This window comes from Terrabacter sp. 2YAF2 (genome assembly GCF_052114705.1).
Lineage (GTDB): Bacteria > Actinomycetota > Actinomycetes > Actinomycetales > Dermatophilaceae > Terrabacter.
This window is the reverse complement of record NZ_JBFRFG010000011.1, coordinates 1-57425: the sequence shown is the minus strand read 5'-3', so window position 1 is coordinate 57425 and position 57425 is coordinate 1. Positions and strand designations below refer to the sequence as shown.

General features: G+C 70.8%; 49 protein-coding genes, 1 tRNA gene and 2 riboswitches (1 of these 52 running past the window's edge). Of the genes, 22 read left to right on the top strand and 28 right to left on the bottom strand.

Translation table 11 applies throughout. The features are described 5' to 3' along the window. Nucleotides 1-91, top strand: partial view of an MFS transporter gene (locus tag AB4030_RS13680; RefSeq protein WP_442279752.1) — the 3' portion only. Its footprint begins 1196 nt before the window's first position; 91 of the gene's 1287 nt are visible here — the last part of the coding sequence; its start codon lies off the left edge, out of view; it ends in the stop codon at nucleotides 89-91. A 160-nt stretch (nucleotides 92-251) separates the two neighbouring features. On the opposite strand, the gene AB4030_RS13675 is transcribed toward AB4030_RS13680, so the two are convergent. Further along, on the bottom strand, nucleotides 252-1598 hold the full coding sequence (locus AB4030_RS13675) for a lytic transglycosylase domain-containing protein (protein WP_442279751.1): 1347 nt from the start codon (nucleotides 1596-1598) through the stop codon (nucleotides 252-254). A gap of 235 nt (nucleotides 1599-1833) precedes the next feature. Then, nucleotides 1834-2958 carry a phosphoserine transaminase gene (gene serC, locus AB4030_RS13670; RefSeq protein WP_442279820.1) on the bottom strand — a complete coding sequence of 375 codons (1125 nt, stop codon included), beginning with the start codon at nucleotides 2956-2958 and terminating at the stop codon, nucleotides 1834-1836. 282 nt (nucleotides 2959-3240) lie between these two features. On the opposite strand from serC, the gene AB4030_RS13665 reads away from it, so the two are divergent. Then, nucleotides 3241-3504: a hypothetical protein gene (locus AB4030_RS13665; RefSeq protein WP_442279750.1), complete on the top strand. Its 264-nt coding sequence runs from the start codon at nucleotides 3241-3243 to the stop codon at nucleotides 3502-3504. Between the two features lie 12 nt (nucleotides 3505-3516). On the opposite strand, the gene AB4030_RS13660 is transcribed toward AB4030_RS13665, so the two are convergent. After that, a complete protein-coding gene (locus AB4030_RS13660) occupies nucleotides 3517-4638 on the bottom strand; it encodes a citrate synthase 2 (protein WP_442279749.1) in 1122 nt (373 codons plus the stop codon). Between the two features lie 166 nt (nucleotides 4639-4804). On the opposite strand from AB4030_RS13660, the gene AB4030_RS13655 reads away from it, so the two are divergent. Beyond that, on the top strand, nucleotides 4805-5359 hold the full coding sequence (locus AB4030_RS13655) for a pentapeptide repeat-containing protein (protein ID WP_442279748.1): 555 nt from the start codon (nucleotides 4805-4807) through the stop codon (nucleotides 5357-5359). Nucleotides 5360-5519: 160 nt separating this feature from the next. On the opposite strand, the gene AB4030_RS13650 is transcribed toward AB4030_RS13655, so the two are convergent. After that, nucleotides 5520-5924: a hypothetical protein gene (locus AB4030_RS13650; RefSeq protein WP_442279747.1), complete on the bottom strand. Its 405-nt coding sequence runs from the start codon at nucleotides 5922-5924 to the stop codon at nucleotides 5520-5522. Nucleotides 5925-6032: 108 nt separating this feature from the next. Between AB4030_RS13650 and pdxH the strand changes: the two genes are divergently transcribed. Next, nucleotides 6033-6749, top strand: a complete 717-nt coding sequence (pdxH, locus tag AB4030_RS13645) for a pyridoxamine 5'-phosphate oxidase (RefSeq protein ID WP_442279746.1) — start codon at nucleotides 6033-6035, stop codon at nucleotides 6747-6749. A 155-nt stretch (nucleotides 6750-6904) separates the two neighbouring features. Here pdxH and AB4030_RS13640 read toward each other — a convergent pair whose 3' ends face one another. Then, nucleotides 6905-8059 carry a hypothetical protein gene (locus AB4030_RS13640; RefSeq protein ID WP_442279745.1) on the bottom strand — a complete coding sequence of 385 codons (1155 nt, stop codon included), beginning with the start codon at nucleotides 8057-8059 and terminating at the stop codon, nucleotides 6905-6907. A gap of 67 nt (nucleotides 8060-8126) precedes the next feature. On the opposite strand from AB4030_RS13640, the gene AB4030_RS13635 reads away from it, so the two are divergent. The 4 genes from AB4030_RS13635 (at nucleotide 8127) to AB4030_RS13620 (ending at nucleotide 12100) form a co-directional block, all read left to right on the top strand. After that, nucleotides 8127-9365 (top strand): MFS transporter, encoded by a 1239-nt coding sequence (locus AB4030_RS13635; RefSeq protein WP_442279744.1) that lies wholly within the window; start codon nucleotides 8127-8129, stop codon nucleotides 9363-9365. 29 nt (nucleotides 9366-9394) lie between these two features. Then, complete coding sequence (locus tag AB4030_RS13630; protein ID WP_442279743.1) at nucleotides 9395-10090, top strand: iron dependent repressor, metal binding and dimerization domain protein; 696 nt, start codon at nucleotides 9395-9397, stop codon at nucleotides 10088-10090. A gap of 206 nt (nucleotides 10091-10296) precedes the next feature. Further along, nucleotides 10297-10461: riboswitch (cyclic di-AMP (ydaO/yuaA leader) on the top strand. Between the two features lie 2 nt (nucleotides 10462-10463). Beyond that, entirely contained in the window at nucleotides 10464-11321 is an 858-nt protein-coding gene (locus tag AB4030_RS13625) for a C40 family peptidase (RefSeq protein WP_442279742.1), read from the top strand. A 98-nt stretch (nucleotides 11322-11419) separates the two neighbouring features. Next, entirely contained in the window at nucleotides 11420-12100 is a 681-nt protein-coding gene (locus tag AB4030_RS13620; RefSeq protein WP_442279741.1) for a DsbA family oxidoreductase, read from the top strand. Between the two features lie 34 nt (nucleotides 12101-12134). On the opposite strand, the gene AB4030_RS13615 is transcribed toward AB4030_RS13620, so the two are convergent. From AB4030_RS13615 to AB4030_RS13600, 4 genes are all read right to left on the bottom strand, one after another. Next, entirely contained in the window at nucleotides 12135-12446 is a 312-nt protein-coding gene (locus AB4030_RS13615; RefSeq protein ID WP_442279740.1) for a carboxymuconolactone decarboxylase, read from the bottom strand. An 85-nt stretch (nucleotides 12447-12531) separates the two neighbouring features. Further along, nucleotides 12532-12930, bottom strand: coding sequence for an SHOCT domain-containing protein (locus tag AB4030_RS13610; protein WP_442279739.1), 399 nt, complete (start codon nucleotides 12928-12930; stop codon nucleotides 12532-12534). Nucleotides 12931-13416: 486 nt separating this feature from the next. Beyond that, nucleotides 13417-13797 (bottom strand): hypothetical protein, encoded by a 381-nt coding sequence (locus tag AB4030_RS13605; RefSeq protein ID WP_442279738.1) that lies wholly within the window; start codon nucleotides 13795-13797, stop codon nucleotides 13417-13419. 79 nt (nucleotides 13798-13876) lie between these two features. Further along, a tRNA-Arg gene (locus AB4030_RS13600) sits at nucleotides 13877-13952 on the bottom strand. Between the two features lie 668 nt (nucleotides 13953-14620). Here AB4030_RS13600 and AB4030_RS13595 point away from each other — a divergent pair. Continuing rightward, on the top strand, nucleotides 14621-15103 hold the full coding sequence (locus AB4030_RS13595) for a hypothetical protein (protein WP_442279737.1): 483 nt from the start codon (nucleotides 14621-14623) through the stop codon (nucleotides 15101-15103). A gap of 564 nt (nucleotides 15104-15667) precedes the next feature. On the opposite strand, the gene AB4030_RS13590 is transcribed toward AB4030_RS13595, so the two are convergent. Next, entirely contained in the window at nucleotides 15668-16948 is a 1281-nt protein-coding gene (locus AB4030_RS13590; protein WP_442279736.1) for a cation:proton antiporter, read from the bottom strand. A gap of 6 nt (nucleotides 16949-16954) precedes the next feature. Continuing rightward, entirely contained in the window at nucleotides 16955-17365 is a 411-nt protein-coding gene (locus AB4030_RS13585) for a hypothetical protein (protein ID WP_442279735.1), read from the bottom strand. Between the two features lie 294 nt (nucleotides 17366-17659). Here AB4030_RS13585 and AB4030_RS13580 point away from each other — a divergent pair, with 294 nt between their 5' ends. Next, the gene (locus AB4030_RS13580; RefSeq protein WP_442279734.1) at nucleotides 17660-19240 is read left to right on the top strand and encodes an FG-GAP-like repeat-containing protein; all 1581 of its coding nucleotides are present in this window, start codon (nucleotides 17660-17662) and stop codon (nucleotides 19238-19240) included. A 62-nt stretch (nucleotides 19241-19302) separates the two neighbouring features. Here AB4030_RS13580 and AB4030_RS13575 read toward each other — a convergent pair whose 3' ends face one another. Together AB4030_RS13575 and AB4030_RS13570 are read right to left on the bottom strand one after the other, a co-directional pair. Continuing rightward, nucleotides 19303-21357, bottom strand: coding sequence for an amylo-alpha-1,6-glucosidase (locus AB4030_RS13575; protein ID WP_442279733.1), 2055 nt, complete (start codon nucleotides 21355-21357; stop codon nucleotides 19303-19305). Further along, nucleotides 21354-21752, bottom strand: coding sequence for an SCP2 sterol-binding domain-containing protein (locus AB4030_RS13570; protein WP_442279732.1), 399 nt, complete (start codon nucleotides 21750-21752; stop codon nucleotides 21354-21356). Before AB4030_RS13570 ends, AB4030_RS13575 begins: the two co-directional genes overlap by 4 nt. Before the next feature lie 356 nt (nucleotides 21753-22108). On the opposite strand from AB4030_RS13570, the gene AB4030_RS13565 reads away from it, so the two are divergent. Together AB4030_RS13565 and AB4030_RS13560 are read left to right on the top strand one after the other, a co-directional pair. Further along, complete coding sequence (locus tag AB4030_RS13565) at nucleotides 22109-26113, top strand: AAA domain-containing protein (RefSeq protein ID WP_442279819.1); 4005 nt, start codon at nucleotides 22109-22111, stop codon at nucleotides 26111-26113. Nucleotides 26114-26181: 68 nt separating this feature from the next. Further along, the gene (locus tag AB4030_RS13560) at nucleotides 26182-26583 is read left to right on the top strand and encodes a tetratricopeptide repeat protein (protein WP_442279731.1); all 402 of its coding nucleotides are present in this window, start codon (nucleotides 26182-26184) and stop codon (nucleotides 26581-26583) included. A 56-nt stretch (nucleotides 26584-26639) separates the two neighbouring features. On the opposite strand, the gene mscL is transcribed toward AB4030_RS13560, so the two are convergent. The 5 genes from mscL to AB4030_RS13535 form a co-directional block, all read right to left on the bottom strand. Then, a complete protein-coding gene (gene mscL / locus AB4030_RS13555; RefSeq protein WP_442279730.1) occupies nucleotides 26640-27005 on the bottom strand; it encodes a large conductance mechanosensitive channel protein MscL in 366 nt (121 codons plus the stop codon). Between the two features lie 164 nt (nucleotides 27006-27169). Then, a complete protein-coding gene (locus AB4030_RS13550; RefSeq protein ID WP_442279729.1) occupies nucleotides 27170-27868 on the bottom strand; it encodes an SAF domain-containing protein in 699 nt (232 codons plus the stop codon). Next, nucleotides 27868-28746: an S-methyl-5'-thioadenosine phosphorylase gene (locus tag AB4030_RS13545; protein ID WP_442279728.1), complete on the bottom strand. Its 879-nt coding sequence runs from the start codon at nucleotides 28744-28746 to the stop codon at nucleotides 27868-27870. The genes AB4030_RS13550 and AB4030_RS13545 overlap by 1 nt, the downstream gene beginning before the upstream one ends. Nucleotides 28747-28819: 73 nt before the next feature. After that, a complete protein-coding gene (locus AB4030_RS13540; RefSeq protein WP_442279727.1) occupies nucleotides 28820-29185 on the bottom strand; it encodes an FmdB family zinc ribbon protein in 366 nt (121 codons plus the stop codon). 45 nt (nucleotides 29186-29230) lie between these two features. Next, nucleotides 29231-30751: a potassium/proton antiporter gene (locus AB4030_RS13535; protein ID WP_442279726.1), complete on the bottom strand. Its 1521-nt coding sequence runs from the start codon at nucleotides 30749-30751 to the stop codon at nucleotides 29231-29233. A 162-nt stretch (nucleotides 30752-30913) separates the two neighbouring features. Between AB4030_RS13535 and AB4030_RS13530 the strand changes: the two genes are divergently transcribed. Next, nucleotides 30914-33505, top strand: coding sequence for a penicillin acylase family protein (locus AB4030_RS13530; protein ID WP_442279725.1), 2592 nt, complete (start codon nucleotides 30914-30916; stop codon nucleotides 33503-33505). 40 nt (nucleotides 33506-33545) lie between these two features. Here AB4030_RS13530 and AB4030_RS13525 read toward each other — a convergent pair whose 3' ends face one another. Then, nucleotides 33546-34148: a 5-formyltetrahydrofolate cyclo-ligase gene (locus AB4030_RS13525; RefSeq protein WP_442279724.1), complete on the bottom strand. Its 603-nt coding sequence runs from the start codon at nucleotides 34146-34148 to the stop codon at nucleotides 33546-33548. Nucleotides 34149-34207: 59 nt separating this feature from the next. On the opposite strand from AB4030_RS13525, the gene AB4030_RS13520 reads away from it, so the two are divergent. The 5 genes from AB4030_RS13520 (at nucleotide 34208) to AB4030_RS13500 (ending at nucleotide 39755) form a co-directional block, all read left to right on the top strand. Continuing rightward, nucleotides 34208-36853 (top strand): UTP--glucose-1-phosphate uridylyltransferase, encoded by a 2646-nt coding sequence (locus AB4030_RS13520; RefSeq protein WP_442279723.1) that lies wholly within the window; start codon nucleotides 34208-34210, stop codon nucleotides 36851-36853. A gap of 95 nt (nucleotides 36854-36948) precedes the next feature. Beyond that, nucleotides 36949-37419, top strand: coding sequence for a cyclic pyranopterin monophosphate synthase MoaC (gene moaC, locus AB4030_RS13515; protein WP_442279818.1), 471 nt, complete (start codon nucleotides 36949-36951; stop codon nucleotides 37417-37419). Further along, nucleotides 37412-37906 carry a MogA/MoaB family molybdenum cofactor biosynthesis protein gene (locus AB4030_RS13510; RefSeq protein ID WP_442279722.1) on the top strand — a complete coding sequence of 165 codons (495 nt, stop codon included), beginning with the start codon at nucleotides 37412-37414 and terminating at the stop codon, nucleotides 37904-37906. Before moaC ends, AB4030_RS13510 begins: the two co-directional genes overlap by 8 nt. A 75-nt stretch (nucleotides 37907-37981) precedes the next feature. Next, nucleotides 37982-38614 carry a GNAT family N-acetyltransferase gene (locus AB4030_RS13505; protein ID WP_442279721.1) on the top strand — a complete coding sequence of 211 codons (633 nt, stop codon included), beginning with the start codon at nucleotides 37982-37984 and terminating at the stop codon, nucleotides 38612-38614. Nucleotides 38615-38684: 70 nt separating this feature from the next. Then, nucleotides 38685-39755, top strand: a complete 1071-nt coding sequence (locus AB4030_RS13500; RefSeq protein ID WP_442279720.1) for a hypothetical protein — start codon at nucleotides 38685-38687, stop codon at nucleotides 39753-39755. Nucleotides 39756-40087: 332 nt separating this feature from the next. Here AB4030_RS13500 and AB4030_RS13495 read toward each other — a convergent pair whose 3' ends face one another. Continuing rightward, nucleotides 40088-41281, bottom strand: coding sequence for an AI-2E family transporter (locus tag AB4030_RS13495; protein ID WP_442279719.1), 1194 nt, complete (start codon nucleotides 41279-41281; stop codon nucleotides 40088-40090). A 113-nt stretch (nucleotides 41282-41394) separates the two neighbouring features. Between AB4030_RS13495 and AB4030_RS13490 the strand changes: the two genes are divergently transcribed. Further along, nucleotides 41395-42267: an SDR family oxidoreductase gene (locus AB4030_RS13490; RefSeq protein ID WP_442279718.1), complete on the top strand. Its 873-nt coding sequence runs from the start codon at nucleotides 41395-41397 to the stop codon at nucleotides 42265-42267. A 126-nt stretch (nucleotides 42268-42393) separates the two neighbouring features. On the opposite strand, the gene AB4030_RS13485 is transcribed toward AB4030_RS13490, so the two are convergent. From AB4030_RS13485 to AB4030_RS13470, 4 genes are all read right to left on the bottom strand, one after another. Further along, complete coding sequence (locus tag AB4030_RS13485; RefSeq protein WP_442279717.1) at nucleotides 42394-43551, bottom strand: acetate/propionate family kinase; 1158 nt, start codon at nucleotides 43549-43551, stop codon at nucleotides 42394-42396. Then, nucleotides 43548-45650, bottom strand: a complete 2103-nt coding sequence (pta, locus tag AB4030_RS13480) for a phosphate acetyltransferase (protein WP_442279716.1) — start codon at nucleotides 45648-45650, stop codon at nucleotides 43548-43550. The genes AB4030_RS13485 and pta overlap by 4 nt, the downstream gene beginning before the upstream one ends. A gap of 9 nt (nucleotides 45651-45659) precedes the next feature. Then, nucleotides 45660-46205: an OsmC family protein gene (locus AB4030_RS13475; RefSeq protein WP_442279715.1), complete on the bottom strand. Its 546-nt coding sequence runs from the start codon at nucleotides 46203-46205 to the stop codon at nucleotides 45660-45662. An 88-nt stretch (nucleotides 46206-46293) separates the two neighbouring features. After that, nucleotides 46294-47124, bottom strand: coding sequence for a DUF72 domain-containing protein (locus AB4030_RS13470; protein WP_442279714.1), 831 nt, complete (start codon nucleotides 47122-47124; stop codon nucleotides 46294-46296). A 141-nt stretch (nucleotides 47125-47265) separates the two neighbouring features. On the opposite strand from AB4030_RS13470, the gene AB4030_RS13465 reads away from it, so the two are divergent. Then, a complete protein-coding gene (locus AB4030_RS13465; RefSeq protein WP_442279713.1) occupies nucleotides 47266-48837 on the top strand; it encodes an FG-GAP-like repeat-containing protein in 1572 nt (523 codons plus the stop codon). Nucleotides 48838-48961: 124 nt separating this feature from the next. On the opposite strand, the gene AB4030_RS13460 is transcribed toward AB4030_RS13465, so the two are convergent. Both AB4030_RS13460 and AB4030_RS13455 read right to left on the bottom strand, forming a co-directional pair. Continuing rightward, a complete protein-coding gene (locus tag AB4030_RS13460) occupies nucleotides 48962-50023 on the bottom strand; it encodes a ribonucleotide-diphosphate reductase subunit beta (RefSeq protein WP_442279712.1) in 1062 nt (353 codons plus the stop codon). 46 nt (nucleotides 50024-50069) lie between these two features. Further along, a complete protein-coding gene (locus AB4030_RS13455; RefSeq protein ID WP_442279711.1) occupies nucleotides 50070-52673 on the bottom strand; it encodes a ribonucleoside-diphosphate reductase subunit alpha in 2604 nt (867 codons plus the stop codon). Between the two features lie 289 nt (nucleotides 52674-52962). Next, nucleotides 52963-53194, bottom strand: a riboswitch (cobalamin riboswitch). Between the two features lie 299 nt (nucleotides 53195-53493). On the opposite strand from AB4030_RS13455, the gene AB4030_RS13450 reads away from it, so the two are divergent. Beyond that, on the top strand, nucleotides 53494-54078 hold the full coding sequence (locus AB4030_RS13450; protein WP_442279710.1) for an acyl-CoA thioesterase: 585 nt from the start codon (nucleotides 53494-53496) through the stop codon (nucleotides 54076-54078). Between the two features lie 522 nt (nucleotides 54079-54600). Further along, complete coding sequence (locus tag AB4030_RS13445; protein ID WP_442279709.1) at nucleotides 54601-54978, top strand: hypothetical protein; 378 nt, start codon at nucleotides 54601-54603, stop codon at nucleotides 54976-54978. A 275-nt stretch (nucleotides 54979-55253) separates the two neighbouring features. On the opposite strand, the gene AB4030_RS13440 is transcribed toward AB4030_RS13445, so the two are convergent. Continuing rightward, nucleotides 55254-56363 (bottom strand): MBL fold metallo-hydrolase, encoded by a 1110-nt coding sequence (locus AB4030_RS13440; protein ID WP_442279708.1) that lies wholly within the window; start codon nucleotides 56361-56363, stop codon nucleotides 55254-55256. 834 nt (nucleotides 56364-57197) lie between these two features. Beyond that, nucleotides 57198-57425, bottom strand: a 228-nt coding sequence (locus AB4030_RS13435) for a hypothetical protein (RefSeq protein ID WP_442279707.1), incomplete at its 5' end; no start/stop codon positions are given.

Genomic DNA, 57425 nt, shown 5'->3' with positions numbered 1-57425 from the left:
TGTCGCGGTGACCATCCAGACGCACCGTCGCCCCAGGCTCCGCATCCAGCTCGCCTCAGAGGTGCCCACAGCCCCCGAGGTCACGAAGTGAACTTCAAGTTCCGCCACCGGATCACGGTGGCGGCGCTCCTGCTCTTCATCGCGATCGCCGTGATCGCCGCGCTCGTCCACCGCTGAGCGGTTGACGAGCGCGGCCAGCGCTCCACGAGCGCCGGTCTGCAGCACCCGGCCCGGAGGCCCGGAGCGGCAGCTCAGCCGAGCAGACCGCTGGTCGGGCAGGTGACGACCTTGTCCACGAGGACGCAGACGACCTTGGCCTTGAGCGGGTCGAGGACGCGCACGAGGTCCTTGGGGTCGCCGGGCAGCAGCGGCAGGTGGGGCAGGGCGAGCAGGCGGACGATCTCGGCGGTCAGCGTCGGCACGGGCAGCGGCGGAACCGGAGGCAGCGGCGGAACCGGAGGCAGCGGGACACCGGGCACGGACGGCAGGGGCACCGGCAGTCCGGGGGACGGCTTGCTCGGCGCTGGCTGGGGCGCCGGCTTGGGCTGTGCGGACGGCTTCGGAGAGGCCGAGGGCTGCGGGCTGGACGGTCCGGGTGACGGCTTCGCCGAGGAGCTCGGGGTGGGGTGTGCGCTCGACGAAGCCGTCGTACGGGGGGCCGGCGAACCGGCATACGCGAAGCCCGAGCCGTCCGGGGTGGCCGAGCCACTGCCGGCGGCCGGGCGTGCAGCGGGAAGCGCGCTCATCGGGACCACGGTCACGCCGCGGCGGTACGCGTCGGCGATGGACAGGACCGTCCGGACGTAGGCGTCGGACTGGTTGTAGCGCATCACGGCCTTGTAGGCGGCGCCGGGCTGGCGCAGGTCCGTGCCGCCCGAGCACAGCAGGACGCCGGCACCCGTCACGGCGTCGGTGAGGCTCTGCGGGTTGGCGACACCGTCACCGTCACCGTCGCGTCCGGCCAGCTTCCACGAGGACGGGATGAACTGCATCGGCCCGACGGCGCGGTCGTAGACGGGGTCCCGGTCCAGGGCGCCGCCGTCGGTGTCGGTGATCCTGGCGGTGCCCTGCGAGCCGTCGAGCGGGATCCCGATGATCCCGGGACGCGCGATGCCGCTCGCGTCGAGGACGTTGCCGCCGAAGCGCGCGTGGTTGCTCTCGACCCGCCCGATGGCGCCGAGCAGCGCCCAGTCGACACCGCAGCCCGGCTTGATGCCGTCGAGGACGCCGGCAGCGCGCTGGTAGGCGGCGAGGGCCACTGCAGGTATGCCGTTCGCATCCAGACGCACGGGGGCGAGCGAGGCGATGGCCGAGATCGCACCTCGCGCCTCGGGCGGCACGTCGACGCGCGCGTAGTCGGAGGTGAAGGTCTGGTAGATCGGGGGCAGCTGCATCGGCGCGGGGGCGGGACCCGCCTGCGGGTAGAGCGGGCTGCCCCCCGTGATGGCCTGGTCGGGCACGGTGATGGCCGAGGTCGGCTGGACGGAATCGGTGCCGCGGGTGGCGGCGAACGTGATGCCGGCCGTGACCAGGGCGATGACCGGAACGGCGGCAGCGACCCGGCGCGCGGTGGTGCCTGCGCGGACGATGCGGACCATGGGAACTCCTCGATGCACTTCGCCGCCCCCGTTGGCGGTCTGCTCAGGTCAACGAGCGACCTACCCGAAGGTCACGCCCCCGACCGCCCCCATCGAAACTCCCCAATCGAAAGAGCAATCCGCCCGCGCCCCCACAATCGAAAGAGCGATTCGTCCGCCTCCGCGCGAAGGTCACCTTCACGCGATTGCGGACGAATCGCTCTTTCGATCTGGACGGCCGATCTGGACGGCGCGGTCAGCTGAGCGCAGAGACCACGTGGTCGACCGCCTGCGTCAGCTTCGTGACGTCCTCGGGGTCGACGGCCGGGAACATCGCGACGCGCAGCTGGTTGCGGCCGAGCTTGCGGTAGGGCTCGACGTCGACGATGCCGTTGGCGCGCAGCGTGCTGGCGACCGCTGCCGCGTCGATCGAATCGTCGAGGTCGACGGTGCCGACAACCTGCGAGCGGGCGGCGGGGTCGGCGACGTAGGGGGTCGTCCAGCTCGTCCGCTCAGCCCAGTCGTAGAGTCGGCTCGAGGAGTCCTTGGTGCGGGCGGTGGCCCAGTCGAGGCCGCCGTTGCCGAGCATCCAGCGCAGCTGGGCGTTGAGCAGGGCAAGGGTGCTGAGCGACGGGGTGTTGTAGGTCTGGTTCTTCAGCGAGTTGTCGATCGCGGTCGGCAGGCTGAAGAAGTCAGGGACCCACCGGCCGGTGGCGGCGATCTGCTCGACGCGGGCCAGGGCTGCGGGGGAGAAGGCCGCGAGCCACAGGCCGCCGTCGGAGGCGAAGCACTTCTGCGGGGCGAAGTAGTAGACGTCGGTCTGGGTGATGTCGACGGGCAGGCCGCCCGCGCCGGACGTGGCGTCGATGAGCACGAGCGCGTCGTCGTCGGCGCTCTCGACCCGCTTGACCGGCGCCATGACGCCGGTCGAGGTCTCGTTGTGCGGCCATGCGTAGGTGTCGATGCCGGGCTCGGCGTGCGGCGTCGCGAGGGTGCCCGGGTCGGCCTTGACGATCGTCGGGGTGCCGAGGAACGGCGCCGCCGCGGTCACGTTGCCGAACTTGCTGGAGAACTCACCGAAGGCGAGGTGCTGCGAGCGTTCGCGCACGAGGCCGAAGGCGGCGATGTCCCAGAACGCGGTCGAGCCGCCGTTGCCGAGGATGATCTCGTAGCCCTCGGGCAGGGAGAAGAGGTCCCGCAGGCCCGATCGGACCTCGCCGACGAGGTCCTTGACCGGCGCCTGGCGGTGCGAGGTGCCGAGCACCGTGCGGCCGAGGGAGCTGAGGTAGTCCAGCTGCTCAGGACGCACCTTGGAGGGGCCGGACCCGAACCGTCCGTCGGCGGGCAGCAGCTCGGCCGGGATGGTGATGGACGGGGTCACGGCTGGCGCTTCGGTCACGGATTCACCTTGGGAGTGCGGCCACGTGACGAGCAGGTGGCGGACGTGTTGATGGCGGATGACACCGTTGTCACCGCGGCCATTGAACCCCAGGCGCCCACCCCTTGGACACTGGTGATCGTTGCGTGGACACCCCGCGGCGTGCGGCTGTCCCTTCGATGCGGCCGAGCACTACGCGCAAAATCGTTGTCTCCCCACCCGACCGGCGGGATGCTGGAAGGGCCGGATCGCTCGCCGGCGGTCCGGCCTCAGGAAGGGCCGATCATGTTCCTACGTAACGCGACGCGCTCGCTCGCCGCACTGATGGCGGCCAGCGCGGGACTGGTTCTCGGTGTGGCGACGGCTCTCGCCGCCGAGCCGATGTCGGAGGCGACAGGGAGGTCCGGCCTCTGGCCCCCGGTGCCCCGTCTCGCGCGCCCGGTCCTGGCTCCGGACGGCCTGGTGGACTGGGTGTTCGGAGCCGCCCTCCTTGTGGTGGCGACGGTGGCGTTCGCGTATCACCGGCGTGACGGTGGATCGCCGGACTGACGCATCCGCCACTCAGCGCGAGATGTCCGGCGTCCAGCCGGCGACGTCCTCGGGCTTGCGCGGACCCTCGCCGATGTAGCGGGACGACGGCCGGATGAGGCGGCCCGTCTGCTTCTGCTCGAGGATGTGCGCCGACCACCCGGCGGTGCGGGCGCAGGTGAACATGGGGGTGAACATCGCGGGCGGCACCTCGGCGAAGTCGAGGATCACGGCGGCCCAGAACTCGACGTTGGTCGCGAGCACGCGGTCGGGCCGGCGCGCGTGCAGCTCCTCGAGCGCGGCCTTCTCGAGGGCGGCAGCGGCCTCGTAGCGCGGGGCGCCGAGCCGCTCGCAGGCCGAGCGGAGCACTCGGGCGCGCGGGTCCTCGGCGCGGTAGACGCGGTGCCCGAAGCCCATCAGGCGGTCGCCCTTGTCGAGCACCCCCTTGACGTAGGCCGCCGCGTCGCCTTGCTGCTCGACGCCGTCGAGCATGTGGAGCACGCGCGAGGGCGCCCCACCGTGGAGCGGCCCGGACATGGCGCCGACGGCTCCCGAGAGGGCTGCAGCGACGTCCGCGCCGGTCGAGGTGATGACGCGAGCCGTGAAGGTCGAGGCGTTCATGCCGTGCTCGGCGGCGGAGACCCAGTAGGCGTCGACGGCCTCGACGTGCTTGGGGTCCGGCTCGCCGCGCCAGCGGATCATGAAGCGCTCGGTGATGGTGCGGGCCTTGTCGACCTCGCGCTGCGGGACCATCGGCTTGTCGAGACCGCGCGCCGACTGCCCGACGAACGACAGGGCCATGACGGCGGCACGGGCCAGGTTGTCGCGCACCTCCTCGGCGTCGATGTCGAGCGTCGGCTTGAAGCCCCAGACCGGCGCGAGCATGGCGAGCGCGGACTGGACGTCGACGCGTACGTCCCCGGTGTGCACGGGCAAGGGGTAGGGCTCGGCGGGCGGGAGCCCGGGGTCGAACTCGTTGTCGACGAGCAGGCCCCAGACGTGGGCGAAGTCGACGTGGCCGACGAGGTCGTTGATGTCGACGCCGCGGTAGCGCAGCGCCCCGCCCTCCTTGTCCGGCTCGGCAATCGTCGACTCGAAGGCGATGACGCCCTCGAGGCCGGGCTTGAAGTCGGGGTCGGGCGTGCTGTCTGCCATGTCGGTCCTTGCTGTGCAGGCGGTACCACCGCGGTGTGGAGGGCCGTCAGCCGTCGATGCCGGGAGCGTCGGTCGTGGCTGCCAGACTCACCGTATGCCGTCAGCCGCCGACCAGACGCTCTTTGGTGAAGCCGTTTTCACCACTCGAGACCAACACCACGACGCCGTGCGATTCGAGGGCACGGACTTCACCGGCGCGCACGCCGAGGGCCACAGCTTCCTCGAGTGCTCGCTGTTGGGGGGCACGCTCGACGAGGCGCACCTCGAGGGGTCGCGCTGGTCCGAGTCCGAGTGGCAGCGTGTCGCCGGCGTCGGCCTGAGCCTCGTCGAGGCGAGCCTCGTCGAGACGACGATGGAGGGCTGTCGCCTTGCGGCCGTCTCGGCCTGGGGCTCGACGTGGCGGGACGTGACGGTCCGGGGCGGCAAGGTCGACTTCCTCAACCTGAGGGGCGCCCGGCTCAAGGATGTCGCCTTCGTCGACTGTGTCGTCGTGGAGCTCGACCTCCAGGAGGCGACGGTCGACGGGCTGTCCTTCGAGGGCTGCACGCTGGTGTCGCCGACCTTCGGGCGAGGGAGGTATGCCGCCCTCGACCTGTCCGGAGCCACGCTGCGGTCGCCGGTGGGCCTGGCGGCGCTGCGAGGCGCCACGATGAGCCGCGCGCAGGTCATCGACCTGGCCGACGCCCTCGCCGCCGAGCTCGGCATCGCCGTCGCCGACTGAGCACGGGCCGGCGGGAGCACGCTGGGCCCCCGGCCTCCACGTCACTGCTGCATGGGGTGCAACGTGACGTAGCGAGCGGGCATGGTCACCTGGTGGGCGGCGCGGTCCGGCGGCTACGTCAGTGCTGCGTGGGGCGCAGCAGTGTCGTAGGCCCGCCGCGTCAGTTGATCTGGTTGGGCTTGGCCCGACGCAGGGCCGCGGCGGCGGCGTCCTTGGCCCTGGCGGTCGCCCTGACCTTGTCGTCCGGCCGGATCCGCTTCGTCAGGTCGGCGCGCTCGACGAGGGTGGTGACCAGCATGTCGGTCGCCGGGTGCACGCCGACCGCCTCGTCGCCGCTGAAGACGACCCAGTGGGCGGCGTCGCCCTTGTAGACCTTGAGGATGCTGCCGTCGGCGAGCGACCTCGCGTGATCCATCGCCTGGCGACGGGCGCGTTCGCTCGAGATCGCCTTGTTGGCAGCCTCCTTGGCGGGCTCGCGCAGCGCCTGGGTGGCCACCCAGATCTGGGGGCCGTACTTGATGCCGAGCTTGACGCCCTGGGTGACGAGCTTGCCCTTGCCTGCCATGGTGATGACTCCTCACCGCCCCGGGCGGACCGGGACTGTCGCCGGGACCGCGCGCGCCGTGGCCTGACGTCCGCGCGGACCTTCTCGGGCCAACCCTAGTCTGGGGTCATGGACAGCTCTTCTCGCGACTCCGCCCCCGGGGCCGTCGCTGCCGTACGTCGTGTCGACTACTCCGGCGACGGTCTCGTCGAGTCCGATGTCGCGGCCTCGCCCTACCTGCAGGTCCGGTCCTGGGTCGATGCCGCCGTCACGGCGGCCGCGGACCGCGACGACGTGCCCGAGCCCGCGGCCCTCTCGGTCGCCACCGTCGACGCGACCGGGACACCGGACGTGCGTACCGTCCTGATGCGCTTCCTCGACCCGCGTGGGCCCGGTTTCGTCACCAACCTGGACTCGGCCAAGAGCCAGCACCTGCAAGCCAACCCGCGGGTCGCGGCAGCGCTCACCTGGCCGGCCCTCTACCGCGCGATCCGCTTCCGCGGCACCGCCGAGCTCATCGGCCGCGACGAGGTCGAGGCGTACTTCGACTCCCGGCCCTATGGCTCGAGGCTCTCCGCCTGGGCCTCGGACCAGTCGCGTCCCGCCGCCGACCGGCACGAGCTGGAGCGCCGGTGGCAGGAGGTCCTCGAGCGCTTCCCCGACACCGGCGGCGACCACGACGTCCCGGTGCCCGACTTCTGGGGCGGGTGGCGCATCGTGTGCGACGAGGTCGAGTTCTGGGCCGGGCGGCGCAACCGGCTCCACGATCGCATCGTCTTCCGCCGCACGGGTGACGGCGACCTCGCCGACGCCGGGTCGTGGACGAGGCTCCGGCTCCAGCCCTGAGTCCCGCCCACACCCCGGAGACGGAACAGGGCAGCCCGACGAGTCGGACTGCCCTGCTTCATCCCTGGGTGTGGATGGGGACGCGGCTATCGCGTGGCCACCTCACACGCTCCGGAAGAAATCACTTCTCGGATCACCTCCCTTCGGTTTCGATGTCACGACCGTACGTCGGGTCCGAACGAGGCTGCAAGACCTTTGTTCGCAGGCCGGATCGACAGGCGCCCACCTCGGGATCCGGCGCGACCGCGGTGCGGGGCGGACGAGAAGGGCAGCACGCCCGACTCCGAGGCTGTCTCACCCTCGTCCTCGGCCGGATGGGGCGCGGACAGGCTCGCGCCCCCGACGAGCATCGCGAGCAGTACCGGCAGCTCGAGGTATGCCGCGTAGCTCGAGAGGGCGGCATACACCGTCCAGCCCTGGGCGAAGTAGAGGCCGAAGAGCACCGCGAAGACCGCGGCTGCGACGAAGCCGGCGGCCCAGACCCGCGGGCCCGTCGCCCACGGCAGGCGCGCCTCGAAGGCAGCCGTCGCGTCGGGAGCCACCCGCGGCATGAGGGCCACCCAGACGACGTAACTCATGGTCTGCAAGAAGGCGGAGACGGTGAGCAGCCGCAGGCCCAGGACGGTCGAGGCGGTGCCGGGCAGTGCGCTGGCCGCCAGGACGGAATCACCGTCGCCGACGACGCTGCGCACCATGCCGGGGTCTGCGGTCAGCCACCCGTCGATCAGCCCGGTCAGGATGAGGGCCGGGATCGCGACGACCCAGAGCACCTGCACCGCCCGGAACGCCCGGCGTCCCCGGCGCGAGGTGATCCGGCGGGACCACTCCCAGAGGAAGAAGAGCGGCACGACGTGGTGGAGGTGGGCCAGCACGACGACGTGGTGGTCCGGGAAGGTCAGCGACGCAGCAACCGCGACACCGATGACCACGCACGCCGCCACCAGACGGCGGCCGACCAGCACGTGGCGGGCGGCGGCGAGGAGGACGGCGTAGCCGAGAACGATCTCCGCGAGCACCGCCGGCCGTCCGACGACGCCGACGAGGAGGCGGCAGACCACGATGCCCGTGACCAGTGCGACCAGCAGGTCGAGGAAGGGACGGCTCAGGAGCCCCCCGAAGCGCCCGACGACGTAGCGGACCTCGAGGAGGTTGTGCAGGACCCCGAAGAGGATGAGCCCGATGACGGCCGTCACCATGGGAGCCCCGAGTGCGGCCGCCAGCGACAGGGCGACCGACCCGAGCATGACGAGCGTGATCGACAGCGAGCGCGTCACCGCGCTCGCTCCACTCGCCACCTCGCCCGCCGCCACCCGCCCATGTTTTCGTCGGCAGGTCGGGCGGGCCACCGGAGAAACCCAATCGTTAGGGTCCTGTGGCGTGACCGAGATTCGCGGGGACGGCGTGCAGGAGCCCGGCGGCCTGCGCGCGATCGCGCTGTCGGCATACGGCCCCACCCTCCTCGGGTCGACGGGCGCGGGGGCGGTGTCGCCGATCATCGCCGTGTCGGCGCGCGAGCTCGGCGCCTCGGTCGGGGTTGCCGCCCTCCTCGTCGCGATGATGGGCGTGGGTCAGCTGCACGGCGACTTGCCCTCGGGCGCGCTCGCCGCGCGCATCGGTGAGCGCCGCGCGCTGCTCGTCGCCGCCGTGATCGAGGCGGCCGGCATGCTCGTCTCGGCGCTCGCGGGCGGCCTCGTCATGCTCTTCGTCGGCGTCCTCGTCATCGGCCTCGCGGGCTCCCTCTTCGGGCTGGCCCGGCAGGCCTACCTCACCGAGGCCGTCCCGGTCGCGATGCGGGCGCGGGCGCTGTCGACCCTCGGCGGGGTGCACCGCATCGGCTACTTCGTCGGACCCTTCATCGGCTCGCTCGTCATCGCCGCCTGGGGCACGGAGTCCGCGTATGCCGTGGGCGGCGTCGCGAGCATCGCCGCCTTCGTCCTCGTCCTCCTCGCGCCCGACATCACCGGGTCGGCGCATCTACTCACCGGCGGCGGGCCCCCGCGCAGCGTGGCGTCGGTGCTCCTGCAGCACCGGCACGTCCTGCTGACGCTGGGCACCGGAGCCATGTGCGTGGCCGGCGCGCGTGCCATCCGCGAGGCCCTCGTCCCGCTGTGGGCCGAGTCGGTCGGTTTCTCCCCGGCGCAGACGTCACTCGTCTTCGGCGTGGCCGGCGCCATCGACATGGCGCTCTTCTATCCGTCGGGGTGGCTCATGGACCGCCACGGTCGGGTGGCCGCTGCCGTGCCGAGCATGCTCGTGCTCGGTCTGGGGATGGCCCTGATGCCGCTGGCGACGAGCCTCGTGGCCGTGACGGCCGCCGCCACCGTGCTCGGCATCGGCAACGGTCTCGGGGCAGGCCTCATCATGACCCTCGGGGCGGACGCGTCCCCCGCGGACGGGCGAGCCCAGTTCCTCGGCGGCTGGCGCCTCTGCGCCGACCTGGGAAGGGCCGCGGGCCCGCTGGCGTTGTCAGGGCTGAGCGCCATCATGTCCCTCGGTGCCTCCGCCGTGGTGCTCGGTGCGGGTGCCGTCGTCGGGGCCGGCTGGCTGCGCCTCTGGGTGCCACGGCACGACCCGACCCGGGTTCGCGATCGTGACCCGGCGACGAGCGGTCCGTGAGCGCTCCCCGACTCTGAGAAGGTATGACCGTGACGGACCTGATCGACACCACCGAGATGTACCTGCGCACCATCTTCGAGCTCGAGGAGGAGGGCATCGTGCCCCTGCGCGCGCGCATCGCGGAGCGTCTCGGCCACTCGGGCCCCACCGTGTCGCAGACGGTGGCCCGCATGGAGCGCGACGGGCTCGTCGCCGTCTCGGGCGACCGTCACCTCGAGCTGTCCGACCACGGACGGCTGCTCGCCACCCGTGTCATGCGCAAGCACCGGCTGGCCGAGCGCCTGCTCGTCGACGTCATCGGCCTCGAGTGGGAGTACGCCCACGACGAGGCCTGCCGGTGGGAGCACGTCATGTCCGAGAAGGTCGAGCGCAAGATCCTCGGCCTCATCGGCGAGGGCCTCGAGTCGCCCTACGGCAACCCCATCCCGGGGCTCGACGAGCTGGGCGTGCGCCAGGACGCGGACTTTCTCACCGGCCTGGTCACCTTGGCCGCGGCGGTGGGCGACGCCCCCGCGGTCGTGACGATCCGGCGCATCGGCGAGCCCGTGCAGGTCGACCCCGAGGCGCTGGCGCTGCTGACGAGCGCGGGGGTGATGCCCGGCGCCCGGGTCGCGGTCGTGCGCGACGGTGCCCGTGTCGTCGCCGTCCGGGAGGGCAGCGAGCCGTCCACGGGCGTCTCCCTGCCCTACACGGTCGCCGTCCACGTCTTCTGCCAGTCCGTCTGACCAACGGGAGTCGTCAGGGTTTGCCCGGCATTGCACGGTCGATATGTGTGGTTATGCCACATCTTGGCCGGGTGTTTGAAAATCCTTTACTTCCGCGTGGCATCGGGGTGACAAGGCCCACTGACTTGGGTACGGTGGGCGAACTTGCTCTCCCCGTCGAGCGAGTGCCCCGGGTCGAACCGCCTAGTCCTGCCATCGACCACGTGGCTCGGCACGAACCGCATGGCAGGAGCGGGGGAACCACTTTCTCCGGGCGTCGAGAGACGCCCTTGGGGTGAAGCCCTCCGTGGACCGAACCTGGTCCGAGCGAAGGCCGGGCAGTACCTCCAGCCCGAACCCGACAGCTCACCTCGCAGGCGTCGAGAGGTCAACCGTGGCTCAGAACGTTCCCGGGCGCCATCGCGCCCCCGGTCGATTCAACGCGATCGCAGAGCTCAAGACGATCGCCAAGGAGTCTGCTCAGCCCGCCGTGAAGGGCGCCGCGATCGTGGCGGCCACGGGTGGCCTCGTCGCCTCGTTCGCCGGCACGGCGAACGCCGCCGACGGCACGAGCAGCGTCACCGCGCCCGCCGCAGTGGGCCCGCAGGTCGGCACCCCGGCTGCCGGCAACGCCCTGTCCTCGATCGGCTACGCCGCGCCCGCCCTCAAGCAGGCCCAGGTCAAGCCCCTCGTGATCGAGGACATCCAGGTCAAGACCGAGCGTGCCGCCCAGCAGAAGGCCGCCGATGAGCTGGCCGCAGCCCAGGCCGCGAAGCAGGCTGCAGCCGACCAGGCCGCCGCCGCGCAGGCCGCCGCTGCTCGTCAGGCCGCCACGCAGCGCGCCTCGCGCTCCACCTCGGCCCAGCGCCCCGCGCTCAACGCCGCTCCGGCTGCGGCCCCCGCCCCGGCACCTGCCCCGAGTGCCAGCGGCATCGTCGGCATCGCGCAGTCGCTCTTCGGTGTGCCCTACGTCTACGGCGGCACCACCCCCTCCGGCTTCGACTGCTCGGGCTTCACCTCGTACGTCTACCGCCAGGCCGGCATCTCGATCCCGCGCACGGCCTCGGCCCAGCAGTCGGCGGCCACGCGGGTCAGCAGCCCCAGCCCCGGCGACCTGGTGTTCTTCGGTACGCCTGCCTACCACGTGGGCATCTACGTCAGCCCGGGCCGCCTGATCGACGCCCAGCGTTCCGGCACGACGGTCGGCAACCACTCGATCTGGACCACGCCCTCGGGCTACGGCCGCTTCTGAGCGACACCTCTCACGCCGCATACGTGATGCCCCCACCGACGTCGGTGGGGGCATCACGCATCTCCCGGCCCGGCAGGCGCCCGTGGTTGACTGAGTCGATGACCGACCAGCCTGCTGCCGAGTCCACGACCCTCATCGAGCTCGACCTCTGGGGCGACCTGACCTGCCCGTACTCCTGGATCGCCAAGCGCCGCGTCGAGGCTGCCGTCGCAGCCTTCGAGCGACCGCACGACGTCAGCGTGCGCCTGCGCTCCTTCGAGCTGCACCCCGACGTGCCGGTGGGCGGCCAGGTGCCCGTGGACGAGCACCTGTCGATGCAGCACGGTGACGCGGGCGCCGGTCGGCTCCTCAACGCCAAGGCCAGCGAGGTGGCCCAGGCTGACGACCTCGTCTTCGACTGGGACCGCGCGGTGCGCGCCAACACCTTCGACGCCCACCGGCTGTGCGCCCTCGCCGGGGAGATGGGTGGGCCGGCCCTGCGGTCGGCCGCGGTCGAGCGCTTCCACGCGGCCCACTTCACCGAGGGCCTCGCCATCGACGACCACGAGGTCCTGCAGCGCCTTGCGGCCGAGTGCGGACTCGACGAGCGTCGCGTCTCCGCGGTCCTCGCCTCCGAGACGTATGCCGAGCACGTGCGGGCCGACGAGGAGCAGGCGCGGTCCATGGGAGTCACGGCGACACCGTTCGTCGTCGCCAACGGGTATGCCGCGGTGTCGGGGGCACATCCGGTCGAGGACTACCTCGCGCTCCTGCGCGGGGTGGCCACCCAGACCGTCTGACCTTCGCCGGGCCGCCGGGGCCGCCGGACCACGGTCAGGTGTCGTCTGCGGCGCCTCCGGCCTGCGCCTCCGCCTCGAGCTCCGCCTGGACCGCGGTGGCGATCATCAGGCCGAGGGTCGTGGTGATCTTCTCGCCGGCTGACATGGCCTTGGGGCCGCCGATGATGGGCGCCACGGCAACGAGCACGCTCTGGGCGTCCTCCAGCGTCAGCTCGGTGTCGGCGGCCGCCGCGATGTTGAGCACGTACGAACTGGCGGGGGCGTCGACGGCCGCCAGCGCGGCCAGGCGTACGAGCATGAGCACCTCGGGGCTGAGGTTCGCCCGTACGACGGATGCGGCGGTCATGTCCGCGATGGTGTCGATCAGTGGCGTTTCGTCTGACATGGTGCGTTCCTCTCGGTCGTGGAAAACTTTGGTCGGGCGGACGGCGTCAGGCGAGGGCCTTCGCCTTGAGCCCGTCGAACTCCGACTGGGTGATGGTTCCCGAGTCGAGCAAGGCCTTGGCGTCGGCGATCTGCGAGGCAGGATTGTGGCTCGTCGTCCCCGCTACCTGCTGGATGTAGTCGGCCTGCGCGGCCTGCCGCTCGGCCGCGGCGGACATCTGCCGCTTCGTCATGCTCCGGCCGCGGGCGATCAGGTAGATGAGGGCGCCGAGCCAGGGCAGGAAGATCAGGACGATGGACCAGCCGGCCTTGGCCCAGCCGCTGAGCTCGGAGTCGCTGAAGAGGTCGAAGATGCACCGGAACCACACCATGATCGCGGCGATCCAGATGAAGAACCAGAAACTCCAGAGGAGGACCTCCCCGAAGCTGTTGGTCATGGAGTCCATTCGTTGCTCCCTAGGTTCGTGTCCGTCGGGCGCCGGTCTGCCTGGTGAGCGCAGCTGCGACGCCAAAAGGACGTGATGTGTGGCCTGCAAGTCAGGCCCACAACCCCAGACTCGGCCGCCGCAAGGGGGGACGCATCGCCCGTCTCGGGTGAGATGTGCGCCGTCGCCTGGGGGCCCTGGGGAACCGTCTGGAGCCGCTTGGGCACGAGAACGGGCTGGAAGGCCCCGTCGATGTCTGCGGCCGGGGACGCGGGGTGCGGTGGATCTGCGTGACGATGGCGTCGGCTCGAGGTACCCGTCCTCGGTGGGAGCACGGATGCTCGCGACACCTGTTGCGCCAGCCCGGCATCCCAGGACCCGGCCGGGGGAAGCAGAGCGGGGATCGCTTGCCGTGGCCGGCGGATCAGCCTCTGCGGATGATGCCGCGCACGCTCGTCGCGGTCCGAGACCCCACGACGTCCTGCTGACGGCCCGCGGTCCGCCTCGTCACTTGAAGTAGGCGAAACCACCTGCTGCTTCGACACGATTCGAGCTGTCGAAGCCGACCGCAACACGTGTCGGATCGGGCCAGCCGACCTTCGCGAACTCCGCCCGCACCGCGTCACGCATCTCGTCGAGCCACTCGCGCAAGCTCGAGGCGAGCCGGGCCTGGATGCCCGCCAATTGTCCGGGGACGGGGAAGTACCACTCGGGCAGAACGTCGTCCGGCGCCCCTGCGAGGAGGACCCAGACGACGAGGTTCTCAGTCCCGATCTCGACGGCGCCGTACCAGAACACCGACTCGACGTGCACCCCGTCCCGGGCCTCTTGCTCGAGGATTGCTCGGGCCGCCCCCACTGCGTCCTCCGCTGCTTGCTGGGCGTCCACGGGAGGGACTGTAGCCCCGAGCCAGCAGCGGCACGACGAATCAATCAAGCGTGCGCGCGAGCGTGAGCGAGAAATGAGTTGGTGCCCCCGGCAAGATTCGAACTTGCGACACCCGCTTTAGGAGAGCGGTGCTCTATCCCCTGAGCTACGAGGGCGGGGCATGGCTGAAACCCTCACTGGAAACCTCGCTGCAAGGGTCGCTGTAACCCTCGCTGTAACGAGGCCCGTCGGGCCGGCCAACGGGGACAGGCTACTGGACCTCTCCGGCGCTTTGGTGCAGGGCAGCCCACGGCGCCACGAGACGCACCATCAGCGGCGTGAGCTGTAGACGCAAGTGGGTGTGTCGGGAGACGTCGTGAAGCCCTCGTCATGGCCGGGATGGTCTGCCGTCGCTGATGGTGATGAGGGGGGCAAGCCCCGCCCGCGCTGCGAAGGCGCGGGCCGATCGTGTGATCACGCAGCCGCGCTTGGTGCGAGCCGCCGGGCGTCAACCCCCTACTACTTGGCGCAGTCTTGACGCTGCCCGGCGGAGTTGCGCATGGCTGCCACCGGCGCCACGACGCGCACCATCTGCGGCAAGTCGGACGAGCGGAGCCGTCTTCAGCGCGGCATGAGCAGCAGACGCCCGGGGGTGTCGGGAGAGCCCACGGGCGGACCGCAAACCCTGAATCGAGCGCCCGTCCAGACCTCCGCAGACGCGCGCAGGCCCTCCCTTCGCTTGAGGAGTGATTCTGGTTGCTGTCGCGCTGGTGTGGGTGACCGGACACCGGGCGATGCCCCGCCTCCGCCGCGCCGGCTTGGTATTCGCGGTGTCCAGCCCGGCGTGAACCGTGCTGGCAGCGCCGTCGTCACCCAAAGTGAGAACATCGCGATTGGAGGTCGGATCATGCACCACGCGGGCAGGAACCACCTCGTCACCGTCGCCGCGGCGGCAGCATTCGCTCTTGCGGGCTGTACCTCCACCGGCGGCGGCCTGATCGGCGGCGCCAGCCCGACAGCGGCTCCGACCGGCTCCGCGGCGGCGAAGGGCACGCCGGTCAGCGTCGTGGAGAAGGAGTTCTCGATAAGCCTGACCCCAGCTACGCTGACCGCCGGCACCCACAGTTTCACCGTCCACAACGAGGGTTCATTCGCGCACAACCTCAACATCCAAGGGCCCGGGGTGAGCCAACAGACCACGGCGACGGTGTCACCGGGACAGGCGGCTGTGCTGACCGTGACGCTCCAGAGGGGCTCGTACGAGCTGTGGTGCTCTGTCGACAGCCACAAGGATCGCGGCATGGACCTCACGCTGTCGGTCGGGTGACGGCGCGCCGCCTCGGTCGGGTTTCGCACTAAGACGCAAGAGGCCTGATCGCCCCGCTGGGGTTGTAGGAAGGGTCGACCTGATCGATTCCGGCAAGACGCCGGTAGGTGTGATCCACCACCAAGAGGGCCCATGGATTGGGGCCGGCGAAGTGGCGCCCTCAGTGGCCGAGCGAGCTCCGTGCGGGAACTGGTGCGGCAGGCCCGCGCCAACGATGTCGTCTTGACTGGCCCGGACTTGCGGCTCAAGGTGCTGCCAGGACCGTGATCGAGACGGCGGCCGGCATTCTCTTGCAGCGTGGTTCGCGCGCAGGATCCGGTGCATGGCGGACATCGAGCACAGGCAGGTGCCCCCGTCCAGCAGCGTCGCCCAAGTCTGCGCGACGGACTTGTCGACGAACCGGTCACCGGTCAGCACCGCAAGCACGTGCGCCCGATCGGCCCAGCAACCGCCACGCCTTCGCTATGGAGGCGAGAAGGCGGCATACGGCGTGCGGTGAATCTCCCGGTGGGGAATGGTGCCGCGGTGTCGTCGACAGGCCATCCATGGGCTGTCGACGAGCGGCTATTCGACTGACGGTGCCCTGACATCGGCGGCACCGTCGGGGGAAGGTCCTCCTCTCGGGGATTGCGGATGTTCGCCAGCACGGGAGGTAGACGCTGGCGCGGCCGGATCGGGTGCCCCCGGTGCCGGCAAGGGAGGCCCAGCCGCGTCGGCCGTGGGCGCCAGCGCCTTGACTCGCCCGGAGAGTACAGCCGTTGCCACGATCGTCATCAGCGCCCCGAGGAGCATCGCGGGCCCTTCGCCCGAGCTGAGCAGGCCGAGCGTGCTACCAAGCGTCGCCGCCGCGACAGGTACGCCGAGCTGGGCTGCGGTGATGAGGGCGGCCGGCCATGGCTGACCGGTGACCACCATGACACCGTGCACGAGCAGCGCTGCGGTGCCGAGGCTCAGCCCCAGCACGATGGCACTCGGGTGGCTCCCCAGCTCGCGCAAGTCCAAGGAGGCGCCGAGCCACACGAAGAAGATCGGCGCGAAGAACCCCTCCGTCACGGCGAAGAGCTGTTTGGCCACGCGACGTGGCTCGCCGACCGCGGCGACAGCGATGCCGGCGGCGAAGCCCGCCAGCATGACCGACACGTGGGTGGCCGTGGCCACCGCCGCGAGCCCGAAGAGGATCGCGAGGGAGGCCCGGAGCTCGACGGCCAGGCTCCGCTCGTGCGACACCTCACGCACCCGCCGCTCCCGACCCGACCCGACGAACCACCGCAGGAAGAGCCAGAGCAGCCCGGCGCTGGCGATGACCGCGAGCGCACCGAGCACGGCGCGCCCGGCGTGCACCGGGTCAATGGCGAGCGGGAGCGCCACGATGCAGGCTGCGTCTGCGACCGCCAGCTGCGGTAGCAGTTGCACCATCGTCGGGCCGGTCATCGGGGTGCCGTCGAGCACCGGGAGCACGAGGCTCGCTGAGGACGAAGCGAGCAGCACGGCATACAGGGCCGCATGGGCCGTGCCGAAGACGTGGGCGAGGGCCCACCCGGCCGGTACCGCGAGCACGCCGACGGCGACGGCTCTCGTCAGGCCCCACGGCAGTCCGGCGCGCAGGGCGGGGTCGCGCACCGGCACGTGCGTGCCCGCGACGAACATGACGAGGGCAAAGCCCACCTCGCCGAGGAAGCTCAGCGTCGGGTCGCTCGGGTGGAGCACTCGCAAGCCGGTCTGCCCGAGCACGATGCCCACCACGAGCTCGCCGATGACCACGGGGAGGTGCAGCCACCGTGAGAGGGACAGGATCGGGCCGAGGATCGCGACGAGACTGATCAGGGCCAGTGCGGCGAATCCCATGGCGGCTCAGCGCAATCCGGAGACGTCGATGATGCGGACAGGGATGTCGGTGTTCTCGTCGGTGAGGTAGCTGGCGCACACCCGGTGGTAGCCGTCAGCGATCTGCGCCGGGCGTCCGGTGCGGAGGTCGCCGCGCACGAGCAGTACCGGCGAGAGCGGGTGTCCGGCGCGCACCTTGGCCAGGTCGGAGGCGACGTGTGGGTTGCTCTCGGGCAGCACGTCGAGCCGAGCGGCGCGCAGGATGTCTTTCGCCTTGAACTCCGCGGATGCGGCCGAGCGGAAGGCGGCCTCGGCTGCCTCGACGACCGTTGCTTCGGCAACGAGCGAGAGGTAGGAGCTCGCCGCCGGGTAGTCGTGCTCTTCGGGCTCCCCGAGCCAAGCGACCGCTGGGGTTTCGTCGTGGGACCGCTTGGACATGGTCATCCTCCTCGGCGGGATCGCGTGGCGGCACTGTACGCCGGGTGGCCTCGTGGCGGCTGCGAACCGGTAATGGCGACCGCGTGCGGGAGCAGTGAGCCATTGACGCGATGTTCGGATTCGGCGGACGAAAGGCTTTTCTGCGGATATCGTCCGCCAAGCCCCATGTCCTTATTGCGGTTTTTGTGCAATGCGGCGGTCCCCTTCCTTGAGGCATCGTCACCAAGGAGTGTGGTCCGATTCCGCCCCAAGCGCCTGAGAGGCACCGCCTTGACCAACCTTTCCGCTCGCATCATGCGAGCGCGCACGAACCGCCTCATCGGGGGGCCTCTCGCCGTGGCGGCCGCCGCCGCGTTGGCGGTCGGCGCACCAGCCACGGCGGCTCAGGCCGCGACGAGCTGCAACGTCGGCCTGGCAGGCACGACCATCCGCACCGCGCCTGGCTACGGCAAGACGGTCGCCCTGACCTTCGACGACAGCTCGGCCGCGGACATGACCTCGGTCCTGGCGATCCTGCGCAAGAACAACGTGCGGGCGACGTTCTTCGACATCGGGTCCGAGGACGCCAAGATGCCCAACGTTCTGAGGGCCGCGGTGCGTGACGGCCACCTCGTCGAACCGCACTCGTGGCACCATGACTACCCGTCAGCGGCGAACGGCAACTGGTCCATCCCATATCTGACCCGAGAGGTCGTCGCCACGGCTGCCCAGCAGCGGGCCGTGACCGGGCGCCAACCCTGCTTCTTCCGTCCCCCCGGCGGCCACATGGTCAACGTGCCGGCCGTGATGCGGGCCCAAGGCATGCAGGCCGTCCTCTGGTCGGTGGACTCGCGTGACTGGACCGAGCAGCGCACGTTGACTGCGGCAGCCACGGCCGGCATCGTCCAGCGGGCGACCGACCTGCGCTACGCGGACCGGAACCATCCGATCGTGCTCTTGCATGACGGCAAGATGTCCCCCGAGCCTGGCGGCCACACGTTCCTGGACCGCCCGAACACCAGTGCGGCACTCCCGAAGATCATCGAGTGGTACCGAGCGCGGGGATACCGTTTCGTCGCCATGGACGGCACGTCCGGACTGAACCCTGTCCCGGTCGCCTACAACCCCGCGCCCTCCGGGGTCGGCTTCACCAGTGACGCTCGCCCGGACATGCTCGCCGTCACCAGGACCGGCGACCTGAACCTGTATGCGGGCAACGGCGCCGGTTACGTCACCGGCCCGACGAAGATCGGCGCGGGCTGGTCCATCTTCAACGGCGTCTATGCGACCGACTGGTCAGGTGACAAGAACCGCGACGTCCTGGCGCGCACGAGCACCGGGGACCTGCGCATGTATCGCGGCACCGGCTACGGCACCGTCGACGGGGCATGGGTCAAGATCGGCTCCGGCTGGAACATGTACGACACCGTCCTGACCCCGGGCGACGTCACCGGCGACGGCAAGGCGGACCTGCTCGGGCGAACCCCGTCGGGTCTGCTCAACCTTTACCGCGGCAACGGAGCCGGCGGCTTTGACGGGCCGGGCGTCAACGTCGGGACCGGCTGGGCGACCTACGACCGGCTCGTCCCCGGTGACTTCAACGGCGACGGCACGTCGGACCTGTTCGGTCGCACCCGAGACGGGAACCTGTGGTTCCTGCCCGGCACCGGCAACGGCCACTTCGGCGCCCGGGTCAAGGTCGGTCCCGGGTGGAACATGTTCTCCCACATCTTCTCTGCCGGCGACCTCGACGGCGACGGCAGGGCCGACGTCTCGGCGATCACGCCGGGCGGCACCATGTTCTTCTACGCGGGCGTCGGCGACGGCACTCTCCAGGACTGGTCCTCACACCAGCCGACTGGGTGGACGTTCCCGGTCGTCATCGGGGTGAACTGAACTGACCCTCAGGGCCGCTGTACGTGCAGGCCGCGATGCCGCAATCTCCGGAGGGGCGCGTCTCACGACTGCTGGTCGACCTCGACCAGCCCGCGGCCGAACGCGTCGATGCGGCCCCACCGGCCGGGTATGTCCAGCAGCTCGATCCGGCCGAACGGGACCGGCACGGCCGGGTCGACGATGAGGTGGTCGTCGATGGTCTCCAGCCCCAGCATGGTGCGCAGGAACAGGAGCGGTGCGCCGGTCGACCAGGCCTGCGGGCTGCAGGCGGTCGGGTACTGGACCGGATACCTCGTCAGCGAGCGCTCGTAGCCGCCGAACGCCTCGGGCAGTCGGCCCTCGAAGAAGTCCGCGGCGTCGAGCACCCCTGCAGCGACGCGGGCGGCCTCTGTCCTGAAGCCGTAGCGACGCAACCCCCACGCGATGAAGGAGTTGTCGAAGGGCCAGACCGAGCCGACGTGATAGCCGATGGGGTTGTAGCGCGCCTCGCCCTCGGCCAGCGTGCGGATTCCCCACCCGGAGAACAGCCGCGGTCCGAGCAGGTGCCGAGCGATGGCGGGCGCCTTTGCGGTGTCGACGATTCCGCTCCACAGCAGGTGGCCGATGTTGCTGGAGAGGGCGTCGACGCGTGACCCGTCCGGACCAAGCGCGAGGGCGTAGTACTCACCGTCCTCCACCCAGAAGTCGCGGTCGAAACGGGCTTTGAGGTCCGCGGCCTGCCGCTCGAGTTCTTCGGCGAAGTCGGCGTCGTCCCAGAACAGGCGCGCGAGACGTGCGGCCCGCACCTTGGCGTCATAGGCGTAGCCCTGCAGCTCGCAGGTGGCGCGCGGGAACCCGGGCAACCGGCCGTCACGGTAGGAGATCGAGTCCCACGAGTCCTTCCAGCACTGGTTCTCGAGACCGGTCTCCTCATTGCGCCGCTGGTACGAGATGTAGCCGTTGCCCTGGAGATCTGCGTAGGTGTCGATCCAGTGGAGCGCGGCCCGCGCCTCCGGCTCGAACTCGCGGACGAGGTCGCTGTCGCCGCTCCACCGCTCGTACTCGTCGAGCAGGACGAGCCACAGGGGTGTCGAGTCCGCGGAACCGTAGTACGGCGAGTGGGGGCGTTCCTGGAATGCCGTCAGCTCCCCGTAGCGCATCTCGTGCAGGATCCGGCCCGGGTCCTCGTCGCGGAAGTCGTCGACGCGGCTGCCCTGCCAGTCGCCGAGCACGCGCAGGGTCGTCGCCGCGAGCTCCGGCGTGAACGGCAGGGCCTGCAGGCTCGTCAGGATGCTGTCGCGACCGAACATCGTCATGAACCACGGCAGGCCCGCCGCCGGAAGGCTTCGGGCGCCGGCGATGACGGGCGAGAAGCGCAACGCCGCGAGGTCGACGAGGCTGCGCCGGTAGGTCGCGGCGAGATGCTCCGAGTCCGTCACCAGCCGGGGCGCGGCCGACAGCCACGCGTCCAGCTCATCCAGCCGGTTGCGGCGCGTGCTGGAGCCGGTCCCGGGCTCGATGAGGACCGCCTGGGCGCCGGGTCGCACGGTGGCCGTTCGGACGTAGAGCTCGGTGGTCCAGGACGCGTGCGGCTCGATCCGCACGTCGAACTCCAGGCCGGCGTCGTCGACCTTCGCCGGGGCCTCGGAGGACGAGACCATGGTTGCCCGAAGGAACGTGTCCCGTTCGTACGAGATGACCAGCGTCCCGTCCTCCACCCGCGTCCCGTACGTCCCTTGCTTGCCGAGGGCGTCCTTCACCTCGAAGAGGTCGGCGAAGTCGCAGCCCACATCGATCCGGACCGCGAGGTCGACCGCCTTCTCCTGGTGGTTCAGCAGGGTGATGCTCTCCGTGAACCCGTCGCCGACCGCGCGCTGCCGGATGACGGTGAGGTTCGCGTTGACATAGACGGTGCCGGTGCCCGGGACGAGGAAGAACCGCGTCTCGAAGAAGTTCAGGTCGTCGGTGGACAGCGCCGTCAACCGTTGGGCGTCCACGGTGAGCACCCAGCGCGAGAGGAACCTGGTGTCCCACGCGAAGAGCCCTGCCGGGTCGGTGGCAGACGCCTCGATGTCGCCGCGGCGGTCGCTCACCACGAAGGTGTTGCCGTCGAGGATCCGCACGAGTTCGTCGGTCATGTCGGACGATCCCTTCCTGAGGAGGGGGCGGAGGAGGGGCTGGGGGAGAGGCGCGGGCCGGACGCGTCGACCGGCATGCAGGAGAACAGCCGTTGCGTCAGCACCAGCAGCTCGGGGTCGCCCTCGACCGTCAGCGCGCCACGCAGCAGGGACGCCATCGTGCTCGTCCGGCCGCTGACGAGGTCGTCTAGCTCGGCGCGGCTGCAGGTGCAGGTGGCATCCGCCGGAGCATCGTCGGCCGACACCCGCAGGTCACCGTGGTCGATGGTCACCAACCGGTCGACGGGATCCTGGCCGTCCGCGGCGACGAACCGCACGCGCGCGCTCACTCGCCGCAGCAGCGGTTCGTGGCCTCGGCGGGCCAGCTCGTCGAAGAAGTCCGCACTGGATGACATGGTGATCGCCTCCTCATTCAGGCTAGCCACGGGGGTGGACGCCTGTCGGCGAATCGGCGACGCCCACGTTTCCCGGTGGGACGCGATCGCAGGCTTGCGGTTCGTGGCCGCGGGTCTCGTGATGACCCCGGCCATGGGCGTATGCCGCCTGCTGGCCGCCGATTCCTCCGCGCGGTGGTCTGTCGGTGGCAGGAGTACCCGGAATCGTTCGTTAGCCTGCTGGAATGACCGACGCCCTCAGGACCGACCCTGCCCTCCCGGCGGAGTCGCCCTCGGGCGACCCGCGCGCCGACCGCGTCGGGGCCGCCGTCAGGACGTGGCAGCGCACCCTCGTCGACCTCGGTGGTCGCAACACGCTGCTCTGGTACCGCGACCTGCCCTCCGGCACGCTCGACCTGACGACCGCCCACCCCGGCGGCGTCTCGATGCTGCTCGCCGGACGCAGGACCCGCCTGTCCGACCTCGTCCGCGAGCCCGCCGCCTTCGAGGAGGCGCGCCGTCGGGTCCGCTCGATCCGCTCCAAGGCCCTCGAGCTGCGCGAGGAGCGTGGCATCGCCGCCGGCTTCATCGCGATCGGCATGGCGACGTGGTCGGTGCCCCGCGCGGCACGCCCGCCGGCCTCGCCGGTCCTGCTGCGCTCGTGCGTGCTGCGCCCGACCGGCGCGGCGCAGGAGGACTTCGAGATCGACCTCGGGCCCGAGGCCGAGTTCAACCCGGTGCTCCGCGAGTACCTCCGGTCGGAGCAGGGCATCGACATCGACGCCGACGCCCTCGCCGACCTCGCCAGCGCAGGCAACGGCTTCGACCCCTACCCGGTGTATGCCGCCCTGGGCCACGCGTGTGAGCGGGTGCCCGAGTTCGAGATCACGCCCCGGCTCGTCCTCGGCACGTTCTCATACGCCAAGCTGCCGATGGTCGCCGACCTCGCCCTGCAGGGCAACACCCTCGCCGACCACGACGTCGTCGCGGCGCTCGCCGGTGACGAGTCGGCGCTCGCCGCGGTGCGGCTCCGGGTGCCGGACAGCGAGCCCGACCCGGACCCCGAGCACGAGCACCTCGTCCTCGACGCGGACGCCTCGCAGCACGCCGCGATCGATGCCGTGCGCGCCGGCGCCCACCTCGTCATCAAGGGGCCTCCCGGCACCGGCAAGTCGCAGACGATCGTCAACCTCATCGCCGCACTCGCGGCTGAGGGCAAGTCCACGCTCTTCGTCGCCGAGAAGCGGGCCGCCATCGACGCCGTCCTGAGCCGCCTCGACCGGCTCGGCCTCGGCGACCTGGTGCTCGACGCATACGACGGCACGACGAACAAACGCGCGACGGCGCAGCAGTTCGCCCGGAGCCTCGACGCCGCCGTCGAGAACGACAGCACCGAGACCGACCGCACCACCTCGACGCTGCGCGACCGTCGGGCTCGCCTGCAGAAGCACGTGGACGCCCTCCACGCGGTGCGCGCCCCGTGGGGCGTGTCCGCGCACGACGCCCAGGAGGCCCTCGTCGAGCTGGGCACGCGCACGCCTCCGCCGACCTGTCACGTCCGCCTCGGCAGCCGAGACCTCGACGGTATGAGTCGCACCCGCGCCGTCGAGCTCGGTCGGCGCCTGCGCGACGCGGCCGGGCTGGGCGCGTGGACCAGGGATGGTGACGACCCGTGGTTCGGTGCCCGCATCCTCAGCGGCGACGACGCGTCCCGCGCCCTCGACATCACGACCAGGCACAGCACGAGCGGCCTCGATGACGCCGCCCGCCAGCTCAACCGCATCCTCTCGGAATCCCATGTGCCGGAAGCGAACTCGCTCGAGGACTGGAAGTCGGCGTTCGCGACGATGTCGAGCGTCCGCGAGACGCTCGAGGTGTTCCGGCCCGAGGTCTTCGACATCCCCCTCAAGGAGCACATCGCCGCGACCGCCACGCGGGACTGGCGCGACGCGCGCGACGTCCAGATGGGCTGGCTCGACCGCTGGAAGATCCGTCGGCAGACCAAGCGCCTGCTCCGGCCGGGTCGACCGCCGGCCAACCTCCACGAGGAGCTCGTCTCGGCGAGCGAGCAGCGCGAGCACTGGTTCGAGCTCGTCGGCGGCGGTGGACGGCCCGAGATCTCACCGCGACTCGACGAGGGGCTGGCGCTGCTCGCGGGGCTCACGGCCGACCTCGAGTGGCTCGACCAGCGGCTGCAGGTCGGACCCGACGGCCAGACGCTGACGTCCCTGCCGCTGCGCGACCTCCGCGAACGGCTCACGGCCCTGGCGAGTCGTCCCGACCGCATCGCGGTGCTGCCCCAGGTCACGACGGCACTCGACGAGCTGCGCGCCGCGGGGCTCGGTCCGGTCGTCGACGACCTCGCCGCCCGGGGGATCCCCACCGACCAGGTCACGGCAGAGGTCGAGCACGTCTGGTGGGCCTCGCTCGCGGCGGAGGTCACCGTGCGCGACCCCGCCTACGGCGCCCACGACGGCGCGGGGCTGCGCCGCGACGTCGCCGAGTTCGCCGAGGCCGACCGCGCCCACCTGGCGGCCACGGTGGCCCGGGTGCGGGCGGCGGTCGCGCGTAACGTCCGCGAGGTTCTCGCCGACCACCCCGCGCACGAGGCGTTGGTGCGCGCCGAGGCCGGCAAGGCGCGCCGTCACCGGCCGCTGCGCGACCTCATGCCGCAGGCAGGGACGACGCTCACCGCGATCAAGCCGTGCTGGGCGATGAGCCCGCTCGTCGTCGCCTCGACGCTGCCTCCGGGCCGGTGGTTCGACGTCGTGATCTTCGACGAGGCGTCCCAGGTGCAGCCGGCCCAGGCCATCTCCGCCATCTCCCGCGCCCGTCAGGTGGTGGTCGCCGGGGACGAGCGGCAGCTCCCGCCGACGAACTTCTTCACCGTCGTGTCCGACGACGAGCCGGACCCCGGTGCCCCGACCGATGAGACGCTGACCGAGGGCTTCGAGTCGGTGCTCGACGTGCTGGCCGCCGCGCTGCCGACCCGCAACCTCACCTGGCACTACCGCAGCCGCGACGAACGCCTCATCGCCTTCGCCAACGAAGCGATGTACGACGGACGTCTCATGACCTTCCCCGGCACGTCCCTGAGCTCGGCGGTCACCTTCGAGCCGGTCGACGGGCAGGCCGTCGTGCAGCCCGGCGTCGACACCATCGAGACGACCGACGGGGAGGTGGCTCGCGTCGTCGAGCTCGTCCTCGAGCACGCGCGCACCCGGCCCAGCGAGTCGCTCGGTGTCATCGCCCTGGGCATCAAGCACGCCGATCGTCTCGAGGAGGCGATCACCGAGGCGCTGCGCACGTCGCCCGATGTCGCCACCTTCTTCGACGAGTCGCGCGAGGAGCGCTTCTTCGTCAAGAACCTCGAACGCGTCCAGGGCGACGAGCGCGACGCCATCATCCTGTCGATCGGCTACGGCAAGACGCCCCACGGCCGAGTGCTGCACCGCTTCGGACCTCTCAACATCGAGGGCGGCGAGCGTCGCCTCAACGTCGCGATCACCCGGGCTCGCTGCCGGATGACCGTCGTGTCGGCGCTGCGCGCCGTCGACCTCGACCCGAGCCGCCTCAAGGCGCGCGGCGCCCTGATGCTGCGTGACTTCCTCGCGTATGCCGAGGGTGGCGGGAGCGCCGGCGACGAGGACACGCTCTTCGCGACGGCCACCGTCACGAGCGACCCGCTGCGCCACGACCTCGCGGAGCGCCTGCGCCGCCACGGGCTCACCGTCCACGAGGACTACGGCACCGCGAGCCACCGCATCGACATCGCGGTCGAGGACCCCTACCACCGCGGTCGCGCCCTCATCGCCGTCGAGACCGACGGCGAGCGGTATGCCGCCCTGCGCAGCACGCGCGATCGCGACCGACTGCGGCCCGAGCAGCTGGCCCGGCTCGGCTGGGTGCACGAGCGGGTGTGGAGCACCGACGTGTTCCGGGACCCGGCGCGGGAGATCGCCCGGATCGTGACGCTGGCCCGCTCGTCCCCGCCAGCCGTCCCCGAGTCGCCTGAGATACCCGAGCAGGATGCTGGGCCCGACGCAGCTGACCCGTCTCGTTCGACAGGTGGGGAGCCGTCGCCTGACGACGCGGCATCCACGGACGGCGACGCGGGGGCGCAGACTGGTGCGCCCTCGTCGGCCGACGGCGGGGGAGCGGGCAAGGCCCCTGCAGCGCCGGCACCGAAGCGCAAGCGGCGCCGGGTCTTCCGCAAGGGGACCGGTTCCGCCGACACCACGCCCGAGACCGATGCGATCGAGCCGGGGGCCGCGCTCGGGCGCAGCAGCGACGAGCTCGACCTCGGGTGGGGCGAGCGACCCGCCGGGTCGGGTCTCGGTGACCGGTGGCTCGAGGAGCAGCGACCGCCCCACTACGAGTGATCTCGGGGTGAGCCTCAGCGCCGGCTCGGGGGTGGAATGCTGCCACCCCGTGCCGCGTTGAGGCCGTCATGAACACGACGACGCCCTTCTCGCTGCGCCTCTCGTGGGCCCAGGGTCTCTTCGAGCGAGGTGACCACCTGGCCGCCGCGAGCGCCCTGGCCGAGCTCGTCGACGAGGTCGAGTCGTCGCCTGCGGAGGGGGCCGACACCGACGCGGTGCTGCACTCGGTCACCGACCTGCGCCTCCTGCTGGCCCGCGCGTACTTCCAGTCCGCCCAGCTCGGTCGCGCCGAGGCGACGCTCGTCCAGGTCATCGAGCAGGCGCCGACCGACTCCTACGCCCACCTGCTGCTCGGCCGCACGCTCCAGCGCGCCGGCCGACATGCCGAGGCCGCTCGTCCGCTCGCCCTGGCTGAGGCCTTGGGCGGCTACGAGCGCCCCGAGGCGTACGGCGCCACTCGCGCTGAGTGAACGACAGTGCCCCACTCGACGTGACCGTCGAGTGGGGCACTGTCGTTCGCGTGTGGTCAGCGGGCGCGGAGGCTGTCGCGGATCTCGGTGAGCAGGATGACCTCCTCCGAGGGGGCCTTGGGCTCCGGCTCGACGCCTCGCTTGCGTCGCTCGGCCAGCGCGTTCATCGGCACGACGACCATGAAGTAGACCGCCGCGGCGACGATGACGAAGCTGATGAGCGCCGTGACGAACGCGCCGAGCTTGATGTCTCCGGGCTTCCAGTTGGAGAAGTCCGGAGTGCCGCCGAGCTTGCCGATGACATCCATGATGACGGCGACGAACGAGGTGACGACCTGGCCGAATGCGGTACCGATGACGACGGCGACCGCGAGGTCGACGACGTTCCCCCGCATCAGGAAGTCCTTGAAACCCTTGATCATGAGCGGTCCTTTCTCTGCCCTGTACGGGCTCGTCCCGTGCCTCGGGTCCTGGCCGGAGTGTCGACCCGGCCCCGTGGGTCCTGCCTGTCCCAGCTGAGCGTGCGACCTGCCTGCGACGCCGTGACCAGAGTGACTCGTGTGACGACCACTCCGGCGTTCCGAGCCTACTGCCCGGACGCAGACCCGTGCCGGATCGCGACGACCAGGCTCTGACCGGCTTGGAGTGCGCTGAGCCCGCGCGCGACCTCGGTGGCCTGGCCGGGATCGAGCGCGAGGGTCACGCGCGCCGGCGCGCCGGCACCGAGGCCGGTGGACTCCTCGGCATCACGGACGGCCAGGACGACGACGTCGGTCGCAGCCCGTGACCCCGAGCCGGTCGCGTAGAGGTCGACGTGGTCGCCCGGTCGCACCCCGACGGACCCGGGGTCGAGGACCGGGACGCTGATGGCGACCCGGTCGGCGGGCTGGCCCGCCAGCAGGTCGGCACCGAGCAGGCGTTCGGGCGTCACGACGTCGTGCACCGTGAGCGGGGCAGCGACGACGCGACCGACTGCCATTTCAGGCCTCGACAGGGCGGACCGTGGCCTCTGCCCGTCGGGCCTCGTCGCCACCGACACGTCGTCGGGACTGAGCCTCTGGCCGGCCGCGACGTCACGGACCATCACGACCGTCGGCAGCCCCGAGCCTCCGGCCGGCGTCGGGCGGAGCGCGCCGACCGTGAGGAGGACCGCAAGCGCTGCGAGCCCGGCCGCGGCCCAGCGGCGCCAGCGGGTGCGTCGGGCCCGGCGCCGGCGCGGACCGTCGGGCCACGTCGCCGAGCCCCCAGCGCGACGCCAGCGCCCAGCCCCGCGAGCCCCGACCATCAGGGGAGCGGGAAGGGCAGCTCGAGACCGTCGAGGCTGCGTCGGCACGGGCAGGTCGCCGTCGCGTCCGGCTCGTAGGCGGGCATCTGCCCGATGGCGTCGCGCAGGATGCCGGTGAGGTGCTCGACGTTGGTGGCGAAGACACGCAGCACCTCGTCGTGGGTGACCGCCTCGCCACCCTCGACGCCGGCGTCGTGGTCGGTCACCATGGCGATCGTCGTGAAGCACATGGCGAGCTCACGGGCCAGAGCCGCCTCGGGCATCGTCGTCATGCCGACGATGCCGAACCCCGCTTGCTGGTGCATGAGCGACTCTGCGCGAGAGGAGAACCGGGGCCCGTTGATGACGACCAGCGTGCCGTCCGGGACGACCGGGAGCTCGGAGAGTCGCGCGGCATCGATCGCGACCTGGCGTCCATCGGGGCAGTACGGGTCGGCGAACCCCACGTGGACCACCGGGCCCTCGGCCTCGTAGATCGTGTGGGCCCGCCCCCAGGTGCGGTCGACGACCTGGTCGGGGACGACGATCGTGCCGGGCCCGTGCTCGGGCTTGAGCGACCCGACCGCGCACGGGGAGAGGATCTGGCGGACCCCGACGGCCCGCAGCGCCCAGAGGTTCGCGCGGTAGTTGACCCGGTGCGGCGCGAAGCGGTGGCCCTTGCCGTGGCGGGCGACGAAGGCGACGCCGCGCCCCTCGACCTCACCGATGACGAGGGGGTCGCTCGGGCGCCCGAAGGGCGTGTCGACCTCGACCGTCTCGTAGTCGTCGAGGAACTCGTAGAGGCCGGAGCCCCCGATGACGCCGATCTCGGCGCGCGGGCCAGGGGCGGCCACTGCCGGGACCGCGGGGTCGGACAGGGTCGTCTGCTCGGTCGTCATGGCAGGAGCCTAGGCGGGGCAGCCAGCCCGCCGGACGGCATACGTCCTCGGGTGGGGACAACGTCCCCCGAGCTCAGGAGGCTGTGGACGACGAGCTGGACGACGAGCCCGACGTCGTCGATGACGGGGTCGAGGAGCTCGACGTCGTCGACGAGGTGGACGTGCTCGAGGTCGTGTCGGACGAGGTCGTGGACGACCCGCCGTCCTTCTTGCCGTCGCCCGAGCCGCCGGCGGCGGGCGCCGAGGCGGTCTTGGCAGTCGAGCGCGAGTCGGTCTTGTAGAAGCCCGAGCCCTTGAAGGCGATGCCGACAGGGTGGATCACCTTGCGCAGCCGCGGCTCGCCGCACTCCGGACACACCGTCAGGGAGTCGTCGGTGAACGACTGGCGGATGTCGAAGGCGTGACCGCACTCTTGGCACGCGTAGGAGTAGGTGGGCACAGGTGAACCTCGGACGTCGAAGGGGGGAACAGGCCGAGGGTCAGTCTACGGCCAGCCGGCGAGGCGCCCGCCGCGGCTGATCTCGCGGATGCGCCGCTCGGTGCGCTGCTTGACCTTCGAGGTCGTGACGACGAGCAGTCGGTCGCCGTGGCGGATCGTGGTGTGGCGGTCCGGCACGAACCCCTCGCCGCCCCGCACGACCAAGGTCACGTTCGCGCCCTTGGGCAGGCGCAGCTCGAAGACGGCGACGCCGTGCAACCGCGACTCGGCCCCCACGGTGACCTGGATGACGTCGGCGCCGATCTCCATGAGCGAGGTCGACTCGAGGTCGACGTCGACGGAGTGCACCTGCTCGGTGAGCCCGAGACGCCGCGCCACCCACGGCAGGGACGGCGCCTGCACGATGGTGAAGACGACGACGAGCATGAAGACGAGGTCGAAGATCCACTCGGTGTCGGGCGTGCCGACGACGAGCGGCACGGTCGCGAGCACGACCGGCACGGCTCCTCGCAGCCCGGCCCACGAGAGGAAGAGCTGGTCGCGCCACGGCACCTTGAACCACGACACCGAGGCCACGACCGACAACGGCCGGGCGACGAGGAGCAGGACGAGGCCGATGACGACGGCGGGGACGAGCTGTTCGCCCAGGCGCGTCGGGTCGGCGAGCAGCCCGAGCAGGACGAACAGCCCGATCTGGGCGATCCAGCCGAGCGCGTTGGCGAAGCTCTGGAACGCCACCCGGTTGGGCAGCCCCATGTTGCCGAGGACGAGCGCCGCGAGGTACGTCGCGAGGAATCCGGAGACGTGCAGGGCCGCGCCCACGGCATACGCCAGCACGGTGAGCGCGACGACGCCGATCGAGAAGAGCGCGGAGGACGCCCCGGCCACGCGGTGCAGCACCTGGCCACCCAGCCAGCCCACGGCGCCCCCGATGATCGCGCCGCCGGCGAGCTCGACCGCCGCGTGCAGGACGAGCACCCACCACGGGTCGGCCGTGCCGCCGGGCACGCCCTGGGCCGCGAAGGCGACGACGAGGATGACGACCGGGGCGTCGTTGAAGCCGGACTCGGCCTCGAGCATCCCCGACAGCCGTTTGGGCAGCGGCACGTTGCGCAGGACGGCGAAGACCGCCGCCGCGTCGGTCGAGGTGACGATGGCGCCCATGAGCAGGGAGATCGTCCACGACAACGGCAACAGCGTGTGCGCCGCCACGGCGACGACGAGCACCGACACCACGACGCCCAGGGTCGAGAGCACCGCTGCCGGCGCGACGGAGTCCTTGATGTTGACCCACGACGTCGTCAGCCCACCCTCGGCGAGGATGAGCACGAGAGCGGCATAGCCGAGCACCCGTGTGATCGAGGCGTCGTCGAACTGGATGCCGGCGCCGGCGTTGCCCAGGACGAGCCCGATCCCGAGGTAGATGAGCAGCGACGGCAGGCCCGACCGGACCGAGAGACGCACGGCCGCAACCGCGACGAGGAGCACGAGCGACCCGATCAGGAGCACACGCGTCAGGTCGTCGAGGTTCATGGTCGACGACGTGATGAAGGCGAGTGCAGGCAAAGGGCAGCTCCTCGGGTGTGGTGGCAATCCAACCATCCCCGCCCACGCCGTCGGGGAGCGGTCCGTGACCGCGACGGGCGTTTGTCGTCGGTTCGGCAACGATGTGCGCCGGCGCCGGTCAGGCTGCGGGTCGCGCCCTCGGCGGTGGCCTAGGCTCGTCGCGTGTCACGGTTGAAGCGCGCCCGTCGGATCGTCCTGCTCCTCGCCGTCCTCGTCGTCATGGCGGTGGTCGCGGTCGGGATCCTGGCGATCGGCGTGGTTCGGCAGTCCTTCCCGGACACCTCGGGCCAGCTCGCGATCGAGGGGCTCACGAGCTCGGTCTCGGTCCATCGCGACGCCCAGGGCGTGCCCTCGATCTACGCCGACAACGCCAGCGACCTCTTTCGCGCGCAGGGGTTCGTCAGCGCCCAGGACCGCTTCTTCGAGATGGACCTGCGTCGCCACGTGACGGCCGGGCGGCTGTCCGAGCTCGTCGGCAGCGCCGGGATCGACAGCGACAAGGTGATCCGCACGATGGGCTGGCGGCGCGTCGCGGAGCAGGAGCTGCCCACCCTCGCGCCGGAGACCCGTCAGTACCTCCAGGCGTATGCCGACGGCGTCAACGCGTACATCAAGAAGGCCGGCTCGCCGGAGAAGATGTCGCTGGAGTACACCGTGCTCGCGCGCCGCAACCCCGGCTACCGCGTCGAGCCGTGGACGCCCGTCGACTCCCTCGCCTGGCTCAAGGCGATGGCGTGGGACCTGCGCGGCGACTACAAGGACGAGCTGGCCCGGGCCCGCCTGTCGCGCACGACGCGGTCGATCAAGCAGGTGAACCTGCTCTACCCCCCCTATCCCGTCGACCGCAACCAGCCGATCCTCTCCCCGCAGGACTGGCAGCCGGCGTCGGCGCAGACCGACCAGGCGGCCAGTCCCGCGCCGGCGGCCCTGACGGCGATGCGCACCTCGGACGGTGGCGCTGCCGTCGACTCGGCCCTCGCCTCGGTCGAGGCCGTGCCGGCGAGCCTCGGGCGCGGCGACGGCATCGGCTCCAACTCGTGGGTCGTCTCAGGTGCCCGCACGACGACCGGCAAGCCGCTGCTCGCCAACGACCCGCACCTCGGCCTGGCGATCCCCGGCATCTGGGGACAGGTCAACCTCCAGTGCCGCACGCTCAGCGCCGCGTGCCCGTTCCGGGTCTCCGGCTTCACCTTCTCGGGCCTGCCCGGTGTCGTCATCGGCCACAACGACAAGGTCGCGTGGGGGATGACCAACCTCGGACCCGACGTCACCGACTTCTACCTCGAGCAGGTCTCCGGGGACTCGTACCTGCGTGACCGGGGGAGCCAGCGGCTCGTGCAGCGCCAGGAGGTCATCAAGGTCGCCGGCGGCGCCGACGTGCCCCTGACGGTGCGCTCGACGGTGCACGGGCCGATCCTCTCCGACGTCGTCCCGGCGATCGACGAGGCCGGTGACCGCAGCGTCGTGCGCGGGGCGCCCCAGACCAACCGGTATGCCGTGTCGCTCGCGTGGACGGCCCTGACCCCGGGCACGACGGCCGACGCGATCTTCGCGCTCAACCGCGCGACGAACTGGTCCGACTTCCGCAAGGCGGCCGCGCTCTTCTCGGTGCCGTCACAGAACCTCGTCTATGCCGACACCGCCGGCCACATCGGCTACCAGGCGCCCGGCAAGATCCCGGTCCGGCGCTCCGCGACGCCGGGGGCACCTCCCGGTTTCTGGCCCGCTCCGGGCTGGGACTCGCAGTGGGACTGGAAGGGCTACGTCCCGTTCGACCAGATGCCGAACGCCTTCGACCCGGCCGAGGGCTTCATCGTCACGGCCAACCAGGCCGTCACGGCGAGCCCCAGCCCGTTCCTCACCTCGGAGTGGGACTACGGCTTCCGGGCCCAGCGCATCCGCACGTTGCTCGCCTCGACCCCGAAGGTCTCGGCGGCGACGATGTCGCAGATCCAGGGTGACACCCGCAACACGTACGCTCCCGGCCTCGTCGAGCGACTGCTCGCCGTGCAGGTCGACGACTTCACCGCCCAGGCCCAGCGTCTGCTGCGCGACTGGGACGGCAGCCAGCCCAACGACAAGTCACGCGACGCGGCCTCCGCGGCCTACTACAACGCCGTGTGGAAGTACCTCCTCCAGTACACCTTCGACGAGCTCCCGCCCGACATCGCGCCCGACGGCGGCAGCCGGTGGATGGTCGTCATGGAGCAGCTGCTCAAGGACCCGAAGAACGACTGGTGGGACGACAAGACGACCCCGGGCGTGACCGAGGGCTCGGGCGAGATCCTCAAGCGAGCCCTCGTCGAGGCCCGTCTCGACCTCGCGCGCGAGCTCGGCAAGGTCCCCGCGACGTGGCGGTGGGGGCGCCTGCACCAGCTCGACCTCAAGCACCAGGTGATGGGCACCGACGGGGTGCCCACGGTCATCCAGGACCTCTTCGACCGCAACGGCATCGAGCTCGGCGGTGGCAACTCCATCGTCGATGCCACCTCCTGGAACGCCTCGCAGCCCGGCTACGGCGTCACCACCGGCCCGTCGATGCGCATGATCGTCGACCTGGGCAACCTCGACGCCTCCCGATGGGTCAACTCTACGGGTCAGTCCGGCCACGCCTACGACGACCACTACGCCGACCAGGTCGACGCGTGGGCTGCCAACGAGACCTTCGCGTGGCCGTTCAGCCAGGCGGCGGTGCGCGATGCGACCGACGAGGAGCTGACCCTCGTGCCGCCGTCGCCGTCCGCGGCTCCCTGAGGTCATCCGTCGCGAGGGCGTATGCCGGGTGCTCGCCCTCTCAGCGCAGGCGCACCACGCGTCCGGTGGTCGTCACGAACCCGTCGACGGGCACGTCATGAGGGTCGGCGGGCAGGTCCACGTTGCTCTGCTCACCCTCGTGCAGCAGCGTGACCACCGGCGCGGAGGGGGCGCGGTGGAGCAGAGCCCGGTCGTAGCAGCCGCCGCCCTGCCCGAGACGTGTGCCGTGCCGGTCGACGGCGAGTCCGGGTGTCACGACGAGGTCGCACGTGGCGAGGGCGTCGGCGCCGAGCCACGCGTCCCGCTCGCGGGGGTCCGGCTCGTGGCCGCCGTGGCTCGGGCGGCGCACGGTAGCGTGGTCGCCCTCGGTGCCCGGGACGGCATACCTCCACTCGAGCGTGAAGTCGTCGAGCACGACGGGCACGATGACCGCGTGGCCGGCCTCCAGCAGCGCCTCGACGAGCCGGCCGGTGGGGGGCTCGTCCGGCAGGGACTCGTAGACGGCCACCCGGCCGGGATCGGGCACGAACCGCAGGACGGCGTCGGCGATGAGGCCCGGCGCTGCGGCGTCCATCCGGCGCGCGAGCTCACGCCGGCGGGCCCGCGCTGCGTGACGCAGGTCACGCTTGGAGGGCGTCGTCACGGCGAACCAGTTGCCGAGACCGCCCAGACGTGCATGGAGCCCATCGTAAGGTGAGGGCCATGACTGACCAGGCCCTGAACGCTTCCGTCGACCTGATGAGCCAGCGCGGCCTGGGACCCGAAGCCATTCGCGTCTTCACGCACTACTTCCAGCAGCTGCAGGCCGGGGCGCAGGGAACGATCCCGGAGGACTCCATCGAGCCCCTCGGCGACATCCAGACCCTGGGTGAGGTGAAGGTCAGCGACGAGGAGGCCCGCGCGGCCCTGTCGAAGACCGCCGTCATCAAGCTGAACGGCGGCCTCGGCACCGGCATGGGCATGACGGGGGCGAAGTCCGCGCTCGAGGTCCGGGACGGCCTGACCTTCCTCGACATCATCGCGCTGCAGGTGCTCGCGCTGCGCAAGCGGTGGGATGTCGAGCTGCCGCTCGTGCTGATGAACTCCTTCCGCACGTCGCAGGAGTCGCTCGACATCCTCGCCAAGTACCCCGACCTCCCGGTCGAGGGGCTGCCGCTCGACTTCATCCAGAACGCCGAGCCGAAGCTGTGCCCCGACGGTCTGATGCCGGTGAAGTGGCCCAAGGACCCCGAGCTCGAGTGGTGCCCGCCCGGCCACGGGGACATCTACGTCTCCCTCGTCACGTCCGGCGTGCTCGACGCCCTCCTGGACAAGGGGATCCGTTACGCCTTCCTTTCCAACTCCGACAACCTCGGCGCCACCTGCGACCCCGACGTCGCGGCCTGGATGGTCGAGCACGGCCTGCCGTACGTCGCCGAGGTGTGCAAGCGCACCAAGAGCGACCGCAAGGGCGGCCACCTCGCGGTGCGCAAGTCCGACGGCCGCATCGTCCTTCGCGACACGGCCATGGTGGCCGAGGGGGAGGAGCGCTACTTCCGCGACATCAAGCGACACAGCACCTTCAACGCCAACAACCTGTGGATCGACCTGGAGGTCCTGCGGGAGCGCATGACGGCCAAGCAGGGCGTCCTCGGCCTGCCGATCATCGTCAACCGCAAGAACGTCGACCCGGCCGATGCCAGCTCGCCCGAGGTCATCCAGATGGAGTCGGCGATGGGCACCGCGATCGAGGTGTTCGAGGGCTCGGAGGCGATCCTCGTCCCGCGCACGCGCTTCCGGCCGGTCAAGACGACGAACGACCTGCTCGTCATCCGGTCCGACTTCTTCTCCCTCGACGATGACTACCACGTCGTGGCCGCCGTCGACGGGCCCGAGCCGTTCGTCGACCTCGACTCGGCCTACCGCTTCGTGTCCGGTTTCGAGAAGCGCTTCCCCAAGGGCGTGCCGTCGATGCGCGACTGCACGAGCCTGCGCGTCATCGGCGACCCCGTCTTCGGCCGGAACGTCCGCTGCGTCGGTGAGGTGCTCATCGACGGCTACCGTCGCGTCCTCGACGATGCCGTGCTCGGCGAGCTGCCCGGCCCCACGACGCCGACGCCTCCGTCGACGTCGGGCGACCTGCGCACCGTCGACGAGCACCTCAAGGCGATCCTCTCGACGCTCGAGCCGTCGCCGACCGAGTGGACGCCGCTCACCGAGGCGCTCGGCCTCGTCGTGGCGCGGGACGTTCGCTCGAAGGTCGACCTCCCGCGCTTCGACAACTCGTCGATGGACGGGTATGCCGTCCGCGCCGACTCGCTCGCCGGCACCGGTGAGGCGCCGGTGCGGCTGCACATCGTCGGCGAGGTCGCGGCGGGGGACGACCCGACCTTCTCGGTCGGGCCGGGGGAGGCCGCCAGGATCATGACCGGTGCCCCGATCCCCGACGGGGCGGATGCGGTCATCGCCGTCGAGGACACGGACGGCGCCGCCACGGGTGAGGTGGAGTGTCACGCCGCCGTGTCGCGCGGCCGCTACGTCAGGCCGTGTGGCGAGGACGTCGCCTCGGGCTCGACCATCGTCGGCGCCGGCGAGGTCGTCGGCGCGCGGACCATCGCCCTGCTGGCGGCCTGCGGGCACGCCGGCGTGGAGGTGCACCGTCGGCCGCGCGTCGTCGTGCTCTCGACGGGGTCCGAGCTCGTCCAGCCGGGCCAGCCGCTGGGACCCGGCCAGATCCACGACTCGAACTCGGCGATGCTCTGGGCGGCAGCCGTCGGTGCGGGCGCGTCCGCCGAGATCCGCGGCGCCGTCGGCGACTCGGAGGACGAGCTGCTCGCCGCCCTGGACGAGATCGTCACCGAGGCCGACGTCGTCATCACCAGTGGCGGTGTGTCGATGGGTGCCTTCGACGTCGTCAAGAGCGCACTGCGGGGGAAGGGCGTCGAGTTCGTCAGGGTCGCGATGCAGCCCGGCAAGCCGCAGGGCTACGGCCTGCTCGCCGGTCCCGACGGCAGGCAGGTCCCGCTCTTCGCCCTGCCCGGCAACCCGGTCTCGTCCTTCGTCTCGTTCGAGGTCTTCGTGCGTCCGGCGTTGCGGCGGCTCATGCGGCTGACCCCGGAGAAGCGCCGCCCGCGCCCCGCCACGCTCATCTCGGGCGTCGAGTCCTTCGCCGGTCGGCGCCAGTTCGGCCGGGCCGTGGTGTCCCGCTCGGCCGAGGGCACGCTCGTCGCGGCCCCGGTGGCCGGTCAGGGATCGCACTTCGTCGCCGACCTCTCGCGGGCCAACGCCCTCTTCGTGGTGCCCGAGGACGTCACCGAGCTCGTCGCCGGCGAGGTCGTCGACGTCCTCGTCCTCGACAAGGACGCCTGATGGCCGAGAGTGAGCAGCCGCGCGAGGACGGCGACCTGGCCCCCGACCTGAAACCCGACCTGGCCCCCGACCTGAAACCCGACCTGGCCCCCGGCCTGGCCCCCGGTCTCACCCACGTCCGTGCCGATGGCAGCGCCCATATGGTCGACGTGTCGGCCAAGGCCGTGACGGCACGCGAGGCCAGTGCCGCCGGACGGGTGCTGCTCAGCGCCGACGCCGTGTCGGCCCTGCGGTCGGGGCGGGTCCCCAAGGGTGACGCCCTCGCGGTGGCCCGCATCGCCGGCATCCAGGCGGTCAAGCGCACGCCCGAGCTCATCCCGCTCGCCCATCCGATCGCGGTCCACGGCGTCGAGGTCGACGTCACCGTGGCCGACGACGGCGCCGACATCACGGCGACGGTGCGCACCGCGGACCGCACCGGCATCGAGATGGAGGCCCTGACGGCGGTGTCCGTCGCCGCGCTCGCTCTCATCGACATGGTCAAGGCCGTCGACAAGCACGGCCGCATCACCGACGTGCGGGTGACGGCGAAGTCCGGCGGCCGTTCGGGGGACTGGCATGAGTGACGGCCTGGGCGCGGGCCGACGCGCCGTCGTCGTCACGGTCTCGACGCGCGCTGCGGCCGGCGTCTACGAGGACACGTCCGGACCGGTCATCGTGCGATGGCTGCGACTCTGGGGCTTCACGGTGGGCTCGCCCGTCGTCGTGGCCGACGGCGACGACTTCGGGATGGCCCTGCGCGAGGTCCTCGCCAGCGAGCCCGATCTCGTGCTGACGACCGGGGGGACCGGCCTCACCCCGACCGACGCGACACCCGAGCAGACGATCCCGCTCCTCGACCGTCTGGTGCCGGGCGTGGCCGAGGCGATCCGGGCCGCCGGGGTGGCCAAGGGCGTCCCGACGGCCATGCTCTCCCGGGGGCTCGTCGGACTGGCCGGTCGCACCTTCGTCGCGAACCTCCCGGGGTCACGCGGCGGCGTCTCGGACGCGCTCGACGTGCTGGAGCCGGTCCTGGGACACGCCCTCGACCAGATCCCCGGCAGTGACCACTGACGTGAGGGTACGGGGACGGCTGCGGCACGTGCCGACGGATGCTGCGCGAGCATCCTTCGGCGCACGCCGATGAGGATGCCGTGGCGTCCGCACCGCGACGGCCGGGCCCAGTGGCCCGTCGTCCTGCGTGACGCCTCCTTCGAACCGGCGCTCGTGCTGCGCCCTCTGCGCGTCGACGACGAGCGGGACTGGCAGCGCGTGCGACGCGACAACGCCGATTACGTCCGGCCGTGGGAGCCGACGCTCCCGCCGGGCTCGCCCGCTCGCACGCCGGTGTCCTTCCGGCAGTTCGTCCGCGACCTCGACTCCGAGGCCCGCGCCGACCGGGCGATGCCGTGGTGCATCGAGGTCGGCGGCCGCATCGTCGGCCAGGTGCACCTGTTCGGCATCGTGCGGGCCGCCCAGCAGTCGGGGGCGGCCGGCTACTGGCTCGACGAGTCCGTGACCGGGCAGGGCATCGCGACGCGCGCCCTCGCTCTCGCCGTCGACCATGCTCTCGGTCCGGGCGGCCTGCATCGCGTCGAGGTCAACATCCGGCTCGACAACGTGCCGTCGCTGCGGGTCGTCGAGCGGCTCGGCCTGCGCGACGAGGGAGTCCGAAGGTGCTTCCTGCACATCGACGGTGCCTGGCGGGACCACCGGAGCTTCGCGGTGACGACCGAGGATCTGTCCGGATCGACCCTCATGACACGCCTGTCACAGCAGTAACACCAGCCTCTCGGGCGACACGCCACGAATGTCCGAGGCCGTTACCGAACTGCGTCCTACCGTTGGGCACGTGCCCGTCAGCAGCCTCATCTTCGTCGTCATCGTGGCGATCTGGGCGGCCTATCTCGTCCAGCACTGGGCCCGCCGCCGCGAGGATGCAGCCGCCACGCGTTCCGTCGACGGCTTCACCGAGGCCATGCGGGTTCTCGAGAAGCGACCCGTGCTGCCGGCCACCGAGCTCAGCACGCCCCGCCCCCACTCGTATGCCGTCAAGCCCGCCGGCGTCGGCCGCCCCACCGTCGACGTCAAGCGCGCCGTGCCCGCGGGCAGCGGGCGCCGGCCCTCGCCGCTCGTTGCCCGACGCGGGGAGCGGGTCGTCACGGCCTCGCTTCCCTCGGGCGGACACGGCGACCGCTACACCGACCACGACATCGCCCCCTACGCCGCCGAGGTGGACCGCATGCCCGAGTCAGCGCGCCAGACGAGCCGCGGGATCGGGTCCCGCCCCGGGCGTCCCGCGGGTGCCGCGGGTCGAGCCCCGGCGCGGCCGTCCGTGGCGCAGCGCCGGATCCGTGCGGCTCTGCTCCTCGTCGCCGTCGCGTGGCTGCCCGTCTCCATCGTGCTGACCGTCACCGGTGTCCTCATGTGGATCTCGATCCCGTTCGCCGTGCTGACCGTGGGGGCGGTACTCGTGTGGCTCCGGGCCGAGGCCCAGGCCGACCGGGTTCGCGCCGGCGCCGACATGGACGAGTCCTACGAGCCCTACCGGGTGCCGACGCTCTCGAGCCAGGACACCCAGGTCATCCGGAGCGCCGCGGTCCCGGCCGAGGCTCAGGCCGTGGCGTCGTCCAACCAGTCCCCGGCTGCCGTCGCGCAGCGTGTGGAGCGTGGCGTGTTCGACGTCCAGGCGCCGGTTCCCGGCGAGCAGCCGGTTGCCGTGGTCGAGGCCGCTCCGGTGGCGGAAGGCAGCTGGAGCCCGGTCCCGGTGCCGCGCCCGACCTACTCGCTCAAGGCCAAGGCCGAGCCGCGCTACACCGAGACCGGCATCCCGGCTGACGTCTTCGACACCCCTGAGTTCGCTGAGGAGGCAGAGGAGCTCGACGACCGAGCCCTCTTCGCCCGCCGCGCTGTCTCCCAGTAGAAACCCGCCCAGCAGCGCACCGCACCAGACGCAGCACCTCACCTAGCTCCGCCCCGGCGGAGTTGTGGAGGTGCTGCGGCCGGTTCCGGGCGCAATGTCTCCGCCCCGGCGGAGTTGTGGAGGTGCTGCGGCCGGTTCCGGGCGCGATGTCTCCGCCCCGGCGGAGTTGTGGAGGTGCTCCGGCCGGTTCCGGGCGCGATGTCTCCGCCCCGGCGGAGTTGTGGCGGTGCTGCGGCCGGTTCCCGGTGCAGTAGCTCCGCCCCGGCGGAGTTGTGGAGGTCGTCCGGCGGGTTCGTTGCCCACTTGGCCCGCCGGACGGCATACGGCCTCGGTCAGGCGTGGGCTGGAGCGCTTCCCTCGTCGGCTGACGCCTTCAGCTCACGGTCCAGCTCCTCCTGCGACTCGTCGCTGAAGAGGTGCTTGCCGACCGCGTTGAGGACGGCAGCAAAGGGGACCGCCACGAGTGCGCCGACGATGCCGGCGATGATCGAGCCCGTCGCGATGGCGAGGATGACGGCGAGCGGGTGGACACTGACCGCCTTGCCGAGCAGGAACGGCTGCAGCACGTGCGCCTCGAGCTGCTGCACGCCGATGACGACGGCGAGCATGATCAACGCGGTAACAGGGCCGTGCGCGACGAGCGCGAGCAGCACCGCTACCGCGCCCGAGAGCAGGGCACCCACGATGGGGATGAAGGCGAGGATGAAGACGAGGATGCCGATGGCGAAGGCGAACGGCACCTTGAGGATCGCAGCGCCGACCGAGATGCCGACGGCGTCGACGAACGCCACGATCATGGTGGCGCGCACGAACGCCGACAGCTGCTGCCAGGCGATGACCCCCGAGGAGTCGACCCGGGGGCGCGTGGCGCGCGGGAAGAGCCGGACGACCCAGCTCCAGATGCGCGGACCCTCATAGAGGAAGAAGAAGAGGGAGAAGAGCGCGATGAACAGGCCCGCCACGAAGTGCGTCGCGGTGAGGCCCACCGAGGTCGCGGTGTCGCTGAGGTTGCCCGACTGGCTGACCTTGTCGCGGATCGTGTTGAAGTACTGGTCGAACTGGGCGTCGGTGATGTGGAACGACGAGCGCACCCAGTCCCGGATGCGCTCGAGGCCGGTGGCGACCTGGCCGGTCAGGTCGGACAAGCCGCTGCTGAACTGCGTGCCGACGAGCGTGAAGAGGGTGCCGATGATGAGGATCGTGCCGAGCAGGGTGAGGCCCGCGGCGGCGCCTGGCTTCATCACTCGGTGCAGCGACGTGGCAACGGGCCGGAGCAGCGCCGTCAGCAGGATGGCGATCGCGACGGGAACGACGATCTCCGAGACCGAGCGCACCGCGAGCGACAGCACGTAGATCGCGGCGCCGATGAGCAACAGGCGCCACGCCCAGTCGCTCGCGACCCGGATGCCCGGCGGCACGGCGGCAGCCTCGACGCCGGGCAGCTCGGCGGTGGTGCTGGAGTCGTGGGGGACGGGCTCGGTCGCGTCGCGGGGCGTGCCGGTGGAGTCGGCGAGTTTGTCGGTCACGACCTCACCGTATGCCGCGTGGCCCGCGCTGCGTGGATCACCCACCGTGCGTGGCCGCGTCCCAACGGGTCGACCGGGTCACGATCGGGCATCCCACTGCGTACGCTCGGGGGATGAGCGCAGCCGGTAGCGGGCGTCCGACCCTCGCGGTCACGGGATCGACCGGGTGGCTCGGCGGCCTCGTCGCGCGGGATCTCGCCGACCGCGGGGTCGCGCAACGGCTGCTCGTGCGCGACGTGGCGAGGGCTCCTGAGCTGCCGGGTTCGGTCGCGGCCCGGTGCAGCTACCGGGACGCCGATGCCGCCCGCGCTGCGCTGGAGGGCGTCGCGACCCTCTTCATGGTCTCGGCCGCCGAGAACGCCGACCGTCTGGACGAGCACCGCGCCTTCGTCGACGCGGCGGCGGCCGCCGGCGTGGGTCACGTCGTCTACGTGTCCTTCTTCGGCGCCGCTCCCGATGCGACGTTCACGCTCGCCCGCGACCACGCCGCCACCGAGGAGCACCTCCGCGGGTCGGGCATGGCGTGGACGTTCCTGCGCGACAACCTCTACCTCGAGTTCATGGACCACATGGTCGGGGACGACGGGGCCATCCGCGGTCCGGCGGCCGACGGTCGGGCCGCGGTCGTCTCGCACGACGACATCGCCCGGGTCGCCGTCGCGGTGCTGCTCGACCCGGCGTCGCACGCGGGCGCGGCCTATGACCTGACCGGCCCGGAGGCGCTGACCTTCGCCGAGATGGCCGCGACGATCACCGAGGTCACCGGCCGCGAGGTGCGCTTCCACGACGAGACGCTCGAGGAGGCGTATGCGTCCCGCGCGGCCTACGGTGCGCCGGACTGGCAGGTGGACGCGTGGGTCTCGACCTACTCCGCGGTGGCGGCGGGTGAGCTCGACGGCGTCAGCGGCGACGTCGAGCGCCTGACCGGTCGTCGGCCGATCTCCCTGCGGCAGTACCTCGAGGCGAGGACGACGCCCTCGGTCTAGCGGGCGCGCCCCTGGCGGAAACCCGCACCCCAACCCGATCGAAAGAGCAATCCGTCCGCGTGGGCGCGGGGTCAGTCAGGCGCGGAGGGCGGACGGATTGCTCTTTCGATTGCTGGTGTGGGGTCGTCAGCCGACGAGGTCGGCCGTCTGCCGGGCGATGGCGAGCTCCTCGTTCGTCGGCACCACGGCGACGACGACCGCGGCCCCGTCGGGTGAGATGACGCGGGCCTGCTGGGACCGGGCCGCGTTCCGCGCCCGGTCGACCGTGATCCCGAGCTCCTCGAGCCCCTCCGTGACGGCGGCCCGCAGGGAGATGCTGTTCTCCCCGACGCCGGCCGTGAAGACGAGCACGTCGACGCCGCCGAGGATCGCGAGGTAGGCGCCGACGTAGTGCTTGATCCGGTGGACGGCGACGTCGAACGCGAGGCGGGCGTCGGCCTCGCCCCCTGCCAGCCGTTGTTCGAGATGGCGGAAGTCGTTGACCCCGCTGAGCCCCAGCAGACCGGACCTCTTGTTGAGCACCATGTCGATCTCGTCGAGCGACAGCCCCGCCTCCCGGGCGAGGTATGCGTGCAGCCCGGGGTCGACGTCACCCGAGCGGGTGCCCATGACGAGGCCCTGCAGGGGTGTCAGGCCCATCGAGGTCTCGACGGCCAGCCCGTGCCGCACCGCGGAGGCGGAACACCCGTTGCCGAGGTGGAGGATCACCTGGCGGAGGTCAGCGAGCGGACGGTCCAGCAGGTCGGCCGTGGCCTGCGCGACGTACTGGTGCGACGTGCCGTGGAAGCCGTAGCGGCGGATCGAGTGCTTCGCGGCGAGGTCGCGGGGCAAGGCATACGTCGACGCCTCGGTCGGTAGGGACGAGAAGTATGCCGTGTCGAAGACCGCGACGTGGGGCACGTCGAAGCGCCCCCGGGCGGCCTCGATCCCGGTGACGGCGGCCGGGTTGTGAAGCGGCGCAAGGGCGCTCAGCTCACGGATGCGGTCGAGGACGGCGTCATCGATGACGACCGGCTCCGAGAAGTCGGGACCGCCGTGGACGACCCGGTGGCCGACGGCGCGGAGCGGCACCTCGTCGAGGACGATGCCGTCGTGTCGCAGCCGCTCGGCCATGGACCGGAGGGCGGCCGCGTGGTCGGCGACGTCGCTCCCCGACTCGCCGATCCGTTCGACGAGTCCCCGGGCCTGCACCTCGCCCGTCTCGGGAAGGAGCAGCTGGTACTTGAGCGACGACGACCCGGCGTTGAGGACGAGGACGGGCCGATCGTTCGTGAAACCGCTCACCGGCGCTCTCCCTGCTGCTTCGTCGTGCCCTGCGCCTGGACGGCGGTGATCGCGACGGTGTTGACGATGTCGTCGACGAGGGCGCCGCGCGACAGGTCGTTGACCGGCTTGCGCAGGCCCTGGAGCACCGGGCCCACCGCGACGGCGTGCGCGCTGCGCTGCACCGCCTTGTAGGTGTTGTTGCCGGTGTTGAGGTCGGGGAAGACGAAGACCGTGGCATGACCAGCGACGTCGGAGTCGGGCATCTTGGCGCGACCGACGACCGGGTCGATGGCCGCGTCGTACTGGATCGGCCCGGCGAGCGCCAGGTCCGGCGCCCGCTGGGCCACGAGCTCCGTCGCGGCCCGGACCTTCTCGACCTCGGCGCCGGACCCGCTGGACCCGGTGGAGTAGGAGAGCATCGCGACCCGCGGCTCGATGCCGAACTGCTGGGCGGTCTGCGCCGACGAGATGGCGATGTCGGCGAGCTGCTCGGCGGTGGGGTCGGGGATGACGGCGCAGTCGCCGTAGACGAGGACCCGGTCGGCCAGGCACATGAGGAAGACGCTCGACACCGTCTGGACGCCAGGGGCCGTCTTGACGAACTCGAGGGCCGGCCGGATCGTGTGCGCCGTCGTGTTGACCGCACCCGACACCATCCCGTCCGCGAGGCCGAGGTGGACCATCATCGTGCCGAAGTAGGAGATGTCGGTGACGACCTCGCGGGCGCGCTCGACCGTCATGCCCTTGTGCGCCCGCGCCACGGCATACTCCTGCGCGAAGCGCTCCACGAGCGTCGGGTCGGTGGGGGAGACGACGGCCGCGGCGTCGAGGTCGAGACCGAGGGCCGAGCCGCGCGCCCGCACCTTGGTCTCGTCGCCGAGCAGGGTCAGGTCGGCGACCCCGCGGCGCAGCAGGATGTCGGTGGCCTCGAGGATCCGGTCGTCCTGGCTCTCGGGGAGCACGATGTGCTTGCGGTCCGAGCGGGCCCGCTCCATGAGCTGGAACTCGAACATCAAGGGCGTGCGCACCTCGGAGGCCGACACGTCGATGGCCCGAAGGAGCGCCGACTGGTCGACGCTCTCGGAGAAGAGCCGGCGCGCCGTCTCGATCTTGTTGCGCGAGGTCTTCGTCATCGGGCCGCGCACCTGCATGAGGCGCTCGGCCGTGCGGAAGGTGCCGTCGTCGGTGAGTGCGATCGGCAGGTCCTGCTGCACGCCGGCCGACAGGCGCGCGATGGTCTCGGGGATGGGGTAGCCGCCGGTGAGGATGATGCCGGCGAGGGTCGGGAAGGTGCCGGACTGGTGGGCGAGCATGAGGCCGGGGATGAGGTCGGTCCGGTCGCTCGGCGCGATGACGGTGACGTCGGGGCCGAGCCGCGCGAGGACGTTGGGCAGGCTCATCGCCGCCACGATGAGGCCCAGGCTGTCGCGGTCCATCCACGACTCGCTGCCCAGGACGAGCTGCGCCCCGATGGCGTCGGCGAGGGCGCGGAAGCTCGGCGCCGAGAGCAGCGGGTTCTCGGGCATCGCGGCCGTCACGGGGAACGGGAGCGCGGCCAGGACCTCGCGCACCTCGTCGAGGTCGGCGGGGTCGACCCGGTTGGCGACGACGGCGACGGTCTGGGCGTGGTTGGCGCGCAGCTCGGCGATGGCACCGTCCGCGGGGACCCGGATCTGGTCGGGCGTCCGGTCGCGGCCGTGCACGACGAGGACGACGGCCGACCCGAGGTTGGCGGCGACGCGCGCGTTGAAGGACAGCTCGGTGCCCGTCGAGACGTCGGTGTAGTCCGAGCCGAGCACGAGCACGACCTCGAACCTTGCGCTGAGGGCGCCGAACCGCTCGACGATGCGGTGCAACGCCTCGTCGGGGTCGTCGTGGGCCTGGGCGTAGGTCACCCCGAGGGCATCGTCGTAGGTCTGCTCGACACCGGGCTGGCTGACGAGCATCTCGACGATGTGGTCGACCTCGTCGTCGGGACCGGTGCCGCCCAGCGTCGTCAGCGGACGGAAGACGCCCACCGAACCGACCTCGCGCAGCAGGGCGTCGAGCAGGCCGAGGGCCACGGCGGACTTGCCCGTCAGCCCCTCCGGCGAGGCGACGTAGACGCTACGACTCACGGGACGAACCTATCGGTCCCGAGGCGCCCGGCGCCGGACCTCGATCGTCGGCGGCTGCCGCAGTGACTGCCCCACGACGCAGTAGCGCTCGGTCGCGGTGGCGAGCCGGGCCAGGGTCGCGTCGTCGGCGTCCGTCGAGACCTCGGCGACGACGCGGATGCCCAGCACGCCGACGGGCGCGCTCCGGTCGACGCCGAGGGTGCCGCGCGCGTCGAACGTCGCGTCTGCCCGCAGCGACACGTCGCGCAGGTCGACGCCGAACGCGACAGACACGGCGTGCAGCGTGACCCCGGCGCACGCCACGAGGGCCTCCATCAGCATGTCGCCCGAGCAGGCGTCCGAGCCGTCGCCGCCCGCCGCCGGGTGCAGTCCGGCCCGCACCACGCCCGCCGCGGTGGGAACCTCGACGGTGACCGGTTCGCCGAAGACGGCGGTCGCCGAGACCGCGTTCAGCGCAGCGTCCGGGTCCTCCCGGTAGCGCGCCTTGAGGGGGTCCTGCGCCGCGCGCAGCTCGTCACGGTTCATCCCGCGTCGCTCCGGTTGCTGCTGGGTCATGGCCGGCTCCCGTCGTCCGAGTCTCGTCCCGACACCGTATGCCGGGTGGTCCGGCCGCGCTTGCGCCACCGGCGGGATGCGCTCGTCCTCACGCGTTGGTGGTCAGCCCTAGCCGCCGGACGAGCCGCACCGCGTCGTAGGGCGCGTGTCCCCTGGCGTCGTTGTCGAAGTAGACGTGCACGTCGTGCCCGTCTTCCATCCAGTAGCGGCACGTCTGCGCCCACCGGTCGAGGGACGCGTCCGTGTAACCGCTCGCGTAGAGCTCGGTCTCGCCGTGCAGTCTCACGTACCGGAAGTCGCTCGTCGCGTCGTCCATGACGGGCCACGTGCCCGCGCTGTCCGCGATGACCATAGCCACGCCGTGCTCGGCACAGAGCGCCCGCGCCTCGTCGGTGTCGAAGCTGTCGTGCCGCGGCTCGAGGGCGTGCCGCATCCGAACGTCGACCTCGCAGGTCGTGAGGATGCGGTCCTCCTTGAGCTTGTCGTCGTGCTTCTCGGCGAGCCGCGAGGCCTCGCCCGTCGACGTGGGCAGCAGCTCGAGGAAGTCCCGAACCCGCTCCCGGTCGAAGCGGACGCGCTCGGGGAGCTGCCAGAGCACCGGCCCGAGCTGTGCCCCGAGCGCCAGCACGCCGCTCGCGAAGAAGTTGGCCAGCGGGATCTCGACGTCGTGCAGGGCCTTCATGTGGGTGATGAAGCGTCCGCCCTTGACGGCGAGCACGACGTCGCCGGGCACGGCGGCCCGCCAGGCGGCATACGAGCTCGGGCGCTGGAGGGAGTAGAACGACCCGTTGACCTCGATCGAGGTCATCCGCTCGGCGGCATACGTCAGCTCGAGGCGCTGGGGGAGGCCCTTGGGGTAGAAGTCGCCGCGCCACGAGGGGTAGCGCCAGCCGGAGACGCCGATCCGTGCGTGAGGCATGCCCCACCCTTACCCGCCCCGACCGGGTGCGTCGAGTCGGGAGCGGATTCGGGACCAAGTGCCCTCACGGAGGGCCTTCACCGGCGCACACTGAGGGTGTGGGCACGGCCGCGGGCCGGGCCGGTGTCGAGGAGCACGACGATGGAACCGACACGATCGCGACGGCGGAGGGGTCGCCACACGGCGATGGGACTGGCCGCGGTGGTCGCACTAGGCGCGCTGGGGGCGGGCGCCCGTCCCGTCGGCGCCGCGGCGGCGAGCTGCAACCCCGCGCTCGCAGGCAGGACGACCCAGGTCGCCCCGGGCACCGGGCTGACCGTCGCGCTGACCTTCGACGACGACCGCAAGGAGTGGATGCCGGCGATCCTGAACATCCTGCGGCGCAACAACATCCGCGCGACGTTCTTCGTCACCGGCCAGTACGCGTCGGAGATGCCGACGATCATGCAGCGCGCCGCCCGCGACGGCCAGGTCCTCGCGAACCACACGTGGTACCACTACTACCCGAGCGCCGCGAACGGGTACTGGTCGGTGCCCTACCTGACGAGTGCGATCACCTCGACGGCCAACCTCCAGCAGCAGACCGTCGGCTACCGCGGCTGCTTCTTCCGGCCGCCGGGCGGCTTCATGAACAACGTCGCTGCGGTGACCGCGTCTCAGAACATGGAGACCGTCCTGTGGAGCGTCGACACGAGGGACTGGACCCAGCCGGGCTACTACAGCGCCTCGGCGCAGAACTCGATCGTGAGCCTCGCCACGAGCCTGACGTCGAGCAGCGCCGGCCACCCGGTCGTGCTCATGCACGGCGGCAAGGCCTCGCACGAGGCGGAGTCAGCCGTCTCGTCGTTCCGTGGCAACACCGTCCAGGCGCTGCAGCGCGTCATCGACTGGTACCGGTCGCGCGGCTACCGCTTCGTGGCGATGGACGGGACCTCAGGCCTGGCTCCGATCCACGGCTTCTCCGGCGACGCGCTGCCGGACCTCCTGGCGACGACGAGTGGCGGTGACCTGCGGCTCTACACCGGCACGGGGACGGGCTATGTCAACCCTGGGGCGACGATCGGCCTGGGCTGGACCATCTTCGACCGCGTCTTCTCTCCGGGCGACTTCAACGGCGACGGCTACGCAGACGTCATGGCTCGTATGCCGGATGGCCGTCTCTTCCTCTACACGGGGACCGGCGCGGGGCACGTGAACCCGGGTCGACAGATCGGCGCGGGGTGGAGCATCTACGACCAGATCCTCGGCGCCGGCGACTTCTCGGGCGACGGGAACTCGGACGTGCTCGCGCGCACGCCCTCGGGTGACCTCTACCTCTACCGGGGCAACGGCGTCGGCGGCTGGTCCGGGGGCAGGGTCAGGATCGGCACTGGGTGGAACGCCTTCAACCTCGTCCTGTCCGCGGGCCACTTCTCCGGCGACGGCACCATGGACGTCATCGCCCGAACTCCTGGCGGGGGTCTCTACCTCTACAAGGGCAACGGGATCGGGGGCTGGGGCAGCGGCCGTATCCAGATCGGGGCCGGCTGGCAGACCTTCGCCAAGGTCATCGGCGTCCGCGACCTGAACAACGACGGCAGGGCCGACCTCGTCGGCGTGACCCCGTCGGGGCAGTTCTACCTCTATCCCGGCAACGGGTCGGGGGGCTTCGCCGGCCCCGGCCAGTACAAAGCCTCCGGGTGGTTGCTCGACAAGGTCTTCGCCGCCAACTGAGCGCCGCTGCCGGCCCGCGAGCCGGGGCCGTATGCCGTTGGGTCGGCGAGACGTCGTGCCACCTGACGTTCGGGTTGCGCGGGCAACGGGAGGGCCGACACCTGTTTGAGGCACCCGCGTCAGATCAGGAGGTGCGCGCGTTCACCTCGTAGCTGGTGTTGGTGGCTTCGAAGAAGTTGACGAGCTCGAGCGTGTCGTTGGCGGCGGCCATCCACTTGGCGGGGTTGCTGACGCCGTAGTGGGCGGGAAAGCCGAGCTCTTCGAGGCGGCGGTCGGCGAGGAAGCGCACGTACGTGTTGATGTAGTCGGCGTTGAGGCCGAGGATTCCGTGCGGTAGCAGGTCGTGGTTGTAGCGCTCCTCGAGCTCCACTGCGTCGAGGATCATCCGTCGGATCTCCTCGGCGAAGTCCTCGGTCTGCAGCTCGGCGTTCTCCTCCAGGACGGTGAGGACGAGGTTGATACCGAACTTCAGGTGCAGACTCTCGTCGCGGACGACCCAGTCGATGAGCGACCCGAAGTTCCGCAGCAGGTTCCGCTGCCGGAAGCTGAGCGCCACCATGAAACCGCTGTAGAACCAGATGCCTTCGAGGATGACGTTGTACGCGACGAGGTTGCGGACGAAGTCACGTTTGCCTTCGAGGGTCGTGATGTCGAGGGTGCGTTCGGTCATCCGGGTCAGGTAACGCACCTCGAAGGCTTCCTTGGCAGCCATGGACGGAGTCTCGACATGCGCTGCGTAGGCGGCGGTGCGGTCGATGGGGAAGGTCTCCAGGACGTACTCGAAGGCGACGCAGTGGTTGGCCTCCTCCCACATCTGCTTGGCGAGGTAGAGGTGGGCCTCGGGGGCGTTGACGTAGGGGTAGACGCCGAAGGCCAGGGCCTTGTTGACGAGGAGCTCGTTGGGGTTGAAGTAGCTCATCAGGAAGGTGACGGCGTGCTTCTCCTCCTCGGTCATCCGGGCGAAGTCGGCCAGGTCCTCTCCGAGCTGTACCTCGTGGGGGAACCACGTGTTGGCGACAGCCTGCTCGTACAGCTCGTAGGCCCAGGGATAGCGGATCGGCTTGAGCAGCAGGCCCTCGGTGATGCCGGCGCCGAGGATCGCGGGCGAGTCGTTCGCTGGGGTCGCGCCGCCGTGCCGAGCGTCGGCCGCGTCGGTGGAGGACGGGTTGGGACGTGTGGTGGTCATGGCTGGTCTCCGAAGTGGGGAGAGGCAGGGCAGGTGGGTTCGGTGTTCACTGGCAGGCGTCGCACTGGAGCCGCTCCTGTGGGTCGGTCGGGCACACCAATCCGTCGAGGTCGTCCAGGTCGTCGGCGGCAGCGGCAGCGGAAGGCGCAGTCGCCGGGGACGTCGGGGACGTCGGGGACGTCGGGGAGGTCGGGGACGTCGGGGACGTCGGGGACGTCGGGGACGTCGGGGCTTGGCGGGCGAATCCGAAGCCGCCGGAGGAGCGTCCAGTGGTAGCGGCCTTGTTGACCCGGACGGTGGACTGCTCCGCGGTGTGACGGGGCTTGACGTGCAGGTAGTAGGTGGTCTTGACGCCCATGCGCCACGCGGCCGTGTAGATCTGCGCCATCTGCGCCAGGTCGCGGGTCTCCAGGTACATGTTGCGGCTGATGGCCTGGTCGACCCACTTCTGCGCGCGTGCCGCGACGTGGAGGAACGCGTAGGGCGAGAGCTGGAACGAGGTGCGGTAGACCTCGCGAACCTCCGCCGAGATGGCGTCGATGGCCTGGACATCTCCCTGCGAGCGCAGCAGCTCCTCGCGCACCTGCTCCCACACTCCGAGGCCCTTGAGCGCCGAGACGAGGTTGCGGTTGACCTCGAGGAACTTGCCCGAGCTCGTGGTGCGACTGAACAGCTGGGAGAACTGCGGGTCCAGTCCCGGCGTGGTGCCGGCCACCAGCCCGATGGACGCGGTGGGCGCGACGGCCATGAGGGTCGCGTTGCGCATGCCGCCGGCGACCTTCTGCCGAAGGCTCTCCCAGTCCAGGCGCGAAGTCCGGTCCACCTCCACGGCGACGCCGCGGTCTGCTTCCAGGTCGGAGATGGTGTCGAGCGGGACCTGCCCGCGCGACCAGCCCGAGCCGGCGAAGTTCGGGTAGGCGCCCCGAGTACGAGCAAGGTCGGCGCTCTCGTCGATGGCGGTGTGGCTGATGAACTCGGTGACCCGGTCGATGAGCTCGAGTGACTCCTCACCGCCGTAGGTGATGCCGAGCCGCTCGACGACGTCGGTGAAGCCCATGACCCCCAGGCCGATGGCCCGGTTGGCGTCGTTGGAGTGCTCGGACTCGGGCACCGACGAGAGCGTGATGTCGATGAGGTTGTCGAGCTGGCGCACAGCGGTTCGCACCGTCGCCTCCAGACGGGCCCAGTCAACCGCGGCGTCGAGGTCGAGGAGCTGGCCCAGCGACCCACCAGGGTCAGCGGCGTCCGCGGGGTCGATGGTCAGGTGGCGCGAGAGGTTGACCGAGGCCAGGTTGCAGACCGCGGTGTTCTCCCGGTCCTGGGGCAGCGTGATCTCGGTGCACAGGTTCGACAGGTGGATCGTTCCCGTGTTGTCGTTGAGCGCCCGCAGGTTGATGGTGTCCTTCCACGTCAGCCACGGGTGGGAGGCCGTCTGCAGCGCGACCAGGATCGCGGTGAACTGCTCGCGGGCGCGGATGGTCCGGTATGCGCGCAGGCGTCCTTGCTCGGCCAGCTCGATGTACTCGGTGTACCGGCTGCTGAACGCGGCCCCGGTGAGCTCGACCAGGTCGGGGGTCTCGAGCGGGTCGAACAGGTACCACGTCTCGTCGCGCTCGACCCGGCGCATGAACTCGTCCGAGATCCAGACGGCGGTGTTGGCTGTGCGGGTGCGGCGGTACGGGTCGCCAGCTTGTTGGCGCAGGTCGAGGAACTGCGGGAAGTCGAGATGCCAGTTCTCCATGTAGAAGCACAGCGCCCCGAACTTCTTGCCGCCCCGGGAGATCGCCCGAAGGGTCGAGTCGATGGTGTGCATGAACGGGATCGGGCCCGTGGACGTGGTGTTGTTGCTGCGGATCGGGGAGCCCTCCGAGCGCAGCTTGGTCACCGACAGCCCGATGCCGCCGGTGCCCTTGGTGATCCACATGACATCGCGCACGCTCTTGGCGATGTGCTCGATGTCGTCCTCCATCTGCATCACGAAGCAGTTGGACAGCTGCGGCTGCGGGGTGCCGGCGTTCACGAGCGTCGAGCCGGCCGGCAGGTACTCCAACCGCGCCATCGCGCGGTAGAAGCGCAGTGCCACCTGCGTTGGGTCCTCCTCGTTGAGTGAGAGGCCCATCGCAACCCGCATCCAGAAGTACTGCGGCACCTCGACGTCGGACCCGCCCGGGCCTGTGAGCAGGTAGCGGTTGCGCATCGTCGTGACGCCGATGTAGGTCAGCAGCTCGTCATGCTCCGGGTCGAGAGCGTCGGCGAGGCGCTCGAGGTCGAAGGTCTTGGCCAGACGTGAGTCCAGCAGACCGTCCTCGACGGCCTCACGGACGTAGCCCGGGAAGCGGGCCTGGTGCAGCAGGGTGAGCTCACGCGGCGACTCGTAGCCACCGAGGACGCGCTTGTAGATCGTCTTGAGGAGCAAGCGCGCCGCGACTCGGTCGAACGCGGGATCGTCCTTGACGTTCTGGGCAGCGACCTGGATGGCGGCCTGGTCCAGCTGTTCGGTCGTGATGCCGTCGAACAGGGTGATGGCGAGCTCGGAGGCGATCTGGACCGTCAGCCCGACGGCATTGTCCAGTCCTTCCGTGGCGCGCTCGACGGCGCGATTGATCCGATCGGCATCGAACGGCTCACGCGACCCGTCCCGCTTGGTCACCGAGACACGTGACGGAGGGGCCGGCTTCGCATGTCCCAGCCCGTGGGCTGACCCGCCTCGGTGCTGATCGTCCGTCTGGGTGCGGGTTCCGGGCGCAGGTGCGGCCCGGTCGATGGCGTCCTGCAGTGGGGTGTTCACGGCTGTCTCCTCGCAGCGTGGGCGAACGGGCCGCCAGACCAGAGGAGACGCGTGGAGTCAGGTGCACGTGTGCGAGGTCGAAAGGGTCGTCCCACACGCGGTCAGCCGATGCCCACGAGCCCTCCCTCGGGGCTGTCGGACCACCGCGTGAGGCTCACGCGGTGCGCTGGCAGGTCTTCGGACTCGTGGGCGTGCACACCGCCCGACATTCATCGGACGGTTCGTCTCCTACTGGTCGCCGCTTCCCAGGCCTGATCGGCCCAGTGCTGTTGACGACGGTCGTTCCCACTCACCGCTGCGGGGCAGTCCCGGATTCACACCGGGTTCCCTCTTGCGACGGCATCTCTGGCTGAGATGCCGAACCAGCTGCAGAGCAAACACTATCCCTAGTGATTGTTGACGCTGCTCACCCCACATGTTGCGCGGCGTGTCGCAAGTCGCTCGTCCGCCTTCAGGCCGTGTCACCGAGGGCACGTGTGTGCCGGGCTAGGCTTAGGCCCCAACTGAACACCAGCCCGTGTGACGGGGAAGCCGGTCCAAGTCCGGCACTGTCGCGCAACCGTGGGTCGCCAGTGGCGACGAGTCGGGTCACCGCCGCGGGCTGCATCATCCATCCGATCTGTCGCGTCAGCAGGCGGAGCGCCGATTCTCGGTTCTCCGCGCTGTGCGGAGAGGACAAGCCATGGCCGCACCCAGCCCCATCACGGACGTGCCCGCCCGACCCGCCTCGGTCGGTGGCCCTGACGCCGTGGACGCGCGGGCAAGCCGCGTCGTGCTCTCGCACGTCATGGGCCACCAGGACACCAACCTCTACGGGTCCGTGCACGGCGGCGCGGTGATGCGCCTCATCGACGAAGCCGCCGCAGCCGCAGCAGGTCGACACGCCGGCATGCCCGCGGTCACCGTCGCCGTCGACGGCATGCACTTCCTCGCACCTGCTCACATCGGCGACCTGGTGACCGCCCGCGCGCAGCTGATCACCGTCGGCCGCACGTCCATGCGCGTCCAGGTCGTCGTCACCGCCGAACGCTGGAACGACCTCGGCCCCGTCGTCATGGTCGCCACTGCCGAACTCGTCTTCGTGGCCGTCGAGCACCAAGGCAACCCCCAAGACGTACCCCCGTTCGTCGCAGGAGACCTCGAGTGGCTCTACGAGACGACGACCGAGCCGCACCCCGACCACACGTTCGTGCCCGCCGAGATCGGCCAACGGCCCCGACGTCGACGCGACGCCGAAGCGAGCCCTTCCACGCTCAGCGACTTCTGAGTGCCTCGCCGGACTTGATGCCTGCTGTTCACGGCGGACCGGCGGTCGCGGCGGCACCGGTCGGCCGGTGGATGACAAAAGACAACCCCGCCCCTCCTGCAGGTTTCCGCAGGTGGGACGGGGGTCCATCTGGTGGAGCTGAGGGGATTCGAACCCCTGACCTTCTCATTGCGAACAGGTGCCGGGCCGTTGTCGTGCTCGTCCTGGTGCTGCGCATGCGTTACCTCGGCACCGCTGAAGGGTGGGGGTTTCGGGGCTCGGGGGACACCCGGGGGACAGGGATGAAACGCGCGCGCCTGCGCAGTGATCGGAGCTCACCCGGCTGGGTGGTGCCGCGCAGACGGCGTTTGAGCCAGTAATGGAAACTCCTCACCGAATCGGATCCCGAGTCCGTGTCGCCTCGCAGACGGCGGCAATAGCCGAAGGGCCCATCCAGCCGCCCTCTAGCATCGAAGCAGCACGCTCGCTCGGGACCGGGGGTCTGGCATGTGGCGCAGGCTGTGGTGGATCGCGGGCTGTGCCGTGCTGCTCGTCGCGGTGGTGGCGGTCGCGAGTTGGGTGGCGCAACGGAAGTCCATTGAGGAGTACTCCGCGCCGATCACTCCTTCGTACGTTGTCGCGCCGGAGAGAGGCGCGGACCCGCGAACCGTCATTGTCGTCTTTCCCGGGCATGAGTCCGGTTACTGCGTGGGGCAGTTCCTCATCACTGCCGCTGAATCGCCAACGCGGGTTGTCGTGAACCAGGTGAAGGCCCGCACCATCGGTAAGGACGAAGGGTGCGCCGACGTTGGGAGCGACGGCGTGACTGCGGGCGACGCCCTGCAGCTTCAGGCTCCGTTGGGTAACCGCACCGTCACCCGGGCGCAGGACGGCAAGCAGCTCGAGGTCCGGCAGTCCTGACGCCGGCATTGGCGGCAGGAATCCTCGACGCGCACCACAACGGGCGCCGCATCAGGTCCGCACCGAGTTGCTCAGCGGCGACGAGCATGCCCGCTCTTCGGAACGACCACTGATCGCGGCATGGTCGGACGTCGTCCGACGCGGCATAGTCGGCCGTTTGGCGAAGGGCTCTCCGATGCTGGCGATGGTCCTGTGCATGACCGACCGGCGTTGCTCCGCTTGGGAGTATGGATGTCCTGTCCCGGGCGTAGGGGCCTCTGCACTACTGCCGGTTTCTAGGGCCTGATCCCGAATGGTCCCAGCGCGCCGGCGTCGACGCGCAGTGACTCGAACATCGCGTAGGCGTTGTCGAAGGTGAAGACGTCTGCTCCTGCCAGCCTGCCGAGGTACTTGTCGACGATGGGGGCGGCTGATTGCTGCGCGGCCGCGTCGAGATAGGTCTTGAAGATCGCCCAGGCGTTGCCCGACGGTCCGTACTTCTGGAAGAACGGTGTGGGGTCGAGGGACGCCAACGTCTGCCTTGTGCTTGCGTCCAGATCCCGGATGTACTGTCGCTGCAGGTTGCCGTCGGCGCGGACTCCGAGGCGGCCGAGGTGGCCGCCGACGAGGGTTGTCCAGCGGTATTCCATGGCGGTGTCGTGTGCGCGCACCCAGCCTGGAATGTCTTGTGACACGGCCAGGTTCTTGAACGGCACCCAGCCCGGGAAGAGGATGTCGACCACCATGAGCGTGCGTTGCCTCGGCGCGTAGATGAAGATGTTGTCCGGCGTGTGGTTCGGCCCGTGGTAGGCCAGTTCAAGCCGATCAGTGCCGACCTCGAGGACGTGCCGGTCTTTGAACGTCAGCGTCGGAGCCGGACGGTTCGGGTCGCCGGCCTCGAGCAGTAGTCGTCGGTTCTGCTCATGTCCGACGCGGAGCACGTCGTCGCCGAAGATCGAGGATGCCCCGATGTGGTCGGCATGGAAGTGCGAGTACACCAGGTGGGTCACGGTGGACGGTGTACCTGTCTTGGTGGTGACTTGCTTGATCGCGCGCAGCAGGTTGTGACCGATGGTAGGAGGCGCGTCCACGACAACCACGCCGTGCGCGGTGGCAAGGAACATCGACTGGTAAAACCCGTCCGTCACCCAGTACAGGTTGTCCTTGATCGGGCCGACGAAGTAGCCATCAGCGTTCAGCGCCGGACCGAGGGCACTCGGCGGAACGGGCGCGAACGACGGAAGGGCGCCGGCCGAAGCCGGGGCCGCGTCTGCGGGCGCGGCGCTTGCCGTGATCAGTGTCGGGCCGAGAACGGCTGCTGCAGCTGGCGCTGCTGCCCCGAGCGCGGCGCGTGCGAGAAAGCCACGCCGGCTGGGGTTTGTCGCCGATTGCGGGATGTCAGTCATGAGGTGGTCCTTTCCGCTGGCGCGGCCCCGGTCCCTGCGCCGTGATCTGCGTGGCGTCGCCGCTGCGGTGATCGATTCGAGGTCAAGAGTCATGAGCCGCGCCGACGGACGTGGCTCTGGGGCGCTGTCTGTTGCAAGGGGCCGGCATGAGCACGTCGGACGCAGCTGCCCAAGGAACATGTGCCCGACCGACTCAGCGGGACAGGTCGAGAAGTCGCCGTCTCGATTGAGTCTCCTCGCCGCGGGGCGGCCTCGCAGGCGTTTGCACCCTTCGCACGTCCTCGCTAGGCACGAGCGATCAGCGGCATGGCGGACGAGGAGCGGGCCAGCCCGTCGCCGCTCAGCCATGGCGCTTCGGGTGGGAGATCCGGGCGGCACCCGGCCCGGCCGGCCGGCCTGGCTCTGCCTAGCGACGCGGCGGGCAGGAGGATCCACTGACGGGCAACGCACACGACCTGGACGTGCTCAACGGGACCTTCGGTGCTGTCGAGCACGGCCCGCTCCGTCACCTCGGCCACGGCGCCACACTCCGGACACGTCGTCATGTCGAGCGCCGGTCCGCTCGGGTTGTTCTGGTCTTCCACGAGACCCCTCCTGCCCCCATGCCTCGAGCCCGCCGGCCTCTGAACCCGTTTAGCAGCCCCGCTCGAGCAGTTCTCTCGCTCGCTGCGCCCCAGGGGCGATCGTGTCACCGCATGGCGAACGAGCGCCGCGCCGAAGTCCCGCTCCAGCTCCTCGCGGCCCACGGGAGAGGCTGGGCCAAAAACTGAAAGCACGGCTTATCCACGCTAAGCGACACGGGACGAACGCCCGACGAGCGGCATTTCCGGACGTTCACTTGGTGAAGTCGCGGCCCCTCTCGAGGCCGCTGATCACGTCGTAGCGGACGCGCCATGACGACCACGACGTGGCAACCACTGTGTCCTCCTCGAGGGCGACCGTGACCCAAGCGTCGCCTTCACCCTCGGGAGGGCGCGCCTGCCATGAGACCGTGCCGCCGGGTTTCCGACAAAGAACAGCCGAGATGTAGCCGTCCTCGGTTTCCGGGAGCTCGAGTTCCAC

What these genes read in the sequence shown, in the direction of transcription:
- AB4030_RS13450 (WP_442279710.1), top strand. Translation starts at nt 53,494, where the DNA reads ATGGCCGCACCCAGCCCCATCACGGACGTGCCCGCCCGACCCGCCTCG.
- AB4030_RS13545 (WP_442279728.1), bottom strand. Translation starts at nt 28,746, where the DNA reads ATGACGACCGAGCAGACGACCCTGTCCGACCCCGCGGTCCCGGCAGTG.
- AB4030_RS13580 (WP_442279734.1), top strand. Translation starts at nt 17,660, where the DNA reads ATGCGAGCGCGCACGAACCGCCTCATCGGGGGGCCTCTCGCCGTGGCG.
- AB4030_RS13650 (WP_442279747.1), bottom strand. Translation starts at nt 5,924, where the DNA reads ATGGCAGGCAAGGGCAAGCTCGTCACCCAGGGCGTCAAGCTCGGCATC.
- AB4030_RS13460 (WP_442279712.1), bottom strand. Translation starts at nt 50,023, where the DNA reads ATGACCACCACACGTCCCAACCCGTCCTCCACCGACGCGGCCGACGCT.
- AB4030_RS13615 (WP_442279740.1), bottom strand. Translation starts at nt 12,446, where the DNA reads ATGACCGCCGCATCCGTCGTACGGGCGAACCTCAGCCCCGAGGTGCTC.
- AB4030_RS13570 (WP_442279732.1), bottom strand. Translation starts at nt 21,752, where the DNA reads ATGTCATCCAGTGCGGACTTCTTCGACGAGCTGGCCCGCCGAGGCCAC.
- AB4030_RS13470 (WP_442279714.1), bottom strand. Translation starts at nt 47,124, where the DNA reads ATGCCTCACGCACGGATCGGCGTCTCCGGCTGGCGCTACCCCTCGTGG.
- AB4030_RS13505 (WP_442279721.1), top strand. Translation starts at nt 37,982, where the DNA reads ATGCCGTGGCGTCCGCACCGCGACGGCCGGGCCCAGTGGCCCGTCGTC.
- AB4030_RS13465 (WP_442279713.1), top strand. Translation starts at nt 47,266, where the DNA reads ATGGAACCGACACGATCGCGACGGCGGAGGGGTCGCCACACGGCGATG.
- AB4030_RS13475 (WP_442279715.1), bottom strand. Translation starts at nt 46,205, where the DNA reads ATGACCCAGCAGCAACCGGAGCGACGCGGGATGAACCGTGACGAGCTG.
- AB4030_RS13620 (WP_442279741.1), top strand. Translation starts at nt 11,420, where the DNA reads ATGACCGACCAGCCTGCTGCCGAGTCCACGACCCTCATCGAGCTCGAC.
- AB4030_RS13440 (WP_442279708.1), bottom strand. Translation starts at nt 56,363, where the DNA reads ATGACTGACATCCCGCAATCGGCGACAAACCCCAGCCGGCGTGGCTTT.
- AB4030_RS13585 (WP_442279735.1), bottom strand. Translation starts at nt 17,365, where the DNA reads ATGTCCAAGCGGTCCCACGACGAAACCCCAGCGGTCGCTTGGCTCGGG.
- AB4030_RS13675 (WP_442279751.1), bottom strand. Translation starts at nt 1,598, where the DNA reads ATGGTCCGCATCGTCCGCGCAGGCACCACCGCGCGCCGGGTCGCTGCC.
- AB4030_RS13660 (WP_442279749.1), bottom strand. Translation starts at nt 4,638, where the DNA reads ATGGCAGACAGCACGCCCGACCCCGACTTCAAGCCCGGCCTCGAGGGC.
- AB4030_RS13610 (WP_442279739.1), bottom strand. Translation starts at nt 12,930, where the DNA reads ATGGACTCCATGACCAACAGCTTCGGGGAGGTCCTCCTCTGGAGTTTC.
- AB4030_RS13575 (WP_442279733.1), bottom strand. Translation starts at nt 21,357, where the DNA reads ATGACCGACGAACTCGTGCGGATCCTCGACGGCAACACCTTCGTGGTG.
- AB4030_RS13490 (WP_442279718.1), top strand. Translation starts at nt 41,395, where the DNA reads ATGAGCGCAGCCGGTAGCGGGCGTCCGACCCTCGCGGTCACGGGATCG.
- AB4030_RS13665 (WP_442279750.1), top strand. Translation starts at nt 3,241, where the DNA reads ATGTTCCTACGTAACGCGACGCGCTCGCTCGCCGCACTGATGGCGGCC.
- pdxH (WP_442279746.1), top strand. Translation starts at nt 6,033, where the DNA reads ATGGACAGCTCTTCTCGCGACTCCGCCCCCGGGGCCGTCGCTGCCGTA.
- AB4030_RS13550 (WP_442279729.1), bottom strand. Translation starts at nt 27,868, where the DNA reads ATGGTCGGGGCTCGCGGGGCTGGGCGCTGGCGTCGCGCTGGGGGCTCG.
- AB4030_RS13520 (WP_442279723.1), top strand. Translation starts at nt 34,208, where the DNA reads ATGACTGACCAGGCCCTGAACGCTTCCGTCGACCTGATGAGCCAGCGC.
- AB4030_RS13510 (WP_442279722.1), top strand. Translation starts at nt 37,412, where the DNA reads ATGAGTGACGGCCTGGGCGCGGGCCGACGCGCCGTCGTCGTCACGGTC.
- mscL (WP_442279730.1), bottom strand. Translation starts at nt 27,005, where the DNA reads ATGATCAAGGGTTTCAAGGACTTCCTGATGCGGGGGAACGTCGTCGAC.
- AB4030_RS13590 (WP_442279736.1), bottom strand. Translation starts at nt 16,948, where the DNA reads ATGGGATTCGCCGCACTGGCCCTGATCAGTCTCGTCGCGATCCTCGGC.
- AB4030_RS13560 (WP_442279731.1), top strand. Translation starts at nt 26,182, where the DNA reads ATGAACACGACGACGCCCTTCTCGCTGCGCCTCTCGTGGGCCCAGGGT.